Source organism: Polynucleobacter kasalickyi, assembly GCF_900176405.1.
In the GTDB taxonomy this organism is placed as follows: Bacteria; Pseudomonadota; Gammaproteobacteria; order Burkholderiales; family Burkholderiaceae; genus Polynucleobacter; species Polynucleobacter kasalickyi.
In genome coordinates, this window is sequence record NZ_FWXJ01000017.1 from 1 (window position 1) to 52,928 (window position 52,928).

At 41.1% G+C, this 52,928-nt stretch carries 53 protein-coding genes and 1 tRNA gene; 15 read left to right on the forward strand and 39 right to left on the reverse strand.

Annotated features, from left to right (window positions below; all coding sequences use genetic code 11):
* Window positions 1-564: 564 nt before the first annotated feature.
* The 6 genes from B8983_RS12440 to petA all read right to left on the reverse strand — a co-directional run bounded on the left by B8983_RS12440 (window position 565) and on the right by petA (window position 4,610).
* Window positions 565-640: transfer RNA gene (locus tag B8983_RS12440), tRNA-Thr, on the reverse strand.
* A gap of 25 nt (window positions 641-665) precedes the next feature.
* The gene (locus B8983_RS12445) at window positions 666-1,097 is read right to left on the reverse strand and encodes a ClpXP protease specificity-enhancing factor (RefSeq protein ID WP_084285528.1); all 432 of its coding nucleotides are present in this window, start codon (window positions 1,095-1,097) and stop codon (window positions 666-668) included.
* Between the two features lies 1 nt (window position 1,098).
* Window positions 1,099-1,710, reverse strand: a complete 612-nt coding sequence (locus B8983_RS12450; RefSeq protein WP_084285533.1) for a glutathione S-transferase N-terminal domain-containing protein — start codon at window positions 1,708-1,710, stop codon at window positions 1,099-1,101.
* 76 nt (window positions 1,711-1,786) lie between these two features.
* On the reverse strand, window positions 1,787-2,557 hold the full coding sequence (locus tag B8983_RS12455) for a cytochrome c1 (protein WP_084285538.1): 771 nt from the start codon (window positions 2,555-2,557) through the stop codon (window positions 1,787-1,789).
* Between the two features lie 11 nt (window positions 2,558-2,568).
* Entirely contained in the window at window positions 2,569-3,966 is a 1,398-nt protein-coding gene (locus tag B8983_RS12460; RefSeq protein ID WP_084285540.1) for a cytochrome b, read from the reverse strand.
* Between the two features lie 11 nt (window positions 3,967-3,977).
* On the reverse strand, window positions 3,978-4,610 hold the full coding sequence (gene petA / locus B8983_RS12465) for a ubiquinol-cytochrome c reductase iron-sulfur subunit (protein ID WP_084285542.1): 633 nt from the start codon (window positions 4,608-4,610) through the stop codon (window positions 3,978-3,980).
* A 160-nt stretch (window positions 4,611-4,770) separates the two neighbouring features.
* Here petA and mscL point away from each other — a divergent pair, with 160 nt between their 5' ends.
* Window positions 4,771-5,217 carry a large conductance mechanosensitive channel protein MscL gene (gene mscL / locus B8983_RS12470; protein ID WP_084285546.1) on the forward strand — a complete coding sequence of 149 codons (447 nt, stop codon included), beginning with the start codon at window positions 4,771-4,773 and terminating at the stop codon, window positions 5,215-5,217.
* A 26-nt stretch (window positions 5,218-5,243) separates the two neighbouring features.
* On the opposite strand, the gene B8983_RS12475 is transcribed toward mscL, so the two are convergent.
* Window positions 5,244-6,008 (reverse strand): Nif3-like dinuclear metal center hexameric protein, encoded by a 765-nt coding sequence (locus B8983_RS12475; RefSeq protein ID WP_084285548.1) that lies wholly within the window; start codon window positions 6,006-6,008, stop codon window positions 5,244-5,246.
* 31 nt (window positions 6,009-6,039) lie between these two features.
* Here B8983_RS12475 and B8983_RS12480 point away from each other — a divergent pair, with 31 nt between their 5' ends.
* Window positions 6,040-7,251 carry a S1C family serine protease gene (locus B8983_RS12480; RefSeq protein WP_084285550.1) on the forward strand — a complete coding sequence of 404 codons (1,212 nt, stop codon included), beginning with the start codon at window positions 6,040-6,042 and terminating at the stop codon, window positions 7,249-7,251.
* Between the two features lie 82 nt (window positions 7,252-7,333).
* Here B8983_RS12480 and B8983_RS12485 read toward each other — a convergent pair whose 3' ends face one another.
* The gene (locus tag B8983_RS12485) at window positions 7,334-8,701 is read right to left on the reverse strand and encodes a Fic family protein (protein ID WP_084285551.1); all 1,368 of its coding nucleotides are present in this window, start codon (window positions 8,699-8,701) and stop codon (window positions 7,334-7,336) included.
* Between the two features lie 171 nt (window positions 8,702-8,872).
* Between B8983_RS12485 and bioA the strand changes: the two genes are divergently transcribed.
* Genes bioA through bioD form a run of 3 tightly spaced genes read left to right on the forward strand, consistent with a single transcriptional unit; the run spans window position 8,873 to window position 12,119 of the window.
* On the forward strand, window positions 8,873-10,198 hold the full coding sequence (gene bioA, locus B8983_RS12490; RefSeq protein ID WP_084285553.1) for an adenosylmethionine--8-amino-7-oxononanoate transaminase: 1,326 nt from the start codon (window positions 8,873-8,875) through the stop codon (window positions 10,196-10,198).
* Window positions 10,195-11,385 (forward strand): aminotransferase class I/II-fold pyridoxal phosphate-dependent enzyme, encoded by a 1,191-nt coding sequence (locus B8983_RS12495; protein ID WP_200806906.1) that lies wholly within the window; start codon window positions 10,195-10,197, stop codon window positions 11,383-11,385. The genes bioA and B8983_RS12495 overlap by 4 nt, the downstream gene beginning before the upstream one ends.
* The gene (bioD, locus tag B8983_RS12500; protein ID WP_084285555.1) at window positions 11,382-12,119 is read left to right on the forward strand and encodes a dethiobiotin synthase; all 738 of its coding nucleotides are present in this window, start codon (window positions 11,382-11,384) and stop codon (window positions 12,117-12,119) included. The genes B8983_RS12495 and bioD overlap by 4 nt, the downstream gene beginning before the upstream one ends.
* 34 nt (window positions 12,120-12,153) lie before the next feature.
* On the opposite strand, the gene B8983_RS12505 is transcribed toward bioD, so the two are convergent.
* The 12 genes from B8983_RS12505 to hisB all read right to left on the reverse strand — a co-directional run bounded on the left by B8983_RS12505 (window position 12,154) and on the right by hisB (window position 21,988).
* Window positions 12,154-14,379, reverse strand: coding sequence for a tetratricopeptide repeat protein (locus tag B8983_RS12505; protein WP_159460906.1), 2,226 nt, complete (start codon window positions 14,377-14,379; stop codon window positions 12,154-12,156).
* Window positions 14,380-14,517: 138 nt separating this feature from the next.
* Window positions 14,518-15,744, reverse strand: coding sequence for a porin (locus B8983_RS12510; RefSeq protein ID WP_084285559.1), 1,227 nt, complete (start codon window positions 15,742-15,744; stop codon window positions 14,518-14,520).
* Between the two features lie 248 nt (window positions 15,745-15,992).
* Window positions 15,993-16,760, reverse strand: a complete 768-nt coding sequence (tatC, locus tag B8983_RS12515) for a twin-arginine translocase subunit TatC (RefSeq protein ID WP_084285561.1) — start codon at window positions 16,758-16,760, stop codon at window positions 15,993-15,995.
* Between the two features lie 75 nt (window positions 16,761-16,835).
* Window positions 16,836-17,396 carry a Sec-independent protein translocase protein TatB gene (gene tatB, locus B8983_RS12520; RefSeq protein WP_084285563.1) on the reverse strand — a complete coding sequence of 187 codons (561 nt, stop codon included), beginning with the start codon at window positions 17,394-17,396 and terminating at the stop codon, window positions 16,836-16,838.
* A 63-nt stretch (window positions 17,397-17,459) separates the two neighbouring features.
* Window positions 17,460-17,714, reverse strand: coding sequence for a Sec-independent protein translocase subunit TatA (gene tatA / locus B8983_RS12525; RefSeq protein WP_084285565.1), 255 nt, complete (start codon window positions 17,712-17,714; stop codon window positions 17,460-17,462).
* 32 nt (window positions 17,715-17,746) lie between these two features.
* Window positions 17,747-18,121, reverse strand: a complete 375-nt coding sequence (locus B8983_RS12530; RefSeq protein WP_084285567.1) for a histidine triad nucleotide-binding protein — start codon at window positions 18,119-18,121, stop codon at window positions 17,747-17,749.
* A 64-nt stretch (window positions 18,122-18,185) separates the two neighbouring features.
* Window positions 18,186-18,569 carry a phosphoribosyl-ATP diphosphatase gene (locus B8983_RS12535; RefSeq protein WP_084285570.1) on the reverse strand — a complete coding sequence of 128 codons (384 nt, stop codon included), beginning with the start codon at window positions 18,567-18,569 and terminating at the stop codon, window positions 18,186-18,188.
* A 76-nt stretch (window positions 18,570-18,645) separates the two neighbouring features.
* Window positions 18,646-19,047: a phosphoribosyl-AMP cyclohydrolase gene (hisI, locus tag B8983_RS12540; protein WP_143736184.1), complete on the reverse strand. Its 402-nt coding sequence runs from the start codon at window positions 19,045-19,047 to the stop codon at window positions 18,646-18,648.
* 162 nt (window positions 19,048-19,209) lie between these two features.
* A complete protein-coding gene (gene hisF / locus B8983_RS12545) occupies window positions 19,210-19,965 on the reverse strand; it encodes an imidazole glycerol phosphate synthase subunit HisF (RefSeq protein WP_084285575.1) in 756 nt (251 codons plus the stop codon).
* Between the two features lie 5 nt (window positions 19,966-19,970).
* Complete coding sequence (gene hisA / locus B8983_RS12550; protein WP_084285577.1) at window positions 19,971-20,720, reverse strand: 1-(5-phosphoribosyl)-5-[(5-phosphoribosylamino)methylideneamino]imidazole-4-carboxamide isomerase; 750 nt, start codon at window positions 20,718-20,720, stop codon at window positions 19,971-19,973.
* A complete protein-coding gene (gene hisH / locus B8983_RS12555; RefSeq protein ID WP_439650391.1) occupies window positions 20,721-21,374 on the reverse strand; it encodes an imidazole glycerol phosphate synthase subunit HisH in 654 nt (217 codons plus the stop codon).
* A gap of 26 nt (window positions 21,375-21,400) precedes the next feature.
* Window positions 21,401-21,988, reverse strand: coding sequence for an imidazoleglycerol-phosphate dehydratase HisB (hisB, locus tag B8983_RS12560; protein WP_084285581.1), 588 nt, complete (start codon window positions 21,986-21,988; stop codon window positions 21,401-21,403).
* A 53-nt stretch (window positions 21,989-22,041) separates the two neighbouring features.
* Here hisB and hisC point away from each other — a divergent pair, with 53 nt between their 5' ends.
* Window positions 22,042-23,106, forward strand: a complete 1,065-nt coding sequence (gene hisC, locus B8983_RS12565; RefSeq protein WP_084285583.1) for a histidinol-phosphate transaminase — start codon at window positions 22,042-22,044, stop codon at window positions 23,104-23,106.
* A gap of 49 nt (window positions 23,107-23,155) precedes the next feature.
* Here hisC and hisD read toward each other — a convergent pair whose 3' ends face one another.
* From hisD to B8983_RS12650, 17 genes are all read right to left on the reverse strand, one after another.
* Window positions 23,156-24,466 carry a histidinol dehydrogenase gene (gene hisD / locus B8983_RS12570; RefSeq protein WP_084285586.1) on the reverse strand — a complete coding sequence of 437 codons (1,311 nt, stop codon included), beginning with the start codon at window positions 24,464-24,466 and terminating at the stop codon, window positions 23,156-23,158.
* A 39-nt stretch (window positions 24,467-24,505) separates the two neighbouring features.
* The gene (hisG, locus tag B8983_RS12575; RefSeq protein WP_084285651.1) at window positions 24,506-25,147 is read right to left on the reverse strand and encodes an ATP phosphoribosyltransferase; all 642 of its coding nucleotides are present in this window, start codon (window positions 25,145-25,147) and stop codon (window positions 24,506-24,508) included.
* Window positions 25,148-25,213: 66 nt separating this feature from the next.
* Window positions 25,214-26,488 (reverse strand): UDP-N-acetylglucosamine 1-carboxyvinyltransferase, encoded by a 1,275-nt coding sequence (gene murA / locus B8983_RS12580; protein WP_084285588.1) that lies wholly within the window; start codon window positions 26,486-26,488, stop codon window positions 25,214-25,216.
* Between the two features lie 58 nt (window positions 26,489-26,546).
* The gene (locus tag B8983_RS12585) at window positions 26,547-26,783 is read right to left on the reverse strand and encodes a BolA family protein (protein ID WP_084285590.1); all 237 of its coding nucleotides are present in this window, start codon (window positions 26,781-26,783) and stop codon (window positions 26,547-26,549) included.
* A gap of 49 nt (window positions 26,784-26,832) precedes the next feature.
* Window positions 26,833-27,645 carry an ABC transporter permease gene (locus tag B8983_RS12590; RefSeq protein ID WP_084285591.1) on the reverse strand — a complete coding sequence of 271 codons (813 nt, stop codon included), beginning with the start codon at window positions 27,643-27,645 and terminating at the stop codon, window positions 26,833-26,835.
* The gene (locus B8983_RS12595) at window positions 27,638-28,405 is read right to left on the reverse strand and encodes an ABC transporter ATP-binding protein (protein ID WP_084285595.1); all 768 of its coding nucleotides are present in this window, start codon (window positions 28,403-28,405) and stop codon (window positions 27,638-27,640) included. The genes B8983_RS12590 and B8983_RS12595 overlap by 8 nt, the downstream gene beginning before the upstream one ends.
* Before the next feature lie 4 nt (window positions 28,406-28,409).
* Entirely contained in the window at window positions 28,410-28,676 is a 267-nt protein-coding gene (locus tag B8983_RS12600; protein WP_084285600.1) for an STAS domain-containing protein, read from the reverse strand.
* Window positions 28,677-28,680: 4 nt separating this feature from the next.
* A complete protein-coding gene (locus B8983_RS12605) occupies window positions 28,681-29,280 on the reverse strand; it encodes an MlaC/ttg2D family ABC transporter substrate-binding protein (protein ID WP_234987046.1) in 600 nt (199 codons plus the stop codon).
* Between the two features lie 128 nt (window positions 29,281-29,408).
* Complete coding sequence (locus tag B8983_RS12610; RefSeq protein WP_084285605.1) at window positions 29,409-30,197, reverse strand: MlaA family lipoprotein; 789 nt, start codon at window positions 30,195-30,197, stop codon at window positions 29,409-29,411.
* Between the two features lie 9 nt (window positions 30,198-30,206).
* Window positions 30,207-30,683, reverse strand: coding sequence for an outer membrane lipid asymmetry maintenance protein MlaD (gene mlaD / locus B8983_RS12615; protein ID WP_084285607.1), 477 nt, complete (start codon window positions 30,681-30,683; stop codon window positions 30,207-30,209).
* A gap of 28 nt (window positions 30,684-30,711) precedes the next feature.
* Window positions 30,712-31,494 (reverse strand): lipid asymmetry maintenance ABC transporter permease subunit MlaE, encoded by a 783-nt coding sequence (gene mlaE, locus B8983_RS12620; RefSeq protein WP_084285655.1) that lies wholly within the window; start codon window positions 31,492-31,494, stop codon window positions 30,712-30,714.
* A gap of 2 nt (window positions 31,495-31,496) precedes the next feature.
* Window positions 31,497-32,354 (reverse strand): ABC transporter ATP-binding protein, encoded by an 858-nt coding sequence (locus tag B8983_RS12625; protein ID WP_084285608.1) that lies wholly within the window; start codon window positions 32,352-32,354, stop codon window positions 31,497-31,499.
* A 201-nt stretch (window positions 32,355-32,555) separates the two neighbouring features.
* Entirely contained in the window at window positions 32,556-33,356 is an 801-nt protein-coding gene (locus B8983_RS12630) for a cyclase family protein (protein WP_084285611.1), read from the reverse strand.
* A 238-nt stretch (window positions 33,357-33,594) separates the two neighbouring features.
* Entirely contained in the window at window positions 33,595-35,058 is a 1,464-nt protein-coding gene (locus B8983_RS12635) for a glutamate synthase subunit beta (protein ID WP_084285613.1), read from the reverse strand.
* Window positions 35,059-35,080: 22 nt separating this feature from the next.
* Window positions 35,081-39,832, reverse strand: a complete 4,752-nt coding sequence (locus tag B8983_RS12640; protein WP_084285615.1) for a glutamate synthase-related protein — start codon at window positions 39,830-39,832, stop codon at window positions 35,081-35,083.
* A 171-nt stretch (window positions 39,833-40,003) separates the two neighbouring features.
* The gene (locus tag B8983_RS12645) at window positions 40,004-40,564 is read right to left on the reverse strand and encodes a transposase (protein WP_084285617.1); all 561 of its coding nucleotides are present in this window, start codon (window positions 40,562-40,564) and stop codon (window positions 40,004-40,006) included.
* Window positions 40,565-40,597: 33 nt separating this feature from the next.
* Window positions 40,598-42,838 carry a penicillin-binding protein 1A gene (locus B8983_RS12650; RefSeq protein ID WP_084285619.1) on the reverse strand — a complete coding sequence of 747 codons (2,241 nt, stop codon included), beginning with the start codon at window positions 42,836-42,838 and terminating at the stop codon, window positions 40,598-40,600.
* A gap of 107 nt (window positions 42,839-42,945) precedes the next feature.
* Between B8983_RS12650 and B8983_RS12655 the strand changes: the two genes are divergently transcribed.
* Genes B8983_RS12655 through B8983_RS12675 form a run of 5 tightly spaced genes read left to right on the forward strand, consistent with a single transcriptional unit; the run spans window position 42,946 to window position 47,635 of the window.
* Complete coding sequence (locus tag B8983_RS12655) at window positions 42,946-43,740, forward strand: hypothetical protein (RefSeq protein WP_084285622.1); 795 nt, start codon at window positions 42,946-42,948, stop codon at window positions 43,738-43,740.
* Entirely contained in the window at window positions 43,737-44,846 is a 1,110-nt protein-coding gene (locus B8983_RS12660; RefSeq protein ID WP_084285624.1) for a secretin GspD/PilQ domain-containing protein, read from the forward strand. The genes B8983_RS12655 and B8983_RS12660 overlap by 4 nt, the downstream gene beginning before the upstream one ends.
* A 55-nt stretch (window positions 44,847-44,901) precedes the next feature.
* Window positions 44,902-45,426 carry a shikimate kinase gene (locus B8983_RS12665; RefSeq protein ID WP_084285627.1) on the forward strand — a complete coding sequence of 175 codons (525 nt, stop codon included), beginning with the start codon at window positions 44,902-44,904 and terminating at the stop codon, window positions 45,424-45,426.
* Window positions 45,423-46,505, forward strand: coding sequence for a 3-dehydroquinate synthase (gene aroB / locus B8983_RS12670; RefSeq protein ID WP_084285631.1), 1,083 nt, complete (start codon window positions 45,423-45,425; stop codon window positions 46,503-46,505). Before B8983_RS12665 ends, aroB begins: the two co-directional genes overlap by 4 nt.
* Window positions 46,505-47,635 carry a deoxyguanosinetriphosphate triphosphohydrolase gene (locus tag B8983_RS12675; RefSeq protein WP_084285634.1) on the forward strand — a complete coding sequence of 377 codons (1,131 nt, stop codon included), beginning with the start codon at window positions 46,505-46,507 and terminating at the stop codon, window positions 47,633-47,635. Before aroB ends, B8983_RS12675 begins: the two co-directional genes overlap by 1 nt.
* Here B8983_RS12675 and cyaY read toward each other — a convergent pair.
* The gene (gene cyaY, locus B8983_RS12680) at window positions 47,632-47,994 is read right to left on the reverse strand and encodes an iron donor protein CyaY (protein ID WP_084285638.1); all 363 of its coding nucleotides are present in this window, start codon (window positions 47,992-47,994) and stop codon (window positions 47,632-47,634) included. The two genes, B8983_RS12675 and cyaY, sit on opposite strands and share 4 nt — an antisense overlap.
* Window positions 47,995-48,049: 55 nt before the next feature.
* Between cyaY and lptM the strand changes: the two genes are divergently transcribed.
* Both lptM and lysA read left to right on the forward strand, forming a co-directional pair.
* On the forward strand, window positions 48,050-48,313 hold the full coding sequence (lptM, locus tag B8983_RS14410) for an LPS translocon maturation chaperone LptM (protein ID WP_084285640.1): 264 nt from the start codon (window positions 48,050-48,052) through the stop codon (window positions 48,311-48,313).
* Window positions 48,314-48,316: 3 nt separating this feature from the next.
* On the forward strand, window positions 48,317-49,600 hold the full coding sequence (gene lysA / locus B8983_RS12690) for a diaminopimelate decarboxylase (RefSeq protein WP_084285642.1): 1,284 nt from the start codon (window positions 48,317-48,319) through the stop codon (window positions 49,598-49,600).
* 187 nt (window positions 49,601-49,787) lie between these two features.
* Here lysA and B8983_RS12695 read toward each other — a convergent pair whose 3' ends face one another.
* The gene (locus B8983_RS12695) at window positions 49,788-50,480 is read right to left on the reverse strand and encodes a c-type cytochrome (RefSeq protein ID WP_084285644.1); all 693 of its coding nucleotides are present in this window, start codon (window positions 50,478-50,480) and stop codon (window positions 49,788-49,790) included.
* A gap of 72 nt (window positions 50,481-50,552) precedes the next feature.
* Between B8983_RS12695 and yihA the strand changes: the two genes are divergently transcribed.
* Entirely contained in the window at window positions 50,553-51,203 is a 651-nt protein-coding gene (gene yihA / locus B8983_RS12700) for a ribosome biogenesis GTP-binding protein YihA/YsxC (RefSeq protein WP_084285646.1), read from the forward strand.
* A gap of 15 nt (window positions 51,204-51,218) precedes the next feature.
* Window positions 51,219-52,241 (forward strand): porphobilinogen synthase, encoded by a 1,023-nt coding sequence (gene hemB, locus B8983_RS12705; RefSeq protein WP_084285647.1) that lies wholly within the window; start codon window positions 51,219-51,221, stop codon window positions 52,239-52,241.
* Window positions 52,242-52,928 lie beyond the last annotated feature (687 nt).

A 52,928-nucleotide genomic window follows, 5' to 3' on the forward strand; every position in this document is an offset into this window, starting at 1 on the left:
AATTTCGCTTTGTCCATCTTGCAAGTTTCCATTTTGTTGCCATTGTTGGCAGATTAATACAAAATATCAACTTACACAAAATTATTTACAGCCTCTAAACTTTTGATACTTTGATAACTTTTTTAACTTTAAACATATTTAACATTTTGAGTAGGCACCCTTCTTGGCTTAATCTTTTTTATAACTCCGATTTTATTCTTTTTATAACTCCGAAAGATACTTAACTCAATTCCTAAGTTAGTGATTTATATGGCATTAGTTTGCCAATTTTTTTTAGTGTTTAAACCCATCCGTAACAGTTCCTAAACAACTGATTTAAATGAGTTTTTTTGAGCATACTATCTTTACTATTTCCTTTAATTCTCTAATAAAAGGTATTTGATAAAACTTGATTGTTTTTCAAATAAAGATTCAGCTATCTATAAACTATCGAAATCTGTCGAAATCTATTTTTTTAGACCTAATAAAGGGCTTAATTCCCCTCTAGTGCTTACATAGTGCTTACATAGCGAGATATAAAGAAAAAGGGCTTGAAGTCTATTGACTGCAAACCCTTTGTTTATTTGGTGCCCCATGTCCGACTCGAACAGACCACCTACTGATTACAAATCAGTTGCTCTACCAGATGAGCTAATGGGGCTTTAATTAAGAATAGATATTTTATACTACTTTACTAACTTTAGATGAGATTTTACTTTGTTTGTTGTATCTTGGTTCTCTTTTGTTACTTTCGTACTTGATTCTGGCTTCGTTTCCGGAATATGAACTGGAAAACTCATCCCCTGACTATTCTCTTTTGAATAGATTGCCATGACATGCGTAATCGGCACTAATAGCTCTTTAGAGATGCCATTAAATCTTGCTTTAAAACTAATCCATTCGTTATCAATTAAGAGTTCCTGACATGCTGTAGGTCCGATGTTGAGAACAATCTCATCTTTTCTTACATACTCAATAGGGACTTGCACGGTTTCATCAACAAAAACTGACAAATATGGAGTAAAGCCAAAGTCAATGCACCATTCATGCAAAGCCCTAATTAAATAAGGCTTTGTACTCGGTACCGACGTTCTTTGCGCTTCGTCTCCAATTTGCATATTAACGACGCATTACTTTTTCAGATGGTGTTAACGCCTCAATATAAGCTGGACGACTGAAAATTCTTTCCGCATATTTGAGCAATGGCGCTGCATTTCGTGACAAATCGATACCATAATGCTCGAGACGCCAAAGCAATGGTGCGATTGCAACATCTAACATGGAGAACTCTTCACCTAACATGTATTTGTTTTTTACGAAAATTGGCGCTAACATCGTTAAACGATCTCTGATGGCAAGTCTTGATTTATCAAGAACCGCTTGAGCAGCTTTGCCTTTTTCATTTTCTAAAACAGACACGTGTACAAACAACTCTTTTTCAAAATTAAATAAGAAAAGTCTGGCGCGTGCTCTTGCCACTGGATCAGGCGGCATTAATTGTGGATGTGGGAAACGCTCATCAATATACTCATTGATGATGTTTGACTCATACAAAATCAAATCTCTTTCGACCAAGATTGGAACTTGACCGTAAGGATTCATTACTGAAATGTCTTCTTGTTTGTTGAATAAATCAACGTCACGGATTTCAAAATCCATCCCTTTTTCAAACAAAACTAGGCGGCAACGTTGTGAAAATGGGCATGTTGTGCCCGAGTAAAGAACCATCATAGGAGCATTTCCTTATCAACCATAAATAGAAAAGCAGACGACCTCGGTCATCTGCCTAAGCTCACATCAAAGAATATTAATGAATACTCTTCCAATAAGCTGCATTCAATCTCCAAGCGAAAATTGTAAATACCGCTAGGAATAGTAACACAATAACACCAATTCTCTTGCGTTCTAACTGGCCAGGCTCACTCATCCAAGTTAAAAATGCCGTCAAATCTGCCATATTACTATCGTATTCTTGCTGATTCATTTTGCCAGGAGTTAATTGCTCGTATCCAGCAAAATGATGTTCGCCAGCACCACCGTGCGCACCAGCAACCTCTTCAAATTTTGCCACGCGCTCTCCTTGCAACTCCCAAAGAATATGTGGCATACCAACGTTTTTGTAAACTAAATTATTCCAACCGGTTGGTCTTGAGTCATCACGGTAGAAAGTACGCAAATACGTGTAAATCCAATCTGAGCCTCTGGATCTAGCTTCAACAGATAGGTCTGGTGGTGCTTTACCAAACCACTCTTTTGATTCTTTTTCTGCCATGGAAACTTTCATCAAGTCCCCAACTTTTTCACCGCTAAATAAGAGGTTCTGTCTGATTTGCTCATCAGTTAAACCGATATCTCTCAAACGGTTGTAACGCATACTCACTGCACTGTGGCAATTCAGGCAATAGTTCACGAAAATTTTCGCTCCATTTTGTAAAGCACTCATATCGTTTAAACGATCTGGGGCTTTATCGAGAGGAAATCCACCTTCATTCGCTACGCCAATACTTGCAATAGAAATACTTAAGGCAACTAACGCAGCTTTAAAAAAACTTGAGATTGTATTCATTTTATTATTCATTATTTTCAACCTTAATGCGCTGCAAAAATAACACGGTCTGGAACTTGTTTGAATTGACCCATCTTGCTCCAGTATGGCATTGCTAAGAAGAAACTGAAGTAGAAAATAGTACAAGTTTGAGCAATTTTCTCGGCCGTAGGTGACGGTGGCTGAATACCCAAATATCCTAGGATCACAAAACAAACAACGAAAACACCGTAAATATATTTATGGAAATCAGGTCTATAGCGAATAGATTTCACAGGTGAATTATCTAACCATGGGAGGAAGAAGAAAATTACAACAGAACCACCCATTACTAATACACCCCAAAACTTCGCATCAAAAAAGTGGAAGCCTAATCCTAAAGCAAGCAAAATTCCTGCAAAGATCGCTTTAGTTCTCATCGCCGCACCTCTAGAGGCCATCCAGAACATGACTGCTGCAAAGATCCACATTGGAATCAAGAACTCTGAAGTGGTCGCACGAAGCATTGAGTAGAACGGTGTGAAATACCATACCGGTGCAATGTGTGGAGGCGTTTGAAGTGGATTGGCAGGCACAAAGTTATTCGCTTCTAAGAAATATCCACCCATTTCAGGAGCGAAGAAAACTACAAAAGCGAAAATCATTGCAAAGACACCAACACCCATCACATCATGAACAGAGTAGAACGGGTGGAAAGGGATACCATCTAATGGAATACCTTTGGAATCTAAATTTTCTTTGATTTCAATACCATCAGGGTTATTGGAGCCCACTTCATGCAAGGCCACAATGTGCGCAGCGACTAGACCAACTAATACTAGCGGAATAGCAATCACGTGGAATGAGAAGAAGCGATTCAATGTAGCGTCACCAACAACATAATCACCACGAATCCAAAGTGACAAATCTGGTCCGATGAGAGGGATTGCTGAAAATAAATTCACAATAACCTGTGCACCCCAGTAAGACATCTGACCCCAAGGCAACAAATAGCCAAAAAATGCCTCAGCCATTAAGCACAAGAAAATCGCACAACCAAACATCCATACTAATTCACGTGGCTTACGATAAGAACCATAAATTAATCCACGGAACATGTGCATGTAAACGACGATGAAAAACATCGATGCGCCGGTTGAATGCATATAACGCACCAACCAGCCCCATGGTACTTCACGCATGATGTACTCAACAGATTGGAAGGCTTTTTCTGCATCAGGTTTGTAATGCATTACTAGGAAAATTCCAGTAATGATTTGCAAAGCTAATACGAGGATTGCTAAAGAGCCAAAAAAGTACCAAAAGTTAAAATTCTTTGGCGCGTAATACTCAGTTAAATGTCCCTTAATAGTAGCTGTTAATGGAAAGCGGGAATCAACCCAGGCCAATAACTTTTCGCCACTACTTGCATTTGCTGGAACTTCTTTTTCATGAAATGCCATTACTTATCTCCTTAAGCTTTCTTGTCTTCACCAATCAAAATCTTGGTGTCGGTTAAATACATATGTGGTGGCACTTCTAAATTATCTGGTGCAGGCTTGTTTTTAAATACACGGCCAGCCATATCAAAAGTAGAACCATGGCATGGGCATAAAAAACCACCTAACCAATCACCTGGCAGTGAAGGCTGAGCACCTTTGTCAAATTTGGCGTTTGGAGAACAACCCAAATGAGAACAAATACCCACCCCAACAAAATATTCAGGCTTAATCGATCTTCCTTCGTTACGAGCATATACTGGTGTTAAAGCATCCGGAGATCTTTCAGATTTCGGATCTGCTAAGTTAGCATCATTTTTATTCAGATCTGCAACCTGCTCAGGAGTTCTGCGGATTACCCACACAGGCTTACCACGCCACTCAATAGTTCTGAGTTCACCAGGCTGCATACCTGTGATATCCATTTCTACCGGAGCACCAGCAGCTTTTGCTTTCTCAGAGGGTGCAAAAGTATTAACTAAGGGCAAAACTACACCAGCCCCACCTATTCCACCCATAACGGAAGTGGCTATTAACCAGTTGCGGCGATCTTTGTTTAAATCAGCAGAGGTTTCTGGCTGTACATTTGTATTTTCTTCAGCGCTCATCACAATCTCAATAAATTATTTATAAGAGTATTCCCTAAGCGACATTATAAACAACCTTTTTGAAAATGATTGCGCTGATGCCCAATATTCTCTCTAAGGTCTTAATTTTCGTATACTATTCTTGTACAAAATAGTGCGAAATTTTTATTCGGAGAAAAAAATGTCAATCATTAGTGAATTCAAAGAGTTTGCAGTTAGAGGAAACGTAATGGACCTAGCTGTTGGTGTCATTATTGGTGGTGCCTTTGGTAAGATTGTCGACTCTATGGTCGGCGATATCATTATGCCGGTCATTGCATTTATTACTGGTGGTGGCATTGACTTTAGTAACTTATTTATTGTTCTTGGCCATATTCCTGAGGGAGTGAATAGAACGTATGACGCACTGAAGAAAGCCGGAGTTCCGATGTTTGCTTACGGTAACTTCTTCACTATTCTGTTGAATTTCATTATTCTTGCTTTTGTAATTTTTCAACTTGTTAAATTGATGAATAAAATTCGACTTTCAGCAGAAAATGAAGCTGCCGCAGCGCCAGAACCTGCTCCAGCACCAATATCTGAAGAAGTAATGCTTCTTCGCGAAATCCGTGACAATTTAAAAAAATAATTCGTTTTACTGCTCGTTTTTAATCTCTATACGGGGTTTGGAATATCAATAAATTGGCATTCCAAACCAAATTTTTCTTGTATGTGCTCACCAAGAGCCGTGATGCCACACCTTTCAGTAGCATGATGTCCTGCCGAAATGTAAGCCACATTAAACTCTTTGGCTAGGTGAAAAGTGGGTTCCGAGATTTCACCACTGACATAGGCGTCAACCTTTAAGTCAATGGCATCTTTAAAGTAATGTTGGGCACCCCCCGTACACCAAGCAATATTTTTCACCCTTTTGGTCATATCACCGATGATTAAGGGTTCGCGGTTTAACACTTTGGTCACGTGCTGACCCAGATCTTGTAAAGTATTTCTTTTAAGAGCTAGCTCGCCAAACCACACCATGGGATTTTGTGGATGTTGGCCTTTAATTTTAATATTCAACAATTTTGCTAACTGGACATTATTTCCTACTGCCGAATGATTATCTAAGGGCAAATGGTAAGCAAATAAATTAATTTGATGGTCCATCAGTAACTTTAGGCGATCATATAACTGACCAATGATCCTAGCATCATCATTCCTCCAAAACCAACCATGGTGCACAATGATTGCGTCTGCATTGGCGTCTATCGCTTTTTCGATGAGGTCTTTTGAAGCGGTTACCCCACAAACAATTTTTTTAATTTGCTCTTTACCCTGCACTTGCAAGCCATTTGGGCAATAATCTTTGAAATCCGTTGTCAATAAATAACTTTCTAGATATTCTGATAACTTATTACGGTTAAGTGATTTTTTCTTCATTGTTTTCAATCTGATTAAAGAGATATGTTTTATGGCTAAACGATTATGGTTAATTTTTGCTCAAGTAACAACAGTTTTCCTAGCAATCATTTTTGTTATTAGTACTTTAAAGCCGAATTTATTATCGGGTTTGAATGTTTTTAGCCCCATTTCTTCGATTACATTAAAGGAATCCGCTAGTAGTTCTGATATTGTCTCTCCCGGCTCCTATCATGATGCAGTGAAGCTTTCTATGCCAGCAGTGGTGAATATTTTTGGGAGCAAAACTGAACAAGTCGCAAAACCTCGTAATCCCCATAAATCAAAACCTTCGCAAAAACCTACGCCAAATAGTCAAGAAGAGTGGTTTAACTTTTTCTTTGGGGATCCCAACAGTCAACCAGATGAATCCCCTGAATTTAGTACGGGTTCAGGCGTAATTATCAGTAAAGAAGGCCTGATCATGACCAACCATCATGTCATCGAAGGGGCTGATTTAATTGAGGTTGCACTAGGAGACGGGCGAAAAACGAAGGCTACTTTAGTAGGTAGTGATCCAGATACTGACGTGGCAATTTTAAAAATTGATTTAAAAGACTTACCTGAACCTATTGTTTTAGCTGATATTGGTTCTGTGCGGGTTGGAGATGTCGTACTTGCGATTGGCAATCCTTTTGGGGTCGGACAAACTGTGACTTCTGGCATCGTATCTGCGTTAGGGCGCGATCATCTAGGCATTAATACTTTTGAGAATTTTATTCAAACTGATGCCGCCATTAACCCAGGCAATTCTGGAGGCGCTCTCGTCGACACCCAAGGTCGTTTAATTGGTATCAATACGGCTATTTTTTCAAAAAGTGGTGGCTCTATGGGAATCGGCTTTGCGATTCCTGTCAATCTGGCTAAACAAGTCATGGAATCGATTGTTAAAACCGGCTCTGTAACTAGGGGTTGGATTGGCGTTGAACCACGTGAAATTTCCCCTGAAGTAATACAAGCGTTTCAATTATCTGAAAATGCAAAAGGGGTTTTAATTTCTGGAGTGCTGAAAAATGGTCCCGCTGAAAAAGGTGGTATTAAGCCTGGTGATTTACTTAAACAAGTGAATGATCAAGCAATTATTGACGTCAAAAGTTTATTAAATGCCGTTGCGAACCTGCAACCGGGTACAAATGCTAATTTAAGCGTGGATCGTAAAGGCCAAACGATTAATTTTGCAGTAGTGATTGGGACCAGACCATCTCCTAAAGAAGTAAAAAGATAATATTTTTAACTATAAGACTAGCTTTAACTTTCTATTTGTAGGTAATATTTTCAAACTCTCCTTCGTCTAAAAATATTACCTACTAACCATGTCTCATCTTCCATGTTAGGTATTCGGATGGTCTCAGGCCATAGCGAGCTAGCAATCCCTCGTGGATACGCCGAAGCTCTTCGACAATTAGCGCTTGCACGCTTGCCCTCTCATTTTCTGGAACCTTTCTAGAAGTTGCTTGCTGAATAGATATAAATGGGTCAAGTTCTGGGTGAGTAATCACATCATGGATTGTCTGTTTAATGAAGTCCCTCCAAACTAAGCGAAGGGGGTCGGGTTCAGCTAGATCCTGTTTAATTACTAAATATTCTTGTGTAGAACGCTCGTATGCCCAAACATAAAGATCTCGTAACAATTCCACTCTGGTCATTTCATAAACCCCTAGGATTGCTCGACTGTATGCTTGTTCAGGTACATCTAAAAATGTAAGGGGGCATAAGTTTGCTTGAAACAATGGTAAATTTGCAGCTAGTCGAGAGGTACGTTTATTAATATCGGCAAATGGTTGTAAATAAGGTAAATGCACCATTGTGAAAAATGACTGCTCGAATGGGTCACGAATTTGATTTACCTTGCTGAGAAAAATATCTAATTGCTCATCAATTTGCTGAGGCGTCGTTAAAGGTCTGTAAACACTTTTTCCAATTTGGACAGTGTGTTGGCGAATTCGACCTTCATCAGCTGGATTAGGTAATAAGTTTTCAGCTAACGCGCTGTGCAAATTCATCAAGGTATAACGATTATATTCTGCTGTATCAACATTGTTCACTAACATCTCAATCGCACTTTTATGGTTCAAGATCATTTGTGTTTCGATAGCCGCTTTACCAAGTGCTACCTTTCCATGTTCAAAAAGTTCAAGCGTATCTAAACGAGAGTAGGTATTTCCTTCTAAATGACTGGACGCCCACGATAAGTCAATTAATAAACGATTTAAAATGGCTCGACTATAAGTTCCCGCTGGCTCATCAATTTCTCCAGCTTTACCCATCTTATAGAGTTGTCTACGAAGTGGTTCGGATAAATACCATGTCTCATTTGGTCGATATGACTCTAAAAAATCACTCTGATAGCCAATCGGTTTTCGAGCCTCAAAAGATTGATCAATATACGAAAGGATATCTTTACTATCAGCTGACAGTGGAATAAATTTTGGGTATACCTCTTTTCCGCTTTTTGGTACTTCGTTTTTAGGCTTTTCACGACTGACATCAAAATATCGGCGCGACTTACTATTTCCACTCGCTAAAATTTCACCCGCTTTAATCAAATTTACAATCTGTCGCTGGATGGTACGCCTAGGAATCTCAGGATGCCGCTCCAACAGTTCAAATAAAGCTAGTCCGTCTTTTGATGATTGGATACTTTTCAGTAACTCGATTGTGGTTAATTTAGTCATTGTGGCGCAGATTGAATACAATATGTACTAATTATGGCGCAGATGGGTCATCTGCGCCATGGTTTTTCACAATTTTTGGCGCATATCACCCATCTGCGCCACTTTTTAATAATTTCTTATGTCTTTTATTGGAATCAACTGAAGTGGATGCAGTGAATCTATAATAAATAAATGACTGATCAACACTGGACTGATAGAAGCTTAAACGCTGTTTGGCACCCATGTACCCAAATGAAGGCTCATGAAGAGTCTCCATTGCTTGCGATTAAAAATGGTAGAGGAGTGTTTCTATATGACTATGAGGGTAACTCGTACCTAGACTCGATTAGTTCATGGTGGACTAATCTATTTGGCCATGCCAACCCTTCAATTAATCAAGCCATCATCAACCAGCTGGGTGAAGTTGAGCATGTGATGCTTGCTGGAATGACGCATCGTCCCGTAGTGGAATTATCAGAACGATTAAGCGCCTTAACTGGCCATCATCTTGGTCGGGCGTTCTACGGATCTGACGGTGCTTCTGCGGTTGAAATTGCTTTAAAGATGAGTTTTCATTATTGGCGTAATGTCGGTCTAACCAAGAAATCTCGTTTTGTCTGTTTACAAAATAGTTATCACGGCGAAACACTGGGGGCTCTGGGTGTTACGGACATTCCTTTATTTAGTGATACCTACAGCCCCTTGATTCAACGCCCGATTCTTTGTCAATCACCGGTTCCTTTAAGTGATTCAGTATCTTTGGAAGAAGCAACTCAAATCGCAATTAATGACTTAAAGCTGACGTTGGCAGCAAATCATGAAGAAATAGCATGCTTCATCCTAGAACCCATGATTCAATGTGCTGCTGGTATGCAAATGTATAGTGCCGACTACCTAAAAGCTGCGAGAGCACTCTGTTCAGAGTACCAAGTATTACTGATTGCGGATGAAATTGCCGTAGGTTTCGGACGTACTGGCAAATTCTTTGCCTGTGAACACGCGGGTATTTGGCCCGATCTCATGACCTTATCAAAAGGCTTAACGGGAGGCTACTTACCACTTTCAGTGGTTCTATCTACCGAAACTATTTATCAAGCTTTTTACCAAGATGATGTCCGTTTAGGTTTTTTACACTCCCACTCTTATACGGGCAACCCTCTCGCCTGTACCGCAGCTGTAGCCACCTTGGATTTATTTGAAACATCTAAGGCCTTAGCGCTAGTCAATGATCTAGCTAATCAGCTATCAACCGCTTTTGAATGGGTAAAGGTGGATGACCGACTGACGAATATTCGACAATTAGGCTCCATTCTTGCTTTTGATGTGATGGTCAATCGACTGCCACAGAATTTTTCTAGGAAATTTGCTAGCCTTGCCTTAGAGCATGGCTTATTGATCCGTCCTATCGGGAATACAGTTTATGTCATGCCACCCTACATTATTTCCTCGTCTGAAATTGAATTTCTGAGCAATGTCATCAAAATTTGTATCAATGCACTTTTAAAGGAAAAGCTTTGAGCGCTTGGTTAAATTCTTTACAGGCGGCGATGGGTCAGCTCGATCAATCGGGGCTGATTCGATCCTTAAAAATTCGTGAATCACCGAATGCTCCGTTTGTAACATTAAATGGACAAGAGAAATTAGCTTTTTGTAGCAATGATTATTTAGGGCTCAGTTATCATCCAGAGCTAATTGCCGCGTTGCATGAGGGATCTGAGTTGTATGGCACTGGGAGTGGAGCTAGTAGTCTCATTAGTGGCCACACTTCAGTACATGCACAACTTGAGTTACGACTTGCTAAAACTCAAGCCAACCATATTCCGAATGCCGGTGCCTCCTATATCAGCACCGGTTTTATGGCAAATATCGCAGTGATCACCGCCCTATCGACTTTAGGCAATATCTCAATCTACTCGGATGCACTTAATCACGCCTCGATTATTGATGCGATTCGCTTGGCCAAAGCTTCTCACCAAGCAACTTGTTATATCTATCAGCACGCAGATTACGAACAATTGAGTCAATTACTCAGGCTAGATGACAACCCTTTAAAGTTGATTGTCTCCGATGGTGTGTTCAGCATGGATGGCGATATTGTTGACTTGCCACAACTATTAGGTATCGCAAATCAATTTGATGCGCTCTTATATATCGATGACGCCCATGGCTTTGGCGTGCTCGGCACTCAGGGTCACGGAATTCTAGAGCATTTCAACATGAAGGCGAATAACTTAATTTATATGGGTACTCTTGGCAAATCTGCTGGCATAGCAGGTGCATTTGTCGTAGCTTCTCAAGAATGGATTGACTGGCTCATTCAAAAAGCCAGGCCGGTCATTTATTCTACTGCTCCGCCGCCCAATCTGGCCTTTGCCTTGATGAAAAGCATTGACCTCATCACTAGTGAGGAAGGTGCTAAGCGTCGCAAACATTTAAATAGATTAATTGAGTATTGGTCAGCTAACGCCAAATTTTCTAAATGGCGCACCATTCCCTCCCAAACAGCGATTCAACCTCTCCTCATTGGTTCAAATCATGAGGTTTTGAGAGTTTCTCAAGAACTTTCGAACGCCAACCTTTGGGTACCTGCCATTCGACCACCGACCGTGCCAGCGAATACGGGTAGACTTCGCATTGCTTTAAATGTCTTACATGAACTTGACCACCTTGAGCTACTGATTCATCGCTTAAAGGAAATTGAATGACTAGTTTTTTTATCACTGGGACTGATACTGAAGTTGGTAAAACTTTAATTACTGGGGCAATCATTTACCAATTACAAGAACAAGGTTATAGCGTTTGTGGATTTAAACCCGTTGTAGCTGGTTTGGTGTCAGCTGAACAAGGTTGGATGAATGAAGATTTAGAGACTTTACTGACTATTTCGAACCGTAACAAATCACCAGCAGATGCATTAACTGATGAACAAATCTGCCCGTACACCCTACACTCCGCTGCGGCTCCCCATTTGGTGGCGCATGAAGAAGGTATCGTACTCGACCTAGAAACCATGCGAAGTGCTTTTGTAAAATTGCTTGATCAACATCATATCGTTGTCGTAGAAGGGGCTGGGGGCTTTCTCGTGCCAATCTCCGAATCCGTAACTTTGGGGGATTTTGCTGAATTATTGAATTTGCCAGTCATTTTAGTCGTGGATATTCGTCTTGGATGTATCAATCATGCCTTATTAACGGCTGCATCTATTGATCAGCACAAACTACGTCTAGTTGGATGGGTTGCCAATTTCACCGCTCCTCCCGGACCTTATTCTGAAGAAAATATTCAAACCCTACAATCGATGCTATGGCATCAATATCAGGCGAAGTGCCTTGGCGTGATTCCCTACCAACCGACTCTCAAAACACCTTACTCGATCGATGATATTGAACAAGTTGCTCATTTCCTTACGATCGATTCTTTATTAGTTCAGTCCGAATGAAGGTAATAACAAACTAACCTAAGACATCTATAAGTTACAGTTTCTCGACTGGCTTCACTTCAATATTTTTCCGACCCAGATTGTTCGTGAATTGACGCATCGCTTCTTTGTATCCTGATTCGATGTACTGAACCGTCCGTGGAGTATCAAACAATGGTGCTGTACTGAGCGTTTTTGCCAATAATTCATGATAGTGTTGATAGGTTGATGGTGAAGAAGCTAATGAAATTGCTAACGCAATATACTCGTCAAGGCTTTCAGTGACTAGTTCCTCCAAACCACAGTTCTTTAGCAAACTCTTGCCCATTCGACTTGGCATCGACTGACCGCTTAAAGTTAACACGGGCAAGCCCATCCACAATGCATCGCTAATTGTCGTACCACCGTTATATGGATAGGTATCCAAAAAGAGGTCAGCTGACAAATAACTGGCTAAATAATCTTCAAACGGTAGTTTATTGGTAAAAATAATTCTACTTGGTTCAATGCTTTCCTTCTGGGCCATCTTCTTGAGTCGATCGTCTGATTCCGGACTTTCAGAAATAAGCCACAGAAAAGTATTGCTCGTAGCTTTAAGCATTGCTAACCAGGCATGAAATATTTTAGGGGTAACTTTGATGCGATTATTTAAGCAAGCGAAAATGAACCCATCCTCTGGCAAGCCCAATGATGGCGGATTAACTTTATTCACAGGCCGTATTCTTCGAGAGTCATTGATTTGAAAGCACTCAGGTAAATACATCATCTTTTCATAAAAATACTGACTAATGGTTTCAGGGACAATAGTTTTATCGGCAATGAGGTAGTCCATATTTTCAAAACCTAAGGAACCTAAAAACCCCAAATAACTCATCTGAATAGGTGCGATACGTTGTTTAAAAATACTTGGTCGTGAATGTAGGGTATGCCCAGCCAAATCAATGGCTATATCAATGTTTAATGTTCGACAAAGCTCTAAAAGTTGATCATCGGATAAAGTGTCTTCCAAATCATAAAAGGTGTCAAAAGCGTTCATGACACGCTCTCTCATTTGATCGTTTTGTGCTTGTTTTTTGATTGAGATGCCAATCACTTCAAACGCTGTTCGATCATGTAACTCAAATAATTCTGCTGTTAGATTTGTGACTGCATGATTTTTAAAATCAGGTGATACGTAAGCTATCTTGATTTTTTGAGCAGGGTCTTTCGCTTGATATTGAAATGGGCTTGATGGAGTGATTAATCTTTTTTTTGAGTATGTTTTTACGCATTCAAAATGCAACTTTGGCTGGTCCGAAATATACAATAAATCCAAGGGATTAATAATGTTTTTCTTTAATTGAACACTCTCTTCAATTTTTTTTATTAAATCCTTTGACTCTCCCCACTGACCAATCAATTGATTAGAGACCGTATATCTACCCATCACATAATCTTTATTGGGCTCTAATTGATATGCTTTTTTATATAAATGATTGGCTAATTCATAACTCTTTTGTTGGTCATTTAGGATGCCTAGATGATAAAAAGACTCTGCCAACAAGGGGTTGAGCTCAATACTACGTTGAAGCGATTTCTCTGCTTGTGCGTAATGACCTAATTCACTATACAAAAGCCCTAAATTGGTATGTGCATCAGCTAAAGTTAAATGGTCGATATGCGTTGCATTTACTAGTTTTTTGAAACAATCTAAAGCCTTAGCGTGATTACCGAGTTGACCTTGAATAACACCAAAATTCAGGATAGTGTTGATATGACTAGGGTTTATTTCCAAAGCCTTTTCATAATACGTAATAGCAATGTTTACCTCACCCATTGCCTCATACGTATTCCCAAGATTGAATAAGAGATCAGCCGAGTGACTATTTATCGTTAAAGCCTTTAAATAATGCTTCAGCGCCTCATCTAATTTGTTTATTTTTACTAAAGCGGTTCCCAGCAGATAATGTGCCTCATAAAAATGGTCGTATTTTGAGATCGCTGTTTTTAGGTAATTGATCGCGGTGGATGTTTTATTTTTCTCTAAATAAAGCAGTCCGAGATAATAAAAAACTTCGATAGACGATTCTGTTTTTTTTGAGGCTGCAAGCAGGTATTTTTCGGTTTCCTTCAGATTTCCTAAGCGGCCATAACAATATCCCATTAACTCATTGGATCTGGCAGTGTGTTGCGGGAGCGTCTTTAAAATTTCGATGACATCAACGTATCGATTTTCTTGAAAAGCTATCTCCGCGTCTGCTACTGCATTACTTTTAGATGTCGGTGTTAATGGCGGTCTCATACCCTTCATTATATCTACAGTGTTTTTACCGGTTTCAATAACTATGAAAAAAGCCACTGTATTTCTACAGTGGCTTTTCATTACAACGTATTTACTACAACATCTATCTAATCAAGTAGGCTCAAGTCCTACATCAAATTAGAAGTTGTGAACTACACCAAGACCAACAGAAGTTTGTGTTGTGTTTGGCAATGCAGCGTAACCTGTTACAGCAGTTGGGTTTTGGCTTGTGTTAACTTGAACTGGTTGGAAGTTTCCGTATGCAGTTGTTGAACCAGCATAACTACCAGCACCGTTTTTAGCTACGCCAACTTGAGCGTAAAGCATTGTACGCTTGCTTAAGCTATAACGTGCTTGTGCATTGTACAAGCTTGAATCTGAGTTAGTAACAGCATAGTTCAAACCTAACAATAATGCTGGGCTAGCATTGTATCCAAGACCAACAATGTGTGTAACGCTATTGTAAGTTTTGGCAGCTGAAGCTGCAGGCAATGAAGTTCCAGAATTGTAATCTGCGTGACCAAAACCATAACCAACTTCAAAAGTTGGAGAAACTTTGTATCTTGCGCCTAATACGTAACCTTTTAAATCACCTGGCTTAGATGAGTTTTGAATCCAAGCTGTTGATGATATGTCAGTAGTCGGTAGATTTGAACTAGACAAAGCAGAACCAGTCAAGTTATTCATTGCATTTTGTTGATTGTAACCAGCTGTCAACATTAAGCCACCGAGGTTATAAAATGCGTTTGCTGCGAAAGCTGAACCACCTGTTGCATCATCAACTTGTTGTGATGCTGAGTATGCAGCTTTAACTCTCAAACCATTGAGGTTAGGAGATTGATATGAAATCGCGTTTGACATGTAGTCACCCATTGAGTAACCAGCTGCAGAACGGATTAAGTTTACTGAGTTACCTTCAACTGGAACCAAGTTTGCAGAAGCTGCAACTAATGGGTTACCTTGTTGACCTAAACGTACTTCACCCCATGTGCCAGCTAAACCTACGTTAGCTGAACGACGGAAAATTTGATCAATACCAGTCGTTGTATTTTTGTAAACAGAACCGTTTAACGCGTTAATATCGCCTTCGAGGTTGAAAATTGCTTTCAAACCGCCACCTAAATCTTCTTCGCCTTTTAAGCCCCAAACGTTACTGAAAATACCGTAGTCAGTCATTGCTAATGCATTACCAGTAGCTGTTGGTGTAGAAGTTGAAGTTGTACCAGAAGCGCCAGTAGCCAAACCTGCGTTGTTGATATAAGTTAACGCAACGTCGATAGTACCGTACAAAGTAACGCTAGACTGAGCTTGTGCTGCACCAGCGAAAGCACTTAATGCTGCGAGAGCGAATAGTGATTTTTTCATTCGTAAATCTCCAAAAAATTAAAAAGAAAAGTTATTTGTAACATCATCCCCGTTTCCGAGGAATATCCTATCATCCAACAAAGTTGTGCCAATTTCATTAAAACTTTGTTGATAGTGTTGTTTTCTTGCTGAAATTGACGAATCTTTTGGGATCATGTTGTTTCTTGACAACGCCCGAATATCATCAAATCTGAGGGTTTTTTTTAACCGCCTATTTAGAAAAAATCTTATTTTTCAATAAGCTAGTATTAACTTACTGCATCCTCTTGCTTTGGCACGTAAAACCGCGCAATCAACAGTCCAAACTCATATAAAACGCACAATGGAATCGCCAATAGTAATTGCGACATGATATCCGGCGGAGTGACTACCGCTGAAATCACAAATGCGCCAACAATCACATAAGGCCGGATCTCTTTTAGCTTGGCAAGGGGTACTAATCCCATACGAACTAAAACTACGACTACCACTGGTACCTCAAAGGTAAACCCAAAGGCTAAAAAGGTTGTCATCGCAAAACTTAAATATTTATCAATATCCGTACTCATGTCAGCGCCTAGCGGGGCGTTATAACTCACCATGAAGGAAAACACTGTTGGGAATACTAAAAAGTAGGCAAAAGACATGCCAATTAAAAACAAGGTATAGGTACTCACCACTAAAGGTAAGATTAATTTTTTCTCATGCTGGTAGAGGCCCGGCGCAATAAAAGCCCATATTTGATAAGTTACTATTGGCAATGCGACCACAAACGCCGCCATTAAGGTCACCTTAATCGGCACAAAGAAGGAGCCGGTTACATCCGTCACAATCATATGTGCTCCCTTAGGGAGAACATCTAACATGGGTTTCGCTAACAAGTGAAAAATATCAGGCGCCCAATAAACCATGCTAACAAACACAATCAAAACGGCCGCACTCGCCTTAATAATTCGATCACGCAACTCTACAAGGTGTGTAAAGAAGGTTTCTTCTTGGGTAGGGGGCGCATTTAATTGTTTTTGATCATCGCTCATAAAGTTATTAGACCTGTTTTATGCCCATTCGCTGACTGGTTGATTTGGTATTGAACACCAAAGTTGTTTAGTAATTTAGAAAAAAGAGCTTGAAGGGCGTTGTTGACTGGCGGCGCGACGAAAGCGCTTCACTCTAGCTGATCCGGACTGAACGCGTGTCTTGATACCCGTGGATTGCTTAAACCAAATCGGTATGGCGCCCTTTTTATTCCGCCAAGAATTCCTTCCTTGACGACGATTACTTTTATATTGGGTATATCTCGAAGTGGAAGTATCTACTCCGATTGACTCGGCAGAGTAATCGGTAGTCTGATCATTCAAACTTTGATTGAGATCATTCGAGAAATTACCGATGGATTGATTGACTTCAGAAATTTGCGAAGAAACTGCCTCATTAAGTCCTTGAAAGTCACTCTTTGCCGCATTAAAGGCATCCGTCGCTTCTTGCTTCATCTTCTTGAGCTCTTCTTGCTCCATCTGACGACTGACCTCCTGCTTCACTTCATTCATATATCTTTGAGCGCGGCCGAAGAGGTTACCGACGGTTCTGGCGACCATTGGGAGGCGCTCAGGACCTAAAACAACTAAAGCAACCACTGAAATGAGAGCAATTTTAGAAAAGCCAATATCAATCATTAATTAACGACTTTCATGATTGTGGAGTTTTGCACATAGTAGTTTCAATGGTCACTCAAAAAATTAACGAACTTCTTTGGAAGCAACATCCACTGTCTTAGGGTCATGCGCTGTAGCTTGTGCACTTTGCGTAACCTGTTGAGTAGCAGCAGTAGTCTCCGTAGAAGCCTCTTCTTTTTCGCTAGGCTTCATGCCCTCTTTAAAACCTTTTACTGCGGCACCCATATCTGAGCCGATATTGCGTAATTTTTTTGTTCCAAAAACCAGCAATACAACTGCTAACACGATTACCCAATGAATTGGACTCATTCCACCCATGTCAACTCCTTCAATTTTATCGATTTAAATATTTATTTAGTTCCACCCGGCAACTGCTGATTTCCAAGACGTTTGCCAGCTAAAACATGCAAATGCATATGGTATACCTCTTGGCCACCTTCTGCACCATTATTCATTAAAATTTTGAACCCACCTGTTTGCCCTGGATTTGCACCCTCTTGAATAGCAAGTTCTGGTATCTTCAACATTATTTTACCTAATAACTGTGTATCTTCACTACTTGCATCACAAAGCATTGGCAGATGTTTTTTAGGTATCACTAAAAAGTGAATTGGGGCTGCTGGATTGATGTCATGAAAAGCTAACATTTCTTCATCTTCATACACTTTTCTGGAAGGAATCTTCCCTTCAATAATCTTACAGAAAATACAGTTATCACCACCCATGTCTTGCTCCATTTTTTGATTGAGGCCTGCCCTATTGGACGATTACTTCTACCAGATACTCTTTTTATTCTTTAACTCTTGATTCTTTCTCAACGATCCCACTCATACCTTCGCGTCTGCCCAGCTCTCCAAGTACGTCTTTAGAAGTTAAGTCGAACTGCCCGAGCAAAACGAGGCTATGAAACCATAAATCAGCCACTTCACCAACTAACTTTGCCTGATATTCACTATTAAACCGTCCTTCGATGACATTTGTACGACTATCTTTTGCCGCCATCACCACTTCGGTCGCTTCTTCACCAATTTTTTTCAGAATGGCATCATCGCCCTTCTTCATGAGTTTTGCCACATAAGACAGTGCATCCACATTGCCCTCTTGTACACTAGCCCGTCGACTAGCAATGGTTGCATCTAAGACTTCTAAAATCTGATTTAGCTGATTGCTCATGGAATTCTCCACCCTTGGTAGTATTTCTTTACTCAAACATCTTCCCTAAAAACCTCAAAGTTCTATGTCTAGCTAACTAGTGGTCGTTTTTTTGGGTCTCAGATTGCCAAACATATGGTGTTTGAGATTGATCGAGGAGGTTAAAAAAACAAGAATGTGCCCCAGTATGGCAAGCTACCCCCGTTTGTTCAACCATGAGTACGATGGTATCGCCATCACAATCGAGCAAAATCTCCTTCACTTTCTGGAAATGCCCCGATTCTTCACCCTTATGCCATCTTTTCCCACGGGAACGTGACCAATAAACGGCCTGACCCAACTCCACGGTTTCTTGCAGTGAGGCTAAATTCATCCATGCCATCATCAATATTTTATTAGTGCCCACTTCTTGCGCGATAGCAGGAACTAAACCTTGCGAGTTCCATTTAACTGCATCCAACCAATTAGTGGAAACCTTGCCTTGTAATGTTGTGTTCATCGTATTCATAACAAGATTTTAATTCAGCGCTGTCGAATTTTGTAATTTGATTAGTGTCGAAATTGCTGATTAGTATGCGAACAAGCAAATTTGGCAGGATTTTTTGTCACTATAGAGTACATGAATGCATAAACGTCATCAATGGCTCATGTTACCGCTAGGTTAACGAACCAAAATACCTTGTTGCCCAAGATACTCTTTGGCTTGGCGAACGGTATATTCTCCATAATGGAAGATACTTGCAGCAAGCACTGCATCGGCGTGGCCTTGCAAAATGCCATCGGCCAAGTGCTGCAGATTACCAACTCCACCAGATGCAATCACTGGAATTTTGACGGAATCACTCACTAAGCGAACTAACTCAAGGTCAAAACCATTTTTTGTGCCATCACGATCCATACTCGTCAGTAATATTTCACCGGCGCCTCTACGGTCCACTTCTTTAGCCCAATCAAGTGCATTGATACCAGTATTTTTTCGCCCACCATGGGTAAACACTTCCCACAGCCCAGGACTCGTTTGCTTCGCATCGATAGCCACCACAATACACTGAGCACCATATTTGGCAGAAGACTCTGAAATTAAATCAGGACGTGCCACCGCTGAGGAGTTCATACTGACTTTATCCGCCCCTGCATTCAGTAATCGTCTGACATCAGCAACTTCTCTTACTCCACCACCTACGGTCAGTGGGATAAAGACTTGCTCGGCCACTTTCTCGATGATATGTAAAATTAAGTCACGCTCATCACTCGTTGCGGTGATATCTAAAAAGGTGATTTCATCGGCACCTTGTTCGTCATAACGACGGGCAATCTCAACGGGATCGCCTGCATCACGCAACTCAACAAAGTTCACTCCTTTGACAACGCGACCTGCAGTAACATCCAGACAAGGAATGATTCGTTTAGCTAACATCGCGTTTAATATTCCGGCGGATTTTTTTCATCCGCGTATTTTTGTGCTTCGGCTAAATTAATATTACCGTTATAAATAGCACGACCGGCAATTACCCCCATCACACCATCATTTTCGATAGCACACAAAGCATCAATATCCACCATGCTGGTTAAGCCACCACTCGCAATAATTGGAATAGAGACAGCCTGAGCAAGTTTTAGCGTCGCTTCAATATTAATTCCTTGCAACATACCATCACGACCAATGTCGGTATAAATAATCGCCTCAACGCCATAATCTTCATATTTCTTAGCAAGATCAATCACTTCATGGCCAGTGAGTTTACTCCAGCCGTCAGTCGCTACTTTGCCGTCTTTCGCATCGAGACCAACCATAATGTGGCCGCCAAATGCGATGCAAGCCTCCTGTAAAAAGCCTGGGTTCTTCACAGCTGCGGTCCCAATAATGATGGTTTCTAAACCATCGTCTAACAGTCTCTCAATCGTTTCTAAATCACGAATACCGCCGCCTAATTGCACAGGGATTTCATTCCCAACCTCTTTCAGAATCTTTTTAATTGCAGACTCGTTTTTTGGTTTGCCAGCAAATGCGCCATTTAAATCGACGAGATGCAGTCTTCTAGCACCTAGATTTACCCAATGACGCGCCATCGCGGCAGGATCATCAGAAAAAACAGTCGCTTTATCCATGTCACCTTGTTCTAAACGAACACAATGACCGTCCTTGAGATCAATAGCAGGGATTAATAACATTTAAGGATTCCAACGTGTAAAATTTTTATACAAGCACAAGCCCAGTTGTGCACTTTTTTCAGGGTGAAACTGCGTAGCAAAGATATTATCTCGAGCCACCGCACAGGTAAACTCGCTACCGTAATGCGTCGTGCCAAAAACATACTCTTCATCATCAGGTACAACATAATAACTATGCACAAAATAAAACCGAGATGCGTCAGGGATACCCTCCCACATCGGGTGAGAACGTTGTTGTTTTACCTCATTCCAACCCATGTGTGGCACCTTAAAATGGCTGCCATCTAACTGCACCTTCTCTTCTAGGTCAAATTTTATAACCTTGCCAGGAAAAATGTTTAAACAGTCCGTACTTTTTTGCGGAAGGTGTGCTTCTGCACTTGTCGTAAAAAGCATTTGTTCACCGACACAAACCCCTAATAAAGGCTTGGTTTTGATGGCGACTAATAAAGCCTCAAACAAGCCTGACTCTTTTAAATTCGTCATACAGTCAGGCATTGCCCCTTGTCCAGGCAAAATGACTTTATCTGCCGAAGCAATCATTTCTGGGGTATGCGCAATCACGACCGTGCACTCAGGTGCAACTTTCATAACGGCTTGTGCTACAGAACGAATATTACCCATTCCATAATCTACGATTGCAATCTTAGTCAAAGCAATATTCCATCAGCTCTATCGGTTTATAAACTACCCTTGGTAGATGGTATTTGACCAACTGCTCTAGGGTCTATCTCAACTGCCATTCTGAGGGCACGACCAAAAGCCTTGAATACAGATTCAATTTGATGGTGGGCATTGATGCCTCTTAAGTTATCAATGTGCAGGGTTGCGCCTGCGTGATTCACAAATCCGCGAAAAAACTCGATACTCAGGTCAACATCAAAGGTGCCAACGCGTGCTCTAGTAAATGGGACGTGAAACTCTAATTCAGGACGACCAGAAAAATCAATCACCACCCTAGATAAAGTTTCATCTAGTGGGACATAAGCGTGGCCATATCTAGTAATACCTTTTTTATCGCCTAAGGCCTTTGCAACAGCTTGGCCAAGAGTAATGCCAACATCTTCAACGGTATGGTGATCATCAATGAGCGTATCGCCAGTAGCGTGTACCGTCAAATCGACCATACCGTGTCTGGCGATTTGATCGAGCATATGATCTAAGAAAGGAACGCCTGTATTTAAATCGGCGCGACCGGTCCCATCCAAATTCATTTCAATGAAAATTTTGGTTTCTGAAGTATCTCGTTTAACAGCAATTTCTCTCATACCGTCATAATATCATTCGTTGGTGTTGATTTTTTAATTAAGGAACCTTTTTTATGTCTAAATTTTGGAGCAAAACAGTCAAAGAACTGACTCCCTATAAGCCGGGTGAACAAATTCAGGCTAAAAATTTGATTAAACTTAATACAAATGAGAGTCCCTATGGACCATCGCCTATGGCTCTAGAAGCGATTCGCAGTGCAAGTGATGACGCACTTCGCTTATATCCACCGCCTAATTCAGATCTCTTAAAAGCTAGTATTGCGCAGACCTATCAAGTGCAAGCAAATCAAGTTTTTGTTGGGAATGGCTCGGATGAGGTGTTGGCACACATTTTTTTAGGTCTATTTAAACAAGCTCACCCGATTCTTTTCCCGGATATTACCTATACTTTTTATCCAGTGTATTGCAGCCTCTACGAGATTGCCTATCAACAAATTCCTCTGAATCAAGACTTTCATATTCAAATTGATGATTATTTAGCGATCCCGAACAATGGGGGAATCATTTTCCCCAATCCCAATGCTCCAACCGGTTTGATCACGCCTTTGTCGGAAATCCGACGTTTACTAGAAGTCAATACCCAAAGCGTAGTCGTCATTGATGAAGCTTATGTAGATTTTGGTTGTGAATCCAGTGTTCAACTCGTGAATCAATATCCGAACCTCATTGTGACGCACAGCTTTTCAAAATCAAGAGCTTTGGCTGGTTTAAGGGTTGGTTATGCCATCGCTAATGCTGACCTAATTGAAGGTTTAGAACGCGTAAAAAATAGTTTTAATTCGTATCCTTTAGGTCGTTTGGCCCAAGCTGGTGCCACTGCAGCTGTGTTAGATACGGAACATTTGAACGCAACGATTCAAAAAATTCAGCATACTCGCCAGCAACTGATTGCGGATTTATCTAGTCTTGGTTTTAACACTTTAGCCTCGGAAGCTAATTTCGTATTTACAACCCATGCCACCCTACAAGCTGAGTTCATCTACGCAGAACTTCGTAAGCGAGATATTTTAATCAGGTACTTCAATTTGCCAAGAATCAACAACTATCTCCGAATTACCGTGGGTACAGATGCAGAATGTGCGCAACTGATTGTTGCACTAAAAGAAATTTTGAATTGAGATAGGCTCAACAACTAATTGCAAAACTTTACCAAGTAATTTTTTGCAATTAGTCTTCTTGGATTCGCATTTCGGCAGCTCTTGCATGCCCCTGCAGTCCTTCACCATGCGCTAATACACTGGCAATTTTGCCGAGTTGATTTGCGCCAGTTTGACTGACTTCAATCAAACTCGAACGCTTAATGAAATCATAAACACCTAGTGGTGATGAAAATCTTGCCGTTCTTGAAGTTGGCAGTACATGATTCGGTCCAGCACAGTAGTCGCCTAAGGACTCACTGGTAAATTTACCTAAAAAGATGGCACCAGCATGACGAATCAACTTTAGCCACTGCCTTGGATTTTCGGCCGAAATTTCCATATGTTCTGGTGCAATTTGATTAGAAATTTCACAAGCCTGCGCCATGTCTTTGACTAAAATCATTGCCCCGCGATCTCTGAGGGACTTTTCTATCACTGCTTTACGAGGCATTTGAGGCAATAGTTTACTAATACTATGTGAAACTTCATTCAAATAGTGTTCGCTTGGGCACAATAAAATAGACTGAGCTAATTCATCATGTTCAGCTTGGGAAAACAGATCCATCGCCACCCAATCTGGATTGGTTGTACCATCGCAAATCACTAAGATTTCTGAGGGTCCGGCAATCATATCGATTCCCACGATACCAAATACACGTCTTTTCGCACTAGCCACATAGGCATTGCCAGGGCCCACAATTTTATCTACGGCAGGAATAGTTGCAGTTCCGTAGGCTAATGCCCCCACTGCCTGTGCCCCACCAATTGTAAAAATACGATCCACGCCAGCCACTGCAGCGGCCGCAAGAACTAAAGGATTATGGGTCCCATCTGGAGTTGGTACCACCATGATCACCTCTTTTACACCTGCTACTTTGGCAGGAATGGCATTCATCAGTACCGAAGAGGGATAGGCAGCTTTACCGCCAGGAACATAAATGCCAACACGGTCCAATGGGGTTACTTGTTGGCCTAATGTTGTGCCATGCTCGTCCACATACTCCCAAGACGTACAACCTGACTCTATTTTTTGGCGCTCATGATAGGACCTAACCCTCTGTGCAGCAGACTCTAAGGCTACTTTTTGTTCTGCTGGTAATGCCGTCAATGCTTCTTGTAATTTTTCTTTCGATAACTCTAATTCTTGAACACTCGTAGCGTGAAGGCGGTCAAATTGATTGGTTAATCGTAATACCGCAGCGTCACCATGTGTTTTTACCTCTTGCAAAATGTTCGTAACAACCGCTTCTATACTGGATAGATCTTCTTCAGAAAGGCTGAGTAACTTTGCCAAATCTTGGCTAAAGTTGATATCTTGGGTATTTAGTCGACGCATCATCAGAATATTTTTATCAATAGAGTAGCTGTTATTAGCTAATTAATTTGGCGATGCGGCCGCGGCGAAAGCATCTAAAAACTCTTGCATCGAGGCACGTTGACGTTTATGTGCTGCTTGATTAACAATTAAATGCGCACTGATTTCTTGGATTTGTTCTACTTCTTCCAAAAAGTTTGCTTTGAGCGTACTACCGGTTGAAACCAAATCGACAATCGCATCGGCCAAACCAACCAGTGGTGCGAGTTCCATCGAACCATATAATTTAATCAGATCCACATGCACCCCTTTGGTAGCAAAGTGATCTCTAGCGATTTGTACGTACTTAGAGGCCACTTTTAATCTAGCCCCTTTTTTTACAGCACTTGCGTAATCAAATCCTTGTTTGACAGCTACGGACATCCGGCACTTAGCAATACCTAGGTCGATGGGGACATATAAACCTTCAAAGCCATTTTCGATCAAGACGTCTTGGCCTGCTACGCCGAGATCGGCACCACCAAACTGGACATAAGTCGGAACATCCGATGCTCTGACGATAATAATTCTCAAATCGGGATGTGAGGTTTCAATGATGAGTTTTCTGGAAGTTTCAGGATTTTCTTTTACACGAATTCCTGCCCTCTCCAGCATTGGCATCGTTTCTTCAAAAATTCGTCCCTTGGACAGCGCAAGTGTCAACATATGGTTATTGTAAATCTTTATCTGAATTTGATTGCAAACAGTGATCAATTGCTTTCCAGCGAATGCTTATTTCACTCTTTCTATTTGGGCTCCAAGAGCACTCAACTTCACTTCCATCCGATCATATCCGCGATCAAGATGATAAATCCGCTCAATCAAAGTATCGCCTTGAGCCACGAGTCCTGCAATCACGAGACTAGCGGAAGCTCTTAAATCGGTTGCCATTACTGTGGCACCCGATAAGTGGTCGACACCGTCGACCATCGCAATATTGCCATCAATCGAGATCGAAGCGCCTAAACGATTCATTTCCTGAACATGCATAAAACGATTTTCAAAAATGGTTTCGGTAACTCGCGCACTGCCGTTGGCAATCGTATTTAATGCCATGAATTGCGCTTGCATATCTGTCGGAAAGGAAGGGTACTCTGAGGTTCTAAAGCTAACGGGTTGTGGTCTTTTTTGCATTTTTGCCAAAATCCAGTTATCACCGATGCTCATTTCTAGACCAGCTTCTTGCAGTTTCGTAATTACAGCTTCCAAAGTATCTGGTCGACAATGGGTTAATTTAATTTCACCTGTTGTGGCAGCAACGGCACATAAAAAAGTTCCCGTTTCAATCCGGTCAGCAATAATTTCATACTCGGCACCGTGTAAGGCTTCCACACCCTCAATAGTCAGCTGATCCGTGCCAAGGCCTGTAATTTTGGCACCCATCGCAATAAGTAATTTGGCAAGGTCGGTTACTTCAGGTTCTCTCGCCGCATTTTCTAAAACGGTTTTTCCTTCCGCGAGGACGGCTGCCATCATCAGATTCTCTGTACCAGTCACAGTGATCATATCAGTCAGAATTTTAGCGCCATGCAAACGACCCGATGGTTGTGGGGCATTCGCTTGAATGTAGCCATGCTCAATGTGCATCTTCGCACCCATTGCCTGCATTCCCTTAATATGTTGATCAACTGGTCTAGCACCAATCGCACAACCGCCAGGCAAGGAGACTCGAGCATTGCCGTAACGCGCTAATAGCGGGCCCAATACCAAAATAGAAGCACGCATGGTTTTGACCATGTCATAGGTTGCCTCAGCCTTGGCAATGGTGTGTGCCTGGATCTCTACCACGGTACGGTCTAATGGATCTGGAAAGTTAACGCTCACTCCCATTTGCGAAAGTAGCTTCAACATGGTTCTAACATCTTGCAGATCAGGTAAATTACGCAGCGTTACGAGATCCTTGGTTAACAAGGCGGCGCATAAGATGGGCAAGGCCGCATTTTTAGCTCCCGCAATTCTGACTTCGCCATGTAGCGGTTTGCCACCTTGGATGAATAATTTATCCATGTTTACACTTTACTGAAATAATTAATCGAAGCATCTATAGCAGGCTATAGATGGCTCATTATTGCCCAAACTCTTCTGGCGTGAGGGTTTTAAAAGACAATGCGTGAATTTCCGCCTTCATTCTATCGCCGAGGGCTGCATAAACTAATTGATGGCGCTGAATGCGACGTAGTCCCTCAAACTTCGGGCTCACGATCGTTGCATAGAAGTGTTGACCGTCTCCATCCATCGATACGTGCGTACACTCCAAGCCTAACTCGATATATTCTTTAATTTGCTCTGGGGTTGGATTCATTTGCTAATTTCTAAATAAAAAGATTGAACACTATTTTAGCTTCTTAAGACTAGTGTCTTAATTTATATCCGCTTTTTAACAAATTTAAGCAGACGAAAGTGACCACGACAAAAGCAAATGCTAAGACCAAGAAACTTTGCCAAGGCGATACGTCCGATTGGCCAAAGAAACCGAACCGAAACCCATCAATCATGTAAAAGAATGGATTAAAGTGGGAGACTTTTTGCCAAAAAGGCGGCAAAGAATGAATGGAATAAAACACGCCAGAGAGCATGGTGAGGGGGGTCACTACAAAATTTTGTGCGGCAGCTAATTGGTCAAATTTATCGGCCCAAATACCAGCCACTAACCCCATGGCACTCAATAAGGCTGAGGCTAAGGTTGCAAACACGATAATCCAAACAAATGCCTCAAAAGGAACACTAGCAAACCCCATTGTGACCAAAAAGACGCCAATCCCAACTGCTAACCCACGGATCATGGCAGCACAGACATACGCGCAGAAAAACTCAACATGCGATAGCGGAGCTAATAAGACGAACACCAAATTGCCAGTTATTTTTGATTGAATGATGGATGAAGAGGTATTCGCAAATGAATTTTGTAAAACACTCATCATGACGAGACCCGGAATCAAAAATGCCGAATAACTATAGCCATAAATTTTGGGACTGTTTTCTAAAATATGACCAAAAATCAATAAATAAAGAACTGCCGTCAAGACAGGTGCGCCTACCGTTTGAAAGGAAACTTTATAAAACCGCTTCACTTCCTTGTGCAGGAGAGTTAAAAAACCACTTTGAATCTGCGCTGGTGGCAACTGATCTAAGGGGATGAGTGCTTTATCTGAAAAATTACTCATGTTGAGCCTGCGCCATGATTTTGACAAACACCGCTTCTAAGTCCGCGGCACCATCATCACCTAAAACTCTTACTGGAGCTCCAGCAGGACGATGCTTCGCTAATAAATTCGCCGTCGTATCAAGAGCAACTAGACGTCCTTGTTTTAACATCGCAATCCGACCGCATAAGGATTCAGCTTCTTCCAAATAATGGGTTGTCAAAACGATGGTGTGACCAGCTTTATTTAGTCGACTCACAAATTGCCATAAGGATTGACGTAACTCCACGTCAACTCCCGCAGTTGGTTCATCTAACACAATGACCGGTGGGCGATGGACGAGGGCTTGGGCAACTAATACGCGACGCTTCATCCCACCAGAAAGCGCCCTCATATTCGAGTCTGCCTTATTCGTAAGATCTAGATTGGCCATAATTTCGTCAATCCAATCATCATTTTTCCGCAGCCCAAAATACCCCGATTGGAATCGTAAGGTTTCGCGTACGGTAAAAAACGGATCAAATACTAGCTCTTGAGGAACGACACCCAATTGTCGCCGGGAAATTCTAAAATCTTTTTGGACATCAAAACCCATGACTGAAATCGATCCTGAATCTGGCTTACAAAGTCCTGCCATCGAAGTAATTAAGGTGGTTTTACCAGCACCGTTAGGTCCTAACAGGCCAAAAAACTCACCTTGCTCAATTTCTAAACTAACCCCAGCTAGTGCCTGCAAACTACCGTAGGATTTCTTTACATGTTGGATGGAAATTGCGGACATAAGCCTACTCGACACTGGCTACCAAGGGAAGTATCGCTTCCAGACCATACACTTTTGAGAGTGACACCAATTTTTTGGGTGCATCAATGATTTGCAAGCTAGGAAAAGCTCTGACAAATGCCATCAGCACCGATAATGCCGTTGAATCGAAGTGTGTTAAATCAGCACCGCTCACAACGCAATCATCCGGGGTTTTTTCTAACGCAATTAAACCTTCCTTGCGGATACTTAAAACATTTTGGTGATTGATCGTAGCGGGCAAAACAAACATGATATTACTTCGCCTTTGAGAGTGCTTTATTACGCTCTTGTAAAAATGTAATGAGCCCGTCGATGCCACTTTGACTAATTTGATTATTAAACTGCCCCTTATAGGCCTCTACCAACCAAGCGCCTAAAACATTTAAGTCATACACACGCCAAACATTGTTAGCCGTTTTTTCTAATCGATAATCTAATTGAACTGGGTCGCCCTTACCCATCACTTGCGTGCGCACTACTACTTCCGTATCGTCAGGATTCATGCGAAATGGACGCAATTGAACAGATTGATCTTTTACTTGAGAAAGTGCGCCAGCATAAGTTCTAATGAGGAGTAACTTAAATTCAGCAATAATTAATTTTTGTTGCTCAGGCGTTGCCTTTGACCAATGTCTACCCATTGCTAACTGGGTAGTTCTGGCTAAATCAGAATAAGGCACAATTTTTTGATCAACCAACGCAATAATTTTATTTAAATTGCCTGATTGAATATCTTTATCCGTTTTAGCCGTGGTTAATACATCATTCACAATCGCTTGAACCAAGCCATCAGGAGTAGAGTCAATAGTTTGCGCAAATGGCTTTAAGGGAATGAGGCAGGCACAAAATAACATAGCCACTAAAAACCATTGTGTCATTTGTTGAGATAAAGACTGGGGACTTTTATTACTCACTACATTCATTTCAATTTCTTTCTTTTTCATCTATCTGTTTTTTACATTGCCCTCGAGAGGGTTTTTATCTACCGTATTCTCTTCTGTTCACTCGAGTAATCAGGGACATTGTCATTTTCTTCTTCATCTACCAACGGCGGTGGGTTGCCATCATACAGCTTACTTCGTCTTCTTTGTAAATAAGCATCTCTAATAAAACTATACTTATCAAATGCAGCGGACTCTAAGATGTCACTTGAACCCAGATATTTTGCTCGCTGATCAATAATCCTTAAACCAGTTGTGGAGTTTCTTAAAGGGATATTATCGATTTGTTTGATTAAGATGTCCGTTTGAATATCAAAGAACCACCCAGCAGTATCTCTCACAGTGCTTGGGCCTAATAATGGCAACATCATATAGGGACCATCTGGAATTCCCCAGACCCCAAAAGTCTGTCCAAAATCCTCGCTGTGCTTTTCTACACCAGCTGCAGAGGCTGCATCCCAAATACCTCCTAAACCAATAGTGGTATTTACAAAGACTCGGACCAAGTCATCTACAGCAGCCTTCGGTTTACCTTGTAATAAGTTATTTACTGAATTGTAAACATCGCCAACGTTTGAAAATACGTTGCGGATCGCGGTCCGTGCGGGGCTTGGCACTACGAATTCATACACTTTTGTTAAAGGGCGAATTAAATAATCATCCAAATTATCATTAAAAATGAGTACTGCCCGATTTGTTTCTTCCCAAGGATCTTTTTTAATACGAACCTGCCCCTCAGGGATAGAAGCGCATGAGACCAAGCACAAAGTCAAAAGAACCAGACCAAGTCGTTGAATCTTTAGAGAACAGGATGTTTGAAATGTATTCATTAAATGTATTTACTTTTGAGGATCTTTGCCAGCATCCGCTGCCTTACTATATAAAAACTGACTAATAAGACTTTCTAGGACTATTGCTGATTGAGTTTGGGTTATTTTACTGTTTTCACCCAAAACTTTCTCATCCCCACCCGCTTCTAGGCCAATATATTGTTCGCCTAGCAATCCTGAAGTAAGAATCCTAGCAGATGTATCTTTCGGAAAATGGAACTTTTCATCAAGATTTAAGGTTACTTTGGCCTGATAATTTTTATCATCAAAATCAATTGAAGCGACACGACCGACCACAACCCCAGCACTTTTCACTGGCGCCCTTGGCTTTAAGCCACCGATATTGTCAAAAACAGCGGATACGCTATACGTTTTAGAAAAACTAAACGTACTCATATTGCCCGCTTTGAGCGCTAAAAATAATAACGCCGCAAAACCAATTAGGACAAAAAGTCCAACCCAAAAATCTAAGCTATTTTTTTTCATTTGATACCACCATTGAATTCAATGACATTTATGTCGAGAACATGACTGCTGTTAATAAAAAATCGAGTGCTAAAACCGTTAAAGACGAAATCACAACTGTACGTGTAGTCGCTAAAGATACGCCCTCTGGTGTCGGTTTACTTTCAAAACCTTGATACAGGGCAATAAAAGTAACGGCTACACCGAAGACAACACTCTTAATGACGCCATTACCAATATCTTTGATAACATCAACGCCACCTTGCATTTGTGACCAGAATGCCCCAGAATCGACCCCAATTAACTGTACGCCGACTAAGTAACCACCAATAATGCCAACGGCACTAAAGATCGCCGCTAAAATTGGCATCGCAATAATTCCACCCCAAAGCCTTGGTGCTAAAACGCGAGATAGGGGGTCAACTGCCATCATTTCCATTGCGCTTAGCTGTTCTCCCGCTTTCATGAGGCCAATTTCAGCCGTCAAAGAAGTCCCGGCTCTGCCAGCGAACAACAATGCTGTTACTACTGGCCCTAACTCCCTTGTCAGTGATAGGGCAACCAAGAGCCCCAAGGCTTGTTCCGATCCATAACGATTTAAGGTGTAATACCCTTGCAGACCTAATACAAAGCCCACAAATAAACCTGATACAGCAATAATGACAAATGAATAATTACCCAAGAAAAAGACTTGATCTCTTACCAGTCGAAAACGCTTAAAAACACTTCCAGACCTGAGCAAAATAGCAAAAAACATTCTGGTAGCATAGCCCACACTCAGAACATTTGTTCTAATCAAACTGCCTAATCTTGTGATTTGTTCTGCAATCATCATCAGCTAACTTTATTCTGTTGAATTGGCTGGCTAATTGGCTGGCTATCCAGGCCAAAGTCTTGCCCAATCTCAATTCCAGGGTAATGAAAAGGTACTGGACCATCGGGTTGCGCATGGATAAATTGCTGAACAAATGGATCTGTTGAAGCTCTTAGTGTCTCTGGCGTTCCCTGCGCTGCAATTTTGCCATCGGCAATAAAGTAGACATAATCAGCAATACCAAAAGTTTCAGGGACATCATGTGTCACTAAAATACTGGTTGCGCCAAGTGCACTATTCATATCTTTGATCAAATGCGCCGTAACTCCCAATGCGATCGGATCTAGTCCGGCAAATGGCTCATCATACATAATGAGTGGTGGATCTAATGCGACCGCTCGGGCAAAGGCGACTCGCCTAGCCATCCCTCCAGAAATTTGGGAGGGCATTAAGTCTCTAGCGTTTCTTAAACCAACCGCATTCAGTTTCATCATGACGAGGTCACGAATCATCTCTTCATCTAAATTGGTATGTTCCCGCAAAGGAAATGCCACATTTTCAAAAACACTAATGTCCGTAAAGAGTGCGCCAAACTGAAATAGCATCCCCATCTTGCGACGAGCAGCGATCAATCCCTCATGATCTAAGCGACTAATATCTTGATCTTCGAACTTGACTTGTCCAGATGTTGCCAGAACCTGACCGCCCAATAAGCGCAGAATCGTCGTCTTACCGCAACCTGACCCACCCATGACAGCAGTTACTTTGCCACGGCGAAATTCCATCTCTAAACCACTAAGGATTTTTCTTTCCCCAGGAGCATAAGAAAATTCAACTTGGTTTAATGAGGCAATAATGTCTGCAGACGTGGATTCCATCCCATTATTATCATGCAATTTTGGGTTGCAAAAGTTTTTCTTGTGATTTAATTCGCAATCTCAGAGCTTTTGTGTTGCTAGAGTTCCTTAAATTTTATTTTTTTGAATCATTTTGTTGTTTATTTGAATTTTTCTCTACAAAGCAGATAAAAAGGGCCTCCTCCTGAAGCCAAAAAGCCCTTTTTCCTGTAGTTTTGCTAATTAGGCAAATAATTTGTCATCAAAAATCGCAACTGCTCGAGTCCATCCCGCTGATGCACCTCTTATTTTGTGTGGAAAACAGCTGATATAAAAGCCAAAGGCAGGCAAGGCTTCTAAATTATGCAATTTTTCTAGATGGCAATACCCAATATCTCGTCCCGCTTTATGCCCTTCCCAAATAAGACTAGCGTCTTTGGTTTCTTCATATTTTTTTTGGGTATGCACAAAGGGAGCATCCCAACTCCAACCATCAATACCGGTTAAACGTACTCCCCGTTCTAACAAATACATTGTCGCTTCATATCCCATGCCACAGCCTGATGAAACATAATCAGAGTGGCCAAATCGTGACCCAGCACGGGTATTTACCACCACAATATCCAATGGTTGCAGGGTGTAATTAATTCTTTTTAATTCGTCTTCCACATCCTGTGCGGTTACTACATAACCATCTGGAAAATGTCTAAAATCAAGTTTTACGCCTGGCGCAAAACACCATTCAAGTGGGACTTGATCAATGGTGATAGAGGGTTTTTTCTCACCCAAAGCGTCATCCATCGTGTTATGAAAATGATAAGGTGCGTCTAAATGCGTACCGTTGTGAGTTGAGATAGTTGCCACCTCAACAGCCCAACCTTGACCATCTGGCAATTCATTTTTTTCTAATCCCGGAAAAAATTCAGCGATCCGCTCTACTGTATCTTCATGCGTAAAATATTCGATTTTTGGTTTAAACGATGGTGGATCACTAATCGTTTCATTGTCTAAAAAAATCGAAATATCGACTAATTTTCTTGTCATTTTGTCCCCTAATTTTTTATTGTTGAATTAATTTACCACAACTTATTTTTAGGTAGGGTGAGGGCAGAAAATAACTAGATAAGGTATGAGGTCGCTGTCAATCGACTTAGGTGAAAACTGACGGTTGAACGTTGCTGGAATCTATGCCGTTTCAGGCGGGGAGAAGTAAACTGACTGTCCCAAAGGTTAGAGCTTGCCTCTAACCTTTGGGAATCAAACTACAGTCAGTGGTAATGATTTAGTTTGGTAACTCGGTTGTGCCCATTAAAAACTCGTCAACGGCTCTTGCGCACTGACGACCTTCGCGAATGGCCCAAACCACTAAAGACTGACCTCTTCTCATATCGCCTGCAGCAAAAACTTTCGGTTGGTTCGTATGGTAAGCCTTAGAGCCTTCGACCGTTGCTTTTGCATTGCCACGATTGTCTTTTTCAACACCAAAGCCAGAAAGAATCTGTTGCGCTGGTGAGACAAAACCCATGGCTAAAAAGACTAAGTCCGCTTTCATTTCAAACTCAGAGTCTGGCACTTCAGACATTTTTCCATCTTTCCACTCTAAACGAACACCAATGAGTTTTTCTAATTTGCCATCTTTGCCTTCAAAGCGCTTCGTAGCAACTGACCAATCTCTCGAACAACCTTCTTCATGAGAGGAAGATGTACGTAACTTCGTTGGCCAATAAGGCCAAACCAATGGCTTATTTTCTTCCTGCGGCGGCTGAGGTAATAATTCAAACTGACTAACAGATGTTGCGCCATGCCGATTCGATGTACCAACGCAATCCGAACCAGTATCACCACCACCAATCACGATGACATTCTTACCCTTTGCATCAATCCCGTTTTTAGTATCGCCAGCAACTTCTTTGTTTTGAGGAATTAAAAACTCTAAAGCATAGTGCACACCCTTGAGTTCTCTTCCTGGAATCGGTAAATCTCTTGGTTGCTCTGCTCCGCCACTAATAATGACTGCATCATACTTTGCTAGAAGCTCGTCTGGATCTATTCTTTTTTGCGAGTAATCTTTAATCGCAGGATCTAACTGTTCTTTACCAACAAATACGCCAGTAACAAAAGTAACGCCTTCGGCTTGCATTTGTTCTACACGTCGATCGATTAACCATTTCTCCATTTTGAAGTCAGGGATGCCGTAACGCAACAGTCCACCAATACGATCATTTTTCTCATAAACAGATACATCATGGCCAACTCTAGCTAATTGTTGAGCAGCTGCCATGCCTGCAGGCCCTGAACCAACAATCGCCACTTTTTTACCCGTCTTGTGCGTTGGTAGTTGTGGTTTAACCCAGCCATTTTCCCAAGCTTTATCAATAATTGCGTGTTCAATCGACTTAATGCCAACTGGGTCACTATTAATGCCTAAAGTACAAGCTGACTCACAAGGGGCCGGACAAATTCTGCCAGTAAACTCTGGAAAATTATTGGTTGAATGCAATACCTGAATGGCAGCTTGCCAATCTTGCTGATAAACAAGTTCATTAAAATCAGGAATGATATTGTTGACTGGGCACCCATTGTTACAAAAGGGAATGCCACAATCCATGCAACGTGCACCTTGGGTTTTTGCTTCTTCATTGGTTAATGGAGCCACAAACTCTTTGTAGTGCTTTACACGTGTTAATGGCGCTTCATAATGCTCGGACTGACGCTCAAAGTCCATAAATCCTGTCATTTTTCCCATAGCAATCTCTCTTATTCTTTCGTTAAACTGTTTCAGTTTTTTTATCAGCTAAGCCCTGAGCTTTTTCCCACAACTCACCTAAAGCGCGTTTGTACTCTGTCGGGAATACTTTAATGAAGCGTGTTCTCTCACTATCCCAATTGCCAAGTATTTTTTTAGCTTGCTCAGAGCCGGTATAACGGAAATGCTTTTCAATCAAATCTTTCAAGATCAGTTCATCACAAATGCGCTCGCCGCCTTCTTTAACATCTTCTGGAGCATGCCACTGCGAGACAGGAATCTGCTTTTCTTGTTCTTGTTTAGAGAGGACAGGCTCCAATGTAGCCATCGTTGTATTGCAACGTTTGGCAAACAACCCGTCATCATCATAAACATAAGCAATACCACCGCTCATACCGGCCGCAAAATTTCTACCGGTATTTCCAAGAACCACAATCGTACCACCCGTCATATACTCTGCACCGTGATCACCCGTACCTTCAACGACAGCAATTGCACCAGAGTTACGGACTGCAAAACGCTCACCAGCAACGCCGTTCAAGTAGGCTTCACCAGCAATCGCACCATACAATACGGTGTTACCCACGATGATATTTTCACTTGGACTACCTTTGAACTCATTTGGTACACGAACTATTACGCGACCACCTGATAAACCTTTACCAACGTAATCATTCCCATCACCAACTAAATCAAAGGTAATACCATGTGCCAAGAATGCAGCAAAACTTTGGCCAGCAGTACCATTTAATTGAACATGGATCGTGTCATCTGGCAATCCAGCATGCCCGTATTTTTTGGCAACTTCACCGGACAACATCGCACCTACCGTACGGTTCACGTTATTGACTTGAGTAATAAATGAAACGTTTTCGCCTTTTTCAATGGCACCTTTCGCTTTCGCAATTAATTCATTGTCTAAGGCCTTTTCAAGTCCGTGATCCTGAATTTGCACTTGACGTAAATCTGAATTAATCATTTGCTCAGGTGTAGCAAAGATTTTTCTAAAATCTAAGCCCTTGGCTTTCCAATGTTCTATACCCTTCTTGGTATCTAATAATTCAACCCGTCCGACTAATTCGTCGAAGGTTCTGATACCTAATTGAGCCATGATTTCTCTGACCTCTTCTGCGATATAGAAGAAGAAATTAACAACATACTCAGGTTTGCCTGAGAATTTTTTTCTTAACACTGGGTCTTGCGTCGCAACACCAACTGGACATGTATTGAGATGGCACTTTCTCATCATGATGCAGCCTTCGACGACTAATGGAGCAGTCGCAAAACCAAACTCTTCCGCTCCTAATAGCGCGCCGATCACTACATCTCTACCTGTTTTCATTTGTCCATCGGCTTGAACGCGAATACGTCCACGTAGGCCATTTAAGACAAGCGTCTGCTGCGTTTCAGCGAGCCCCAATTCCCATGGTGAACCAGCATGTTTAATCGATGACAATGGTGAAGCACCCGTGCCACCATCATGACCAGCAATCACCACGTGATCTGCCTTCGCTTTGGCAACACCCGCTGCTACCGTTCCAACGCCAACTTCTGATACCAGTTTTACAGAGATGTCAGCTTTAGAATTCACATTTTTTAAATCGTGAATAAGCTGTGCTAAATCTTCAATAGAATAAATATCATGATGTGGCGGAGGCGAAATTAAACCAACGCCAGGTACTGAATATCTTAATTTACCAATATAGTCAGATACTTTTCCACCAGGCAGTTGTCCACCTTCACCAGGCTTTGCTCCCTGAGCCATTTTGATCTGAATTTGATCAGCCGAGGTTAGATACTCTGCGGTGACGCCAAAACGACCTGAAGCTACTTGTTTGATTTTCGAACGTAATGAATCGCCAGCTTGCAATGGGATATCCGCTTCAATCACATCTTTGCCGAGTTGCGAAGCAAGTGTTTCACCCGTACCAATCTTAATACCTTTAAGCTCATTGGTATAACGATTTTGATCTTCTCCGCCTTCACCCGTATTGGATTTACCACCAATTCGGTTCATCGCCACAGCTAAGGTAGCATGCGCTTCGGTAGAAATAGATCCCAATGACATGGCACCCGTAGCAAAACGTTTAACAATCTCTTTTGCAGATTCAACTTCTGATACATCAATGGCTTTACTTGGATCGATCTTAAATTCAAATAAGCCTCTTAAAGTCATATGACGCTTACTTTGATCATTGATCAAATTCGCATATTCTTTATAAGTCTGATAACCACCGTTTTCTGGGCCAGTTCTTGTGGAGTGCTGTAGTTTTGCAATGGAATCTGGTGTCCACATATGATTTTCACCACGGATTCTAAATGCGTATTCACCACCGGCATCCAACATGTTTGCTAATACGGGGTCTTCACTAAAGGCCTTGTGGTGCATCAAGATGGCTTCCTCAGCCACTTCAAATACGCCAATACCGCCCACATTTGATGCTGTGCCACTAAAGTATTTATTGACTAGCTCTTCAGAGAGTCCGATTGCTTCAAAAATTTGTGAGCCGGTGTAAGACATGTATGTTGAAATACCCATCTTTGACATCACTTTTTGTAAACCCTTACCTACGGCTTTAATATAATTTTTAATTGCTTTTTCAGCAGATAAATCATCCGGTAAGTTCTTCGCTAGTTCAACTAAAGTTTCCATTGCCAAGTAAGGATGGATGGCTTCAGCGCCATAACCTGCTAACAATGCAAAGTGGTGAGTTTCACGTGCTGAACCTGTTTCAATGACTAATCCAGTACTAGTTCTGAGTCCTTTTTGCACCAAGTGTTGATGAATTGTGGATGTCGCTAACAGCGCTGGTATTGCCACAAAATCAGCAGATACTTGACGATCACTGACGATTAAGATGTTGAATCCTGAGTTGACTGCATCTACAGCCTCAGCACACAATGAAGCTAATCTCGCCTCAATACCATCTTTACCCCAAGCAACTGGATAACAAATATCAAGTTCATGCGTTCTAAACTTACCACCGGTATATTGCTCAATATTACGAATTTTAGAGATTGCTTCGAAATCTAAAATTGGTTGAGACACTTCTAAACGCATTGGTGGGTTAATGTTATTGGTATCTAAAAGATTGGGTTTCGGCCCAATAAAAGATACTAATGACATCACCATATTTTCACGAATTGAATCAATCGGTGGGTTAGTCACTTGAGCAAACAACTGCTTAAAGTAGTTATATAGGATTTTGTTCTTATTCGATAGCACTGCTAATGGGCTATCGTTACCCATTGAACCAATTGCCTCTTCACCTGACTGAGCCATTGGCGCCATCAAGAACTTCAAATCTTCTTGTGAATAACCAAATGCTTGTTGGCGATCTAGCAACGTTGCGGGACTACGACTGATACTAGTCGATTCCACCGCAATATTTTTTAAGGCCAACTCATCTAATTTAATACGAACTGCTTCAATCCAGCTCTTATATGGTTTGGCTTTTGATAAAGACTCTTTTAGTTCTTCATCTTCAATAATGCGACCTTGTTCCATGTCAATCAAGAACATCTTACCTGGCTGCAAGCGCCATTTTTTAACAATCTTTCCTTCTGGGAATTGAAGTACACCTGCCTCAGAAGCCATGATGACGAGATCATCATCGGTGACATAGTATCTTGCTGGACGTAATCCATTTCTATCAAGAGTAGCCCCGATTTGTCTGCCATCTGTAAAGGCAATTGCTGCTGGACCATCCCATGGCTCCATCATCGCTGCATGATATTCATAAAATGCGCGACGGTTAGAATCCATCAAATTATGTTGTTCCCATGCTTCTGGAATCATCATCATCATGGCATGTGTCAATGGATAGCCAGCCATGACTAGCAACTCTAAACAGTTATCAAAGCTTGCTGTATCTGATTGACCAGGATAAATCAGTGGCCATAATTTCTTCAAATCATCGCCAAGTACGACCGATTTAATGGCACCGGTTCTAGCATTAATCCAATTGACATTACCCTTCACAGTATTAATTTCACCGTTGTGTGCAATCAGTCTATAAGGATGCGCTAATTCCCATGCTGGGAAAGTATTGGTTGAAAAACGTTGATGCACCATCGCTAGTGCAGAGACAAATCGTACATCTGTTAAGTCGGTATAGTAAGCACCAACTTGGTTTGCCAATAATAAACCCTTGTAAACAATGGTTCTAGCTGACATGGATGTTACAAAATATTCTTTGCCATGCTTCAAATTCAGATTTTGAATGGCGTGACTAGCGGACTTACGAATGATGTATAACTTACGCTCTAAAGCGTCCGTAGTCATAATTTCGCGGCCACGACCAATAAAGATTTGACGAATGACTGGCTCTGTTTTTCTTACATTTGGAGACATCGGCATACTTGCATCAACCGGTACATCTCTCCAACCTAAAACTTCTTGACCTTCAATTCTGATCGTTCTTTCTAGCTCTTGCTCACAGGCTAGTCTAGAGGCATTCTCTTTAGGCAAAAACACCATGCCTACGCCATATTCACCATCAGGTGGTAATTCGACGCCATTTTTAGCCATTTCCTCACGGAATAACTGATCTGGAATTTGTACTAATATACCTGCGCCATCGCCCATTAAGGCATCAGCACCAACCGCGCCGCGATGGTCTAGATTTTCTAAAATTTTTAACCCTTGGGTGACGATTTCATGGGCTCTATGACCTTTGATATGGGCTACAAAACCGACGCCACATGCGTCATGTTCATTGCGTGGGTCGTACAAGCCTTGTGCTTGCGGACGTAAATTAGTTTGTTGAGTCATATTTTTCCCATTCTTTTCTTGACGATTGAATCTGTCAAAACACCCGATAATTAGCTGAAGATTTAAACTATAGGGGAATACCCCGATAATTACAAATGTTATTACAACCACTCTGTCCCCCAATTTTATTCTGCACCAATTTGGAGACCGTGGAAATGGGGACAGAGTTAATTAACTCTGCTGGAATGATAATTCCGTCAACCAATTCCGCCAGTTTTGTTGGCGTTCAAAAGGGGTGTTTCCTAAGTGCCAAAAGGGTAAAACGTCAACTAGGCCATAATTCGATTCTTGACCGGTGTGGATTCTATAACTTGACCAAATATAGTGCTCGGGATGCGTTACCAATTTTTCTTTAACACTGCCCAAATCAATCATTGCCTGACACATCAAAAGATCTTGGTCTGATTCAATCATTTTTGAATGATACCTTCCCTGCCAAACAGTGCCGGTTTTATGATGTTGCTGATTAAATCTTTGGGTAAATCGCCGACAAAGTGATTGCATTGTTCTTGAAAGACTGAACTCATCTTTGGGGGTCACTAACATCTCTAATTGATTTGGCAAAATGCTGTACGCATGAATCGTCAGTTGATAAGTTTTGGCTGCATCCCTTAACCAAGCCAAAAAAGTTAATTTCATCTCATCACTAGCAAAAATCTTTAATGAGGGTAGTCCTTTTGCCTGCACATACATTGGACTCCCTGGAGATAGCAACCGTGCTTTTCTTGCCATGTGGGTGGTTGAGTCAGTTAAGTTAAGTTAAGTTTAGTCAGTTAAATTAGAATATTTAGCATGCTCTTTAAACTCCGGAATAACCCAATCACCATCTTCCAACACCACTCCACTTGGTATTTCACGGGAATTTTCAGGCAACCCTTGTAGGGCTCGAGCCATATAATTGATCCAGATAGGTAGCGCTAAACCCCCACCAGTTTCAGTTGCACCTAAACTTCTTGGTTTATCAAAGCCGACCCAAACGACTGCTGCAACTTTGGGGTTATATCCCGCAAACCAAGCATCATGAGAATCATTGGTAGTTCCTGTCTTACCAGCGATATCAGATCTCTTTAATCGACCTCTAGCTGAAGCCGCCGTACCTGATTTAGTAACTTCCTGCAACAAACTATCCAAGACAAAGGCCGTTCTTGCGTCTAATACTCTTTTTGCGCCCTCTTCAACAGTGTTTGGGGAAGATTGAAACAAGACATTACCTTTGGCATCAACGATACGGTCAATTAAGTAAGGTTGTATCTCATAACCTCCATTTGCAAAAACGCTGTAACCCAATGACATTTGTAACGGTGTTGCAGATCCTGCACCTAATGCCAAGGTTAAATACGGAGGATTTTTCTCAGGTTCAAAGCCAAACCGTTGAATAAAGTCTTGCACATAGTGTGGTCCGATAGCGCGCATAATTCTGACAGAAACCAAATTTTTAGACTTGGCTAAAGCGGTTCGAACCGACATCAAGCCTTCCATTTTGCCATCGTAATTTTTAGGCTCCCAAGCCTTACCACCAGTCTCAACACCACTAAATGATAAAGGGCCATCGTTGACGATAGTCCTTGGCATGATACCTTTTTCAATACCAGCAGCGTATAAAAAGGGTTTAAACGAAGAGCCTGGCTGACGCTCTGCCATCATGGCATGATTAAACTGGTTTCTTTTAAAATCAAAGCCGCCTGTCATCGACAAAATAGCTCCAGAATTTGTATCTACGGAGATCAAGGCGCCCTCAACTTCAGGCAACTGGGTAATTTGCCATCCACCACCAACTTTAGGCATCACACGCACAATCGAGCCAACGGAGATTTTCATTTTTGGTTGGGCAGAAGGGCTTAAAGCATCTTTAGCAAATTTAACGGCCTCTCCCTGCATGACTACCACTTCACCAGTCGAGATAAACACCTTCACCTCGTTGATGGAAGATTTCAACACGACGCCAGCTAAAATTTCATCACTACTCGGATGATCCATCAAGGCATCATCTAAGGCTCTTTTCATCTCTTTACTATCAATGGCCACATTGGGCACAGTAACGAAGCCTTCTGGTCCCCGATAACCATGCTTGAAATCGTAATCCATGATGCCTTTACGCAATGAGCTATAGGAGGCCTCTTGATCAACCTTTTTAATGGTTGTGTAGACATTCAAACCCTGTTGGTAAACATTTTCACCATACATCGCAATTAAAAGTTGACGGGCATTTTCGGAAACAAATTCAGCATGTAACTCAAACTCACGGCCAAGACCTCGGACAAATAATTCCTCAAGCATCGCCGTTGCATACTGTTCTGGAGAAATATATTTCAGATCACGCATTCTTTGCAGAATGTATTCTTGTCGAATTTTGGCGCGTCTAAAGTTTACAACTGGGTTGTATGCAGAAGGCGCTTTCGGCAATCCAGCCAACATAGCGGACTCCGCAATCGTTAAGTCAGCAACGTTTTTTCCAAAATAAATCCTAGCCGCACTCGCAAAGCCATAGGAGCGCTGACCCAAGTAGATTTGATTCATGTACAACTCTAGAATTTGATCCTTGGATAAATTTTGCTCTATTTTGAAAGCAAGTAATATTTCGTAAAGTTTTCTACTTAATTTCTTTTCATTGGATAAGAAAAAATTCCTAGCCACCTGCATCGTAATGGTGGATGCGCCTTGATTGAAACGTCCACTTAAATTCGCTACGAGTGCTCTAGCGAAACCCTGCAAATCAACACCACTGTGTTCATAGAACCGATCATCCTCAATGGCAATCACTGCATTTTTAAGGGCCATTGGGAAATTATTAATTGGTGTGAGATTTCTTCTCTCCTCCCCAAATTCACCAATCAAAATACCTTCGTTCGTAAAAATTCTCAGGGGGACTTTAGGTCTGTAATCTTTGACTACCTCAAGAGATGGTAGGTGTGGGGTCGCTATTAAAACTGCATAAGCCCCTAATAATCCTGCTGCAATTAATCCACTGAGACCAAGTGCTGCAAAAATAATAAGTAGTTTTTTCATATCGCAATTATAAATACCATCGATTCGTTCGTCACCGTCTAAATGAGTAAGACTTTTCTGACACAGTTTTCAGCACCAAGTAGGACAGTTAGTTGCCACAATAAACTATGTTCAATAGAAAAATAACCTCCGAATCGTTTGATGACTCTCTAGATGGTTTTGAAGATTTTCTTCAAGACCCTCTTGCAACGAGGGATTTATCAAATAAATCAATGACTAATGAGGCGTCAACCGTTGATTTAGAGACAGGAGAGGTATTACCCACTCCAAATCGAACCACCGCAGTCAACCAAAAACAAAAAGTAGAGCGTTCCACTGCACGCGCATTTAACAAGGTGCAGTTACCACAAAAAGAGGCTTTAACTAGTAACTTATCTGTCTTCATCACCATAGGAGCGAGTTTTTTCTTCAGTCTGATGATTTGTGTCATTGGTTATTTCGTCTATTCGACTGAATTTTCTAAACTATCTCAAGAAATTGTTCAAACATCTGCCAAAGTTTCAGTTTTAGATGAGTCCATGAATCGCTTGCAGACAGTAACTTCTTCCAATGATGAAACCGAGGAAGTGTTTAACCAATTAGAGAATTTATCAAACGAACTTGAAAATCTCGAGAACGCTTTACAAAATCATCTGCAAAGTGCCAATAAACCCGCCACTTTCCAGGCTCCCAAAAAAGCATCTCCAAGTGACTTATTGAAAAACGTGTCTTACCTGGGGTTTTTTGGCACTCCCGATCAACCAATTGCACTGATAACCGTGAAAGATGAAAAAAAAGAGCTTAAAACGGGGCAATTGCTCATTGACTCTTGGCAATTAACCGCCATTTATCCCCAGCATATTACCCTCTCCCATGCTACCGGGATGATTCAAAACATTACTAGGAAAAAGCCATTATTTTGAAAACTATTTTTTACTGCTTTATCTTCTGGATATTTTCTTCTGTTGCCTTAGCTAAAGGTGTTCAAGAAAAAAACCATCAAGATTTGTCAAATAATCTATTACCGAATCATCCAATTCAAATGAATTTTGATGAAATTCCGATTAAAGATGCTTTTGCTTTCTTGGCAAAACTAGGCAATCTCAGCATGATAGGGATTGAAAAAATCGAAGGAAAAACGTCGGTACATTTTAATAACACTCCGTGGCAAGTCGCTTTTGCTTATTTACTTTCAAATCACGGCTTATCATCCATTTACCTCAATCAATCTCTGATTATCGGGGCACCCAAAGAGTTACAGGAAATGAAGAACTATTTTTCAAAACCTACAGAGACTTCAGATTTAACCAAATCTCAACAAGTCCTCATTGAAGCAAGAATTGTTGAAGCAGACTATCGATTTGCAAGAAACTTGGGGGTAAAGCTTGGCTATCAACATCAAGGCTCTTCAAAAGTTCAAGGTAAATTTGCATCAGATTTATCCGCGAACGGACTCAACGGTTTTGATTCACCCATTGCGGCCATTACGATGCTCAAAAAAGGCGTATTACCCTTTTTAGATTTTGAGTTAACCGCACTCGAATCAGATGGGCAAGGAAATATTATTGCTAATCCTCGTATCGTGACAGCCAATAAAACCCTCGCAACCATTGAACAGGGCACTGAACTTCCCTACCAATCAAGTAATAAAGATGGTTCTAAAGTTCAATTTCGCAAAGCGAATCTCAAGTTAGAGGTCACTCCAACCATTGAGGATCAACATATTCTTTTAGATGTAGAAATTAGTAAAGACTCGATAGGCATTAAAACCGAACAGGGATTTGCCATCAACACCAAGCACCTTAAATCCAAAATCCTCGTTGAAGATGGTGGTACTGTGGTAATTGGCGGTATTTATCTGCAAACGGATCGGGAAGACATCGTCAAAATACCCCTTTTGGGTGATATTCCTTATTTTGGAAAGTTTTTTCAGCATCAAACCAAGTTAAAAGACAAAACCGAGCTATTAGTTTTTTTAACCCCTTCTCTAATTGACCATCATGGAAAGCAGTTAATTCATCAAAAATAATCTATTTTTTTGCAGATTTTATTGGTAAGCCAAAAGACACCGTAAAATTGAGGTTATGAATGGAGTTCCAAATAATATTATCCTCGTTGGTTTAATGGGAGCAGGTAAAACGACTGTTGGTAAAGTCTTGGCAAAAAGACTTGGCAAAGTTTTTATTGATAGCGATCATGAAATCGAAAAACGTTGTGGCGTCAAAATTCCTACCATCTTCGAAATGGAAGGGGAGGATGGCTTTCGTAAACGTGAAGCATCCGTTATTAAAGACCTCGTTGCGCTCGACAATATTGTGTTAGCAACCGGCGGTGGTAGTGTTTTATTACCAGAAAATCGAGAAAATTTACGCGAGTTTGGCTACGTCATCTATTTGCGAGCAAACCCACATGATTTGTGGCTAAGAACTCGCCACGATAAATCAAGGCCTTTACTTAACACACCTAATCCTCAAAAGAAGTTTAGGGAATTGTTTGCTATTCGGGATCCGCTTTATACCTCAATCGCTCATCAAATTATTGATACTGGTAGACCCAATGTGAATCAATTAACCAATCAACTGGTTATGCAACTGGAGTTACTCAATTGAAAACTTTAAACGTTAATCTTGGCGACCGCTCATACCCTATTTTTATCGGGCAAGATCTGTTAGATGATGCTCAGTTATTCTCCCAGTTTGCAACCTCCAGCGCGTCTTTCATCGTAACCAACACGACCGTAGAGCCCTTATATGCTGACCGATTAGAAGCCAGTTTAAAGGCGAATGGTCAGCAAGTTATTCGGATTGTTTTGCCCGATGGTGAATCTTTTAAGACATGGGAGACCTTACAAACGATTTTCACTGGCTTATTAGAATCAAACGCTGACCGTAAAGCGACCATCTTTGCGCTAGGTGGTGGTGTGATTGGAGACATGGCTGGTTTCGCTGCAGCCTCTTACATGCGGGGAATTAAATTTGTACAAATTCCAACCACCTTACTTTCGCAAGTTGACTCGTCTGTAGGCGGTAAAACCGGTATCAACCACCCGCTCGGAAAAAATATGATTGGTGCTTTTTATCAACCAATCGCAGTCATTATCGATTTAAAAACACTACTCACTCTGCCCAAAAGAGAGTTAGCTGCAGGATTGGCTGAAGTGGTTAAACACGGCGCTATCGCTGACCACCTCTTTTTGGATTGGATTGAAAGCAATGCCGCAGCATTAAATAATTATGATTTAAGTTGCCTAGAGCATGTAGTAGTGAAGTCCTGCGAGATTAAATCTGCAGTCGTAGCACAAGACGAAAAAGAAAGTGGTGTTCGTGCTCACCTTAATTTTGGCCATACTTTTGGTCATGCGATTGAGACGGGGATGGGCTATGGTGAGTGGTTACATGGTGAAGCGGTAGGTTGTGGCATGGCAATTGCGGCCGAACTTTCCGTACAACTCGGATACCTATCCTTAGAAGATAAAAATCGCCTCATCCGTATCATTCAAACCCTACATTTACCGACTAAGGCTCCCCAATGGGACACGTCAAAGTATTTATCCTATATGTCGCATGATAAAAAGGCGGAGTCGGGGCAAATTAAGTACATTGTGCTCGAAGAGTTAGGTCAAGCCAAAGTGCAAAAGGTTGATGATGACCTCGTTATTTCCACCTTAAAGGTTGCTGGGGCTATTTAATGACTACCCCAGCATCCTATGCTGTAAGGGTTGAAAATAGCAAAGGTCGTGTTCACCAAGAACAAACAGAGCCGACTAATTCAGGCAGAAATCCTTTTCAAAGAGATCGTGATCGCATTATTCATTGTGGTGCCTTTAGACGACTTGAATATAAAACCCAGGTTTTTCTAAACCACGAAGGTGATCACTTTCGCACCCGTTTAACGCATAGCTTAGAAGTGGCCCAAATTGGTCGGTCCGTTGCCAGGAGACTCAATCTTCAGGAGGATCTAGTGGAGGCAATTTGTTTAGCTCACGATTTAGGTCATACCCCCTTTGGGCATATTGGTCAGGATGCACTAAATGATTGTATGAAAGACCATTCTGGGTTTGAACATAATCTGCAAAGTTTATGGGTAGTCGATTTTTTGGAGATTCGGTACCCGACATTTGATGGCTTAAATCTTACTTTTGAAACGCGTGAAGGTATTTTGAAGCACCTTTCGAATAAAAATCTTCATTTACATAAGACTTGGTTAGGCCCGTTGACGAACAGGTTCGAAGATGGGAAGCAACCCAGTCTTGAGGCCCAATTGGCCAATCTGGCAGATGAGATTGCTTATAACAATCATGATATCGAAGATGGGATTCGGTCTGGGTTACTCCACATGGCAGACTTTCATCAAGTCGCAATTTGGCAGGAACAACTCAAAAAAGTTCAAGCAATCTATTCCGGTCTTGATGAGCGAAGACTTAAGCATGAGGTCATTCGACATATGATTCATTTCTTAGTCAATGATTTAGTAAGTCATTCCTTAGAACAATTAAATCATTTTCAACCTAGGACGATCGACGAGGTTCGTCAGATGCCGCAGATGATTGGCTTCTCTCCAGCCACCAAAGAACAAGTGATTGAACTGAAGCGGTTCTTGTTTCAAAACTTATATCGACACCCACAAGTAGTGAAAGTGACGATGGAGGCGGCAGAACAAGTTCGCTTCTTGTTTAAGCACTACACGACATTTCCACATGAAATTCCTGCGCATTTTTTATCTGGTCAGCACTATGACCCACATCGTCGCGTAGCGCACTATATTGCTGGGATGACCGATCGCTTTGCGAAGAAAGAATTTTTGCGTTTAAATCATTAATTAATGGTTAAGTTAACGCCACCCTGCTTTGATATATGTCTTGAAACTGCCGTAAAAAACTCTTCATTTGTTTTCGTATCAAGCCATAATGGCGATGCTTTGGTCCCTGCCCAACGAAAATGATAACCACCTTCTTTTGCGGCAAGCCATAGTTCGTGCAAAGGAGTTTGTAGATTAATTACAATAACGGTATTATTGGGAAACTTTATATTGAGAACGTTGCTACCTTGTCTTTCCGTATCAACGTCAAAATCTGTAGTTTCAAAAAGTTTTTCTAAGGCCTGCTCGACTTTATCGATAGCTAAGTTGGCGAATTCTTTAAATTCGGAATCTTCAATTTTTTCTATTGGGTTTTGCATGATATATTCAGTCAGCCTTATGTTGTTTTTGCTTTGAATTTCCACTTGATGAATAATGAAATATTCCTTTAAATCCTATTGTAGTTATTTTTTATTCTTTTTTCTTTGCGCCTGTGGTGTTAAGGGCCCTCTTTTTTTACCGCCGCCCAGTCCAATGCCTACCAAACCAAGCGCAGAGGAGCCTGTTGGGAAACTTTATCCGATAGAAAAAGTGACTTCAAACCAGTCAGCTCCTAAATCTGCAGGCAGCAACGATTCAAAACCCACTTCGATTCCGTCAGATAATATGACGACTTTTAGCCCAACTATTAAAAATTAATTTATGTCTTCACTTCCCCAATTAATCGGTTTCACAGAGCAACATGGCCAATGGTTTGCAGAGAACGTATCTCTTCAGGCGATTGCAAATGAATTTGGTACTCCTTGTTATGTCTATTCAAAAAAAGCTCTCACGCATGCATTTTCTGCGTACGATAAAGCTTGTTATAGAAAAGATGGGACGCGGCGTGCACGCGTTCACTTTGCAATGAAAGCAAATAGCAATCTAGCAATCTTGAATATTTTTTCTAAATTAGGCACTGGGTTTGATTTAGTGAGTGGTGGCGAACTAACACGTGTGTTAGCGGCTGGTGGTAAAGCTTCTGATTGTGTTTTTTCTGGCGTTGGTAAATCACGGGCCGAGATTACTCTTGCCTTGAAAGCTGGTGTGAAATGTTTTAATGTTGAATCGATTCCCGAGCTTGAGCGAATCAATGAAATTGCGGGTAGTCTTCAGTTAAAGGCGCCAATTTCATTGCGCGTAAATCCCGATGTCGATGCGAAAACGCATCCGTACATTTCAACGGGCTTAAAAGACAATAAGTTTGGCATCTCTTTCGGGGATGTTATTCATACTTATCAAGTGGCTCATCAAATGCCAAACATTCAAATCCTTGGGATTGATTGCCACATTGGTTCTCAAATTTTAGATATTAGTCCGTTCTTAGATGCCCTTGATCGAGTGTTATCCTTAATTAGTGAACTCGAATCACTTGGTATTACTATTCATCACTTAGATATAGGTGGCGGTCTTGGAATTGATTATGGTGGAGATACTCCTCCAGATATCACCTATTTCGCCAATACTTTATTGGATCATATTGAGTCAAAAGGTTTTCAACAATTGGAAGTTATCTTTGAACCTGGTAGATCTTTGGTTGGTAATGCTGGGGTGCTACTTACTTTAGTCGAGTATTTAAAACCCGGTGAAACCAAAAACTTTTGTATTGTTGATGCGGCAATGAATGACCTAATGCGTCCATCAATGTACGAAGCCTATCATGCGATTGTTCCTGTCCAGTCAACCCATGTCGAACCCACTTTGTATGACGTTGTAGGACCCGTTTGTGAAACGGGTGATTGGCTTGGTCGTGATAGGACTTTAGCAATTCAACCTGGTGATGTTTTAGCAATTTTATCCGCTGGAGCATATGGTTTTAGCATGTCCTCTAACTACAATACGCGCCCAAGGGCTGCTGAAATTTTAGTAGATGGCTCTTTGGTACATGTCGTGAGGGAGCGCGAAACCTTTGAACAATTACTGCAAGGTGAAAAAACCCTCTCATAATCGCTTTAAGTTCTTAATAATTAAAGATTTTTTGGTTTTAAAACCTCTATTGAATAGCGTCGTTTAAGGTTCAGTTTTTTCTCTAGTTTTTGTCCCAAATAATTGGTTTTACTTTTCATTTTTATCAGACGTAAAAAAACCTCCAGTTGACAACTTGGAGGTTTTTTTATTGAAGCTTACCGCTGAATTAATGCAAGCCAGCGATATAGTCTGCGACTGCTTTTAATTCTGTATCTGAAAGTTTGGCTGCAATCATATTCATTTGTACATTTTTACGGGCGCCAGATCTAAATGAAATCAATTGCGTCTCTGTATACTCAGCCCATTGTCCGCCAACCCGCGGGAATTGAACTGGCACACCAGCGCCTGCTGGGCCGTGGCATGATGCACAAGCAGGAACGTTTTTAGCAGCAATACCGCCACGATAGATGCTTTGACCTAATTCAATCGTTTCTTTAATTTTTGCTGTTCCTGGTTTAGCCACTTGTTTATTTAAGTATGCAGAGATATTGGCCATATCTGTTTCTTGTAACATAGCAGACATTCCCATCATGACTGGGTTTGCGCGTTCTCCTGCTTTAAAGTGTTTTAACTGCATGCTGACATATCCAGCATGTTGGCCTGCTAATTTTGGCCATGCGCCTGAAGCACTATTACCATTTGGTCCATGGCAACCTACGCAAGCTGTGATTCCTTTGCTAGCATCTCCGTTAGAATAGAGTGCTTCACCTGCTTTAATATCAATTTTTTGCGGTGCGGAAGGCTCATTTGCATTTGCTAGGTTCGAGATGCAAATACTTGCGGCTAAAGACGCTAACGCAGTTGATACAACAGCATATCTGAGGCTAGATGAAAGTTTTTTTAAGGTAATGGCTTGCATTTATTAGTTTCCCAAGTAATTGAGTTAATTTTATCTTTGTAATTTTACAATACCTTCATAAAATGGATCATTATGTCAAAAATTCAACAAGCTAAGTTTTTTGTTACGGTAAATCACTTAGTTGATTTACCCAAAGATCCGATCCCTGAAATCGCATTTGCAGGTCGTTCAAATGCAGGTAAATCCACAGCGATTAATTTATTGTGTAATCAAAAAAGATTAGCTTTTTCCAGTAAGACGCCTGGACGAACTCAACATATTAATTATTTCTGTATTCCCGATAAAGATGAGACCCTACTTGGTCATTTAGTTGATTTACCGGGTTACGGGTATGCACAGGTTGATTTTAAAATAAAAGCGCACTGGGAAAAACTATTAAGTTCGTATTTACAAGAACGCGCCCAATTAAAGGGCATGGTTCTTATCGTTGATTCTCGTCGTGGTTTGACAGATCTTGATCGTAATATGCTTGAATGGTTTTGTCCTACAGGTAAACCTGTACATATTCTTGTTACTAAAGCTGATAAATTAAATCAATCAGATAAAGCACTAGTTTTAAAGTCTGTCCGTGATGAACTAAAATTATTAAATTCAACGAAACCCAAGTTTGGTACCTTAACTGCACAGTTGTTTTCTAGTATTAAACGCATTGGGATTGAAGAGGCAGATGATTTGGTTTGTAAATGGCTGGGTTTATCTGACGATTCCAACATAAGTATTTAACTTTGCTAGGACTATATGGCTAACCAATCTTCGAACGTTTCTTTACAATTTCCTACCCATCGCCCTAGACGATCACGTCTGCATGACTGGTCTAGGAAATTAGTTCAAGAAACTGATCTTAGTCCTCGTAACTTTATTTATCCTGTGTTTGTGCAGGAAGGTTCAAATAAAAAAGATGCGGTTGCTTCTATGCCCGGTGTATTTCGTGTTTCTTTGGATCATTTATTGAATATTGCTAAAGAGTGTGTTGAACAAGGGATTCCTGTACTAGCGCTTTTTCCAGTCATTGAAGCACCTTTGAAGTCACTTGATGGTGCGGAAGCATACAACCCTAATGGTTTAGTTCCAAGGGTGGTTAAAGCACTTAAAGAGCACTTTCCTGATCTTGGCATCATGACTGACGTTGCCCTTGATCCTTATACAAGTCATGGTCAAGATGGAGTCATTGATGATGATGGATATGTTTTAAATGAAATCACCTCAGAAATTTTAGTTAAGCAAGCTTTGGTACAAGCTGCGGCTGGTGTTGATATTGTTGCTCCATCTGACATGATGGATGGTCGAATTGGCAAAATTCGACAAGCTTTAGAAAGTAATGGCTTTATTCACACCCAAATCATGGCTTACTCGGCTAAATATGCTTCTGCCTTTTATGGTCCTTTTAGAGACGCAGTTGGCTCTGCGAAGAATTTAGGTAAAAGTAATAAAAAAACCTATCAAATGTCCTTCACCAATAGTGACGAAGCTCTTCGAGAAGTTGCTTTGGATATTTCGGAAGGCGCTGATATGGTCATGGTTAAACCAGGAATGCCTTATCTTGATATCCTGAGTCGCGTCAAGTCAGAATTTTCCTATCCAACTTTCGTCTATCAAGTAAGCGGTGAATATGCGATGCTGAAGGCAGCTTCAGCCAATGGTTGGCTTAACCATGATCAGGTAATGATTGAGTCTCTAATGGCATTTAGAAGAGCTGGGGCTGATGGTATTTTGACTTACTTTGCGATTGATGCGGCAAAGTTGTTAAATCAATCTAAATAATTCTTAATCTCTATTCATTAATTTCTATCAGTTAGGTAATGTGAGTGCTATCACTCTGCATGGTTTTGGCATTATGAATTGCTGACTTGTTGCAATGACTGACTTTGAACATCTTATGGTTCATTTGTCACCAGCATGCTATCTATATAGATTCGGAAGAAACATCTGAGATAGTTTTAAGCAGAGATTAGTCGCTGTAGTTGTAGCCCTTTGATAAAGTAAGCGAAGTCGGGCTATTCGTAAACAAATCTTATCCTCAGCCTACATGAAGTCCTTACTGAGTCAAAACGGAATCCTTACGTAGGTCTTACATACATCACACCTTGTTGAAGGAATGTGAACACCTTGTTTTTGTCGTGTTTTATTATTTCAAAAAGATATTGACGGCGTCAATGCGCTCGAAAATACAAAGTCAATGTTGGTTATAACGGTATCTAAAATGACCTCTAACAAGATAATCTCAAATTTTGCCAACTGCTTACCATTGGTTGGAAAGATTAATTTCCTAAAAAAACACCTCCCCACAAAGAGAAGTCTAAGTGATAGCTAGAAGATAGGAAGTAGAAATAGGAGTAATAAAGTAAAAACCCCACAAAGCAAAAAACCCAGATCGTTAGATCTGGGTTTTTCTTAAAGGTGCCTGGCAATTACCTACTTTCACACGGGTAATCCGCACTATCATCGGCG

What these genes read in the sequence shown, in the direction of transcription:
- B8983_RS12605 (WP_234987046.1), bottom strand. Translation starts at nt 29,280, where the DNA reads ATGTTATTTTGTGCCTGCCTCATTCCCTTAAAGCCATTTGCGCAAACT.
- murA (WP_084285588.1), bottom strand. Translation starts at nt 26,488, where the DNA reads ATGGATAAATTATTCATCCAAGGTGGCAAACCGCTACATGGCGAAGTC.
- tatB (WP_084285563.1), bottom strand. Translation starts at nt 17,396, where the DNA reads ATGATTGATATTGGCTTTTCTAAAATTGCTCTCATTTCAGTGGTTGCT.
- B8983_RS12655 (WP_084285622.1), top strand. Translation starts at nt 42,946, where the DNA reads ATGTTCAATAGAAAAATAACCTCCGAATCGTTTGATGACTCTCTAGAT.
- B8983_RS12675 (WP_084285634.1), top strand. Translation starts at nt 46,505, where the DNA reads ATGACTACCCCAGCATCCTATGCTGTAAGGGTTGAAAATAGCAAAGGT.
- hisD (WP_084285586.1), bottom strand. Translation starts at nt 24,466, where the DNA reads ATGATGCGTCGACTAAATACCCAAGATATCAACTTTAGCCAAGATTTG.
- B8983_RS12485 (WP_084285551.1), bottom strand. Translation starts at nt 8,701, where the DNA reads ATGACTAAATTAACCACAATCGAGTTACTGAAAAGTATCCAATCATCA.
- B8983_RS12475 (WP_084285548.1), bottom strand. Translation starts at nt 6,008, where the DNA reads ATGAAGAAAAAATCACTTAACCGTAATAAGTTATCAGAATATCTAGAA.
- B8983_RS12455 (WP_084285538.1), bottom strand. Translation starts at nt 2,557, where the DNA reads ATGAATAATAAAATGAATACAATCTCAAGTTTTTTTAAAGCTGCGTTA.
- yihA (WP_084285646.1), top strand. Translation starts at nt 50,553, where the DNA reads ATGTCAAAAATTCAACAAGCTAAGTTTTTTGTTACGGTAAATCACTTA.
- B8983_RS12635 (WP_084285613.1), bottom strand. Translation starts at nt 35,058, where the DNA reads ATGGGAAAAATGACAGGATTTATGGACTTTGAGCGTCAGTCCGAGCAT.
- B8983_RS12510 (WP_084285559.1), bottom strand. Translation starts at nt 15,744, where the DNA reads ATGAAAAAATCACTATTCGCTCTCGCAGCATTAAGTGCTTTCGCTGGT.
- B8983_RS12625 (WP_084285608.1), bottom strand. Translation starts at nt 32,354, where the DNA reads ATGGAATCCACGTCTGCAGACATTATTGCCTCATTAAACCAAGTTGAA.
- tatA (WP_084285565.1), bottom strand. Translation starts at nt 17,714, where the DNA reads ATGGGTGGAATGAGTCCAATTCATTGGGTAATCGTGTTAGCAGTTGTA.
- B8983_RS12585 (WP_084285590.1), bottom strand. Translation starts at nt 26,783, where the DNA reads ATGAATCCAACCCCAGAGCAAATTAAAGAATATATCGAGTTAGGCTTG.
- B8983_RS12460 (WP_084285540.1), bottom strand. Translation starts at nt 3,966, where the DNA reads ATGGCATTTCATGAAAAAGAAGTTCCAGCAAATGCAAGTAGTGGCGAA.
- B8983_RS12600 (WP_084285600.1), bottom strand. Translation starts at nt 28,676, where the DNA reads ATGTTTGTTTTGCCCGCTACGATCAATCACCAAAATGTTTTAAGTATC.
- hisG (WP_084285651.1), bottom strand. Translation starts at nt 25,147, where the DNA reads ATGTTGACACTTGCGCTGTCCAAGGGACGAATTTTTGAAGAAACGATG.
- hisF (WP_084285575.1), bottom strand. Translation starts at nt 19,965, where the DNA reads ATGTTAGCTAAACGAATCATTCCTTGTCTGGATGTTACTGCAGGTCGC.
- B8983_RS12530 (WP_084285567.1), bottom strand. Translation starts at nt 18,121, where the DNA reads ATGGGTGGTGATAACTGTATTTTCTGTAAGATTATTGAAGGGAAGATT.
- bioD (WP_084285555.1), top strand. Translation starts at nt 11,382, where the DNA reads ATGACTAGTTTTTTTATCACTGGGACTGATACTGAAGTTGGTAAAACT.
- hisI (WP_143736184.1), bottom strand. Translation starts at nt 19,047, where the DNA reads ATGAACACAACATTACAAGGCAAGGTTTCCACTAATTGGTTGGATGCA.
- B8983_RS12590 (WP_084285591.1), bottom strand. Translation starts at nt 27,645, where the DNA reads ATGAGTAATTTTTCAGATAAAGCACTCATCCCCTTAGATCAGTTGCCA.
- lptM (WP_084285640.1), top strand. Translation starts at nt 48,050, where the DNA reads ATGAAATATTCCTTTAAATCCTATTGTAGTTATTTTTTATTCTTTTTT.
- lysA (WP_084285642.1), top strand. Translation starts at nt 48,317, where the DNA reads ATGTCTTCACTTCCCCAATTAATCGGTTTCACAGAGCAACATGGCCAA.
- tatC (WP_084285561.1), bottom strand. Translation starts at nt 16,760, where the DNA reads ATGAGCGATGATCAAAAACAATTAAATGCGCCCCCTACCCAAGAAGAA.
- B8983_RS12665 (WP_084285627.1), top strand. Translation starts at nt 44,902, where the DNA reads ATGAATGGAGTTCCAAATAATATTATCCTCGTTGGTTTAATGGGAGCA.
- mlaE (WP_084285655.1), bottom strand. Translation starts at nt 31,494, where the DNA reads ATGATTGCAGAACAAATCACAAGATTAGGCAGTTTGATTAGAACAAAT.
- cyaY (WP_084285638.1), bottom strand. Translation starts at nt 47,994, where the DNA reads ATGCAAAACCCAATAGAAAAAATTGAAGATTCCGAATTTAAAGAATTC.
- hisA (WP_084285577.1), bottom strand. Translation starts at nt 20,720, where the DNA reads ATGTTATTAATCCCTGCTATTGATCTCAAGGACGGTCATTGTGTTCGT.
- B8983_RS12445 (WP_084285528.1), bottom strand. Translation starts at nt 1,097, where the DNA reads ATGCAAATTGGAGACGAAGCGCAAAGAACGTCGGTACCGAGTACAAAG.
- B8983_RS12645 (WP_084285617.1), bottom strand. Translation starts at nt 40,564, where the DNA reads ATGGCAAGAAAAGCACGGTTGCTATCTCCAGGGAGTCCAATGTATGTG.
- hemB (WP_084285647.1), top strand. Translation starts at nt 51,219, where the DNA reads ATGGCTAACCAATCTTCGAACGTTTCTTTACAATTTCCTACCCATCGC.
- mscL (WP_084285546.1), top strand. Translation starts at nt 4,771, where the DNA reads ATGTCAATCATTAGTGAATTCAAAGAGTTTGCAGTTAGAGGAAACGTA.
- mlaD (WP_084285607.1), bottom strand. Translation starts at nt 30,683, where the DNA reads ATGAAAAAAAATAGCTTAGATTTTTGGGTTGGACTTTTTGTCCTAATT.
- B8983_RS12610 (WP_084285605.1), bottom strand. Translation starts at nt 30,197, where the DNA reads ATGAATACATTTCAAACATCCTGTTCTCTAAAGATTCAACGACTTGGT.
- B8983_RS12535 (WP_084285570.1), bottom strand. Translation starts at nt 18,569, where the DNA reads ATGAGCAATCAGCTAAATCAGATTTTAGAAGTCTTAGATGCAACCATT.
- B8983_RS12630 (WP_084285611.1), bottom strand. Translation starts at nt 33,356, where the DNA reads ATGACAAGAAAATTAGTCGATATTTCGATTTTTTTAGACAATGAAACG.
- B8983_RS12640 (WP_084285615.1), bottom strand. Translation starts at nt 39,832, where the DNA reads ATGACTCAACAAACTAATTTACGTCCGCAAGCACAAGGCTTGTACGAC.
- B8983_RS12480 (WP_084285550.1), top strand. Translation starts at nt 6,040, where the DNA reads ATGGCTAAACGATTATGGTTAATTTTTGCTCAAGTAACAACAGTTTTC.
- hisC (WP_084285583.1), top strand. Translation starts at nt 22,042, where the DNA reads ATGTCTAAATTTTGGAGCAAAACAGTCAAAGAACTGACTCCCTATAAG.
- B8983_RS12650 (WP_084285619.1), bottom strand. Translation starts at nt 42,838, where the DNA reads ATGAAAAAACTACTTATTATTTTTGCAGCACTTGGTCTCAGTGGATTA.
- B8983_RS12505 (WP_159460906.1), bottom strand. Translation starts at nt 14,379, where the DNA reads ATGAGACCGCCATTAACACCGACATCTAAAAGTAATGCAGTAGCAGAC.
- hisB (WP_084285581.1), bottom strand. Translation starts at nt 21,988, where the DNA reads ATGAGAGAAATTGCTGTTAAACGAGATACTTCAGAAACCAAAATTTTC.
- B8983_RS12450 (WP_084285533.1), bottom strand. Translation starts at nt 1,710, where the DNA reads ATGATGGTTCTTTACTCGGGCACAACATGCCCATTTTCACAACGTTGC.
- B8983_RS12695 (WP_084285644.1), bottom strand. Translation starts at nt 50,480, where the DNA reads ATGCAAGCCATTACCTTAAAAAAACTTTCATCTAGCCTCAGATATGCT.
- petA (WP_084285542.1), bottom strand. Translation starts at nt 4,610, where the DNA reads ATGAGCGCTGAAGAAAATACAAATGTACAGCCAGAAACCTCTGCTGAT.
- bioA (WP_084285553.1), top strand. Translation starts at nt 8,873, where the DNA reads ATGACTGATCAACACTGGACTGATAGAAGCTTAAACGCTGTTTGGCAC.
- B8983_RS12595 (WP_084285595.1), bottom strand. Translation starts at nt 28,405, where the DNA reads ATGTCCGCAATTTCCATCCAACATGTAAAGAAATCCTACGGTAGTTTG.